At 70.4% G+C, this 47,901-nt stretch carries 44 protein-coding genes, 2 pseudogenes and 1 riboswitch; of the genes and pseudogenes, 26 read left to right on the forward strand and 20 right to left on the reverse strand.

All coding sequences use genetic code 11. From position 1 onward, the window contains the following. Positions 1–265: 265 nt before the first annotated feature. The 7 genes from ACIHCL_RS22170 to ACIHCL_RS22200 all read left to right on the forward strand — a co-directional run bounded on the left by ACIHCL_RS22170 (position 266) and on the right by ACIHCL_RS22200 (position 7,029). Positions 266–922, forward strand: coding sequence for a sigma-70 family RNA polymerase sigma factor (locus tag ACIHCL_RS22170; RefSeq protein ID WP_399864158.1), 657 nt, complete (start codon positions 266–268; stop codon positions 920–922). Further along, positions 919–1,239, forward strand: a complete 321-nt coding sequence (gene rsrA / locus ACIHCL_RS22175; RefSeq protein ID WP_399864159.1) for a mycothiol system anti-sigma-R factor — start codon at positions 919–921, stop codon at positions 1,237–1,239. The genes ACIHCL_RS22170 and rsrA overlap by 4 nt, the downstream gene beginning before the upstream one ends. A gap of 231 nt (positions 1,240–1,470) precedes the next feature. Further along, complete coding sequence (locus ACIHCL_RS22180) at positions 1,471–2,895, forward strand: HD-GYP domain-containing protein (protein ID WP_399864160.1); 1,425 nt, start codon at positions 1,471–1,473, stop codon at positions 2,893–2,895. A 113-nt stretch (positions 2,896–3,008) separates the two neighbouring features. Continuing rightward, positions 3,009–4,271 carry an HD-GYP domain-containing protein gene (locus ACIHCL_RS22185; protein WP_399864213.1) on the forward strand — a complete coding sequence of 421 codons (1,263 nt, stop codon included), beginning with the start codon at positions 3,009–3,011 and terminating at the stop codon, positions 4,269–4,271. A 91-nt stretch (positions 4,272–4,362) separates the two neighbouring features. After that, complete coding sequence (locus tag ACIHCL_RS22190) at positions 4,363–5,355, forward strand: tetratricopeptide repeat protein (protein WP_399864161.1); 993 nt, start codon at positions 4,363–4,365, stop codon at positions 5,353–5,355. Between the two features lie 109 nt (positions 5,356–5,464). Continuing rightward, positions 5,465–6,103 (forward strand): peptide deformylase, encoded by a 639-nt coding sequence (def, locus tag ACIHCL_RS22195; protein WP_399864162.1) that lies wholly within the window; start codon positions 5,465–5,467, stop codon positions 6,101–6,103. 188 nt (positions 6,104–6,291) lie between these two features. Then, positions 6,292–7,029: a D-Ala-D-Ala carboxypeptidase family metallohydrolase gene (locus ACIHCL_RS22200; RefSeq protein WP_399864163.1), complete on the forward strand. Its 738-nt coding sequence runs from the start codon at positions 6,292–6,294 to the stop codon at positions 7,027–7,029. A 253-nt stretch (positions 7,030–7,282) separates the two neighbouring features. Here the strand turns inward: ACIHCL_RS22200 and ACIHCL_RS22205 are convergent, their stop codons facing one another. From ACIHCL_RS22205 to ACIHCL_RS22235, 7 genes are all read right to left on the reverse strand, one after another. Further along, on the reverse strand, positions 7,283–8,302 hold the full coding sequence (locus tag ACIHCL_RS22205; protein ID WP_399864164.1) for a ribonucleotide-diphosphate reductase subunit beta: 1,020 nt from the start codon (positions 8,300–8,302) through the stop codon (positions 7,283–7,285). After that, positions 8,302–10,713 carry a ribonucleoside-diphosphate reductase subunit alpha gene (locus ACIHCL_RS22210; RefSeq protein ID WP_399864165.1) on the reverse strand — a complete coding sequence of 804 codons (2,412 nt, stop codon included), beginning with the start codon at positions 10,711–10,713 and terminating at the stop codon, positions 8,302–8,304. Before ACIHCL_RS22210 ends, ACIHCL_RS22205 begins: the two co-directional genes overlap by 1 nt. Before the next feature lie 138 nt (positions 10,714–10,851). After that, a riboswitch (cobalamin riboswitch) is annotated at positions 10,852–10,985 on the reverse strand. A 162-nt stretch (positions 10,986–11,147) separates the two neighbouring features. Continuing rightward, positions 11,148–12,797 (reverse strand): monocarboxylate uptake permease MctP, encoded by a 1,650-nt coding sequence (gene mctP, locus ACIHCL_RS22215; RefSeq protein ID WP_399864167.1) that lies wholly within the window; start codon positions 12,795–12,797, stop codon positions 11,148–11,150. After that, the gene (locus ACIHCL_RS22220; RefSeq protein ID WP_399864214.1) at positions 12,794–13,081 is read right to left on the reverse strand and encodes a DUF3311 domain-containing protein; all 288 of its coding nucleotides are present in this window, start codon (positions 13,079–13,081) and stop codon (positions 12,794–12,796) included. Before ACIHCL_RS22220 ends, mctP begins: the two co-directional genes overlap by 4 nt. A 278-nt stretch (positions 13,082–13,359) precedes the next feature. Next, entirely contained in the window at positions 13,360–13,692 is a 333-nt protein-coding gene (locus tag ACIHCL_RS22225; protein ID WP_399864169.1) for a hypothetical protein, read from the reverse strand. Continuing rightward, positions 13,692–13,898: a hypothetical protein gene (locus ACIHCL_RS22230; protein ID WP_399864170.1), complete on the reverse strand. Its 207-nt coding sequence runs from the start codon at positions 13,896–13,898 to the stop codon at positions 13,692–13,694. The genes ACIHCL_RS22225 and ACIHCL_RS22230 overlap by 1 nt, the downstream gene beginning before the upstream one ends. A gap of 649 nt (positions 13,899–14,547) precedes the next feature. Next, complete coding sequence (locus tag ACIHCL_RS22235; RefSeq protein ID WP_399864215.1) at positions 14,548–15,312, reverse strand: GntR family transcriptional regulator; 765 nt, start codon at positions 15,310–15,312, stop codon at positions 14,548–14,550. A 282-nt stretch (positions 15,313–15,594) separates the two neighbouring features. Between ACIHCL_RS22235 and ACIHCL_RS22240 the strand changes: the two genes are divergently transcribed. The 4 genes from ACIHCL_RS22240 (at position 15,595) to ACIHCL_RS22255 (ending at position 20,417) form a co-directional block, all read left to right on the forward strand. Beyond that, the gene (locus ACIHCL_RS22240; RefSeq protein WP_399864171.1) at positions 15,595–16,893 is read left to right on the forward strand and encodes a sugar ABC transporter substrate-binding protein; all 1,299 of its coding nucleotides are present in this window, start codon (positions 15,595–15,597) and stop codon (positions 16,891–16,893) included. A 115-nt stretch (positions 16,894–17,008) separates the two neighbouring features. Next, a complete protein-coding gene (locus ACIHCL_RS22245) occupies positions 17,009–18,022 on the forward strand; it encodes a carbohydrate ABC transporter permease (protein WP_399864172.1) in 1,014 nt (337 codons plus the stop codon). Continuing rightward, positions 18,019–18,879: a carbohydrate ABC transporter permease gene (locus ACIHCL_RS22250; RefSeq protein ID WP_399864173.1), complete on the forward strand. Its 861-nt coding sequence runs from the start codon at positions 18,019–18,021 to the stop codon at positions 18,877–18,879. The genes ACIHCL_RS22245 and ACIHCL_RS22250 overlap by 4 nt, the downstream gene beginning before the upstream one ends. A gap of 2 nt (positions 18,880–18,881) precedes the next feature. Beyond that, positions 18,882–20,417 carry a glycoside hydrolase family 3 protein gene (locus tag ACIHCL_RS22255; protein ID WP_399864175.1) on the forward strand — a complete coding sequence of 512 codons (1,536 nt, stop codon included), beginning with the start codon at positions 18,882–18,884 and terminating at the stop codon, positions 20,415–20,417. A gap of 170 nt (positions 20,418–20,587) precedes the next feature. Here ACIHCL_RS22255 and nagB read toward each other — a convergent pair whose 3' ends face one another. Beyond that, the gene (gene nagB, locus ACIHCL_RS22260) at positions 20,588–21,373 is read right to left on the reverse strand and encodes a glucosamine-6-phosphate deaminase (RefSeq protein WP_399864177.1); all 786 of its coding nucleotides are present in this window, start codon (positions 21,371–21,373) and stop codon (positions 20,588–20,590) included. A gap of 815 nt (positions 21,374–22,188) precedes the next feature. Between nagB and ACIHCL_RS22265 the strand changes: the two genes are divergently transcribed. Beyond that, entirely contained in the window at positions 22,189–23,655 is a 1,467-nt protein-coding gene (locus ACIHCL_RS22265; protein ID WP_399864216.1) for a sensor histidine kinase, read from the forward strand. A gap of 209 nt (positions 23,656–23,864) precedes the next feature. Here the strand turns inward: ACIHCL_RS22265 and ACIHCL_RS22270 are convergent, their stop codons facing one another. Together ACIHCL_RS22270 and ACIHCL_RS22275 are read right to left on the reverse strand one after the other, a co-directional pair. Further along, positions 23,865–24,122: a WhiB family transcriptional regulator gene (locus ACIHCL_RS22270; protein ID WP_003953983.1), complete on the reverse strand. Its 258-nt coding sequence runs from the start codon at positions 24,120–24,122 to the stop codon at positions 23,865–23,867. Positions 24,123–24,440: 318 nt separating this feature from the next. Next, positions 24,441–25,409: a diacylglycerol/lipid kinase family protein gene (locus ACIHCL_RS22275; protein WP_399864178.1), complete on the reverse strand. Its 969-nt coding sequence runs from the start codon at positions 25,407–25,409 to the stop codon at positions 24,441–24,443. Positions 25,410–25,571: 162 nt separating this feature from the next. Between ACIHCL_RS22275 and ACIHCL_RS22280 the strand changes: the two genes are divergently transcribed. After that, positions 25,572–26,042, forward strand: a complete 471-nt coding sequence (locus ACIHCL_RS22280; RefSeq protein ID WP_399864179.1) for a hypothetical protein — start codon at positions 25,572–25,574, stop codon at positions 26,040–26,042. A 115-nt stretch (positions 26,043–26,157) separates the two neighbouring features. On the opposite strand, the gene ACIHCL_RS22285 is transcribed toward ACIHCL_RS22280, so the two are convergent. The 3 genes from ACIHCL_RS22285 to ACIHCL_RS22295 all read right to left on the reverse strand — a co-directional run bounded on the left by ACIHCL_RS22285 (position 26,158) and on the right by ACIHCL_RS22295 (position 28,048). Further along, complete coding sequence (locus ACIHCL_RS22285; protein ID WP_399864180.1) at positions 26,158–27,111, reverse strand: RNA polymerase sigma factor SigF; 954 nt, start codon at positions 27,109–27,111, stop codon at positions 26,158–26,160. After that, positions 27,108–27,521 carry an anti-sigma regulatory factor gene (locus tag ACIHCL_RS22290; protein WP_073781878.1) on the reverse strand — a complete coding sequence of 138 codons (414 nt, stop codon included), beginning with the start codon at positions 27,519–27,521 and terminating at the stop codon, positions 27,108–27,110. Before ACIHCL_RS22290 ends, ACIHCL_RS22285 begins: the two co-directional genes overlap by 4 nt. Before the next feature lie 266 nt (positions 27,522–27,787). Next, on the reverse strand, positions 27,788–28,048 hold the full coding sequence (locus ACIHCL_RS22295; protein ID WP_399864181.1) for a UBP-type zinc finger domain-containing protein: 261 nt from the start codon (positions 28,046–28,048) through the stop codon (positions 27,788–27,790). Between the two features lie 36 nt (positions 28,049–28,084). On the opposite strand from ACIHCL_RS22295, the gene ACIHCL_RS22300 reads away from it, so the two are divergent. Then, complete coding sequence (locus tag ACIHCL_RS22300; protein ID WP_399864183.1) at positions 28,085–29,689, forward strand: Na+/H+ antiporter; 1,605 nt, start codon at positions 28,085–28,087, stop codon at positions 29,687–29,689. Positions 29,690–29,829: 140 nt separating this feature from the next. After that, a complete protein-coding gene (locus tag ACIHCL_RS22305; RefSeq protein WP_399864184.1) occupies positions 29,830–30,348 on the forward strand; it encodes a DUF402 domain-containing protein in 519 nt (172 codons plus the stop codon). Positions 30,349–30,388: 40 nt separating this feature from the next. On the opposite strand, the gene ACIHCL_RS22310 is transcribed toward ACIHCL_RS22305, so the two are convergent. The 4 genes from ACIHCL_RS22310 to ACIHCL_RS22325 all read right to left on the reverse strand — a co-directional run bounded on the left by ACIHCL_RS22310 (position 30,389) and on the right by ACIHCL_RS22325 (position 33,568). Continuing rightward, a complete protein-coding gene (locus ACIHCL_RS22310; protein WP_399864217.1) occupies positions 30,389–30,553 on the reverse strand; it encodes a transposase domain-containing protein in 165 nt (54 codons plus the stop codon). Between the two features lie 69 nt (positions 30,554–30,622). Continuing rightward, positions 30,623–31,528 carry a 1-aminocyclopropane-1-carboxylate deaminase/D-cysteine desulfhydrase gene (locus ACIHCL_RS22315; RefSeq protein ID WP_399864185.1) on the reverse strand — a complete coding sequence of 302 codons (906 nt, stop codon included), beginning with the start codon at positions 31,526–31,528 and terminating at the stop codon, positions 30,623–30,625. 209 nt (positions 31,529–31,737) lie between these two features. Next, positions 31,738–32,934, reverse strand: a complete 1,197-nt coding sequence (locus tag ACIHCL_RS22320) for a globin domain-containing protein (RefSeq protein ID WP_399864186.1) — start codon at positions 32,932–32,934, stop codon at positions 31,738–31,740. A gap of 184 nt (positions 32,935–33,118) precedes the next feature. Further along, a complete protein-coding gene (locus tag ACIHCL_RS22325; RefSeq protein ID WP_399864187.1) occupies positions 33,119–33,568 on the reverse strand; it encodes an RrF2 family transcriptional regulator in 450 nt (149 codons plus the stop codon). 189 nt (positions 33,569–33,757) lie between these two features. Between ACIHCL_RS22325 and ACIHCL_RS22330 the strand changes: the two genes are divergently transcribed. The 5 genes and pseudogenes from ACIHCL_RS22330 (at position 33,758) to ACIHCL_RS22350 (ending at position 38,317) form a co-directional block, all read left to right on the forward strand. Beyond that, the gene (locus tag ACIHCL_RS22330) at positions 33,758–35,164 is read left to right on the forward strand and encodes a family 2B encapsulin nanocompartment shell protein (RefSeq protein ID WP_399864189.1); all 1,407 of its coding nucleotides are present in this window, start codon (positions 33,758–33,760) and stop codon (positions 35,162–35,164) included. Between the two features lie 227 nt (positions 35,165–35,391). Continuing rightward, complete coding sequence (locus ACIHCL_RS22335; protein ID WP_399864190.1) at positions 35,392–36,555, forward strand: family 2 encapsulin nanocompartment cargo protein polyprenyl transferase; 1,164 nt, start codon at positions 35,392–35,394, stop codon at positions 36,553–36,555. Positions 36,556–36,658: 103 nt separating this feature from the next. Beyond that, positions 36,659–37,327: a DUF6304 family protein gene (locus ACIHCL_RS22340; RefSeq protein ID WP_399864192.1), complete on the forward strand. Its 669-nt coding sequence runs from the start codon at positions 36,659–36,661 to the stop codon at positions 37,325–37,327. A gap of 379 nt (positions 37,328–37,706) precedes the next feature. Next, positions 37,707–37,953, forward strand: a pseudogene (locus tag ACIHCL_RS22345) (DUF1648 domain-containing protein); the annotation flags it as partial. Positions 37,954–37,955: 2 nt separating this feature from the next. Then, positions 37,956–38,317, forward strand: a pseudogene (locus ACIHCL_RS22350) (GntR family transcriptional regulator). A 185-nt stretch (positions 38,318–38,502) separates the two neighbouring features. Here ACIHCL_RS22350 and snpA read toward each other — a convergent pair. Continuing rightward, a complete protein-coding gene (gene snpA, locus ACIHCL_RS22355; protein WP_399864193.1) occupies positions 38,503–39,168 on the reverse strand; it encodes a snapalysin in 666 nt (221 codons plus the stop codon). Between the two features lie 245 nt (positions 39,169–39,413). Here snpA and ACIHCL_RS22360 point away from each other — a divergent pair, with 245 nt between their 5' ends. The 4 genes from ACIHCL_RS22360 to ACIHCL_RS22375 all read left to right on the forward strand — a co-directional run bounded on the left by ACIHCL_RS22360 (position 39,414) and on the right by ACIHCL_RS22375 (position 43,968). After that, positions 39,414–40,367, forward strand: coding sequence for a LysR substrate-binding domain-containing protein (locus ACIHCL_RS22360; protein WP_399864194.1), 954 nt, complete (start codon positions 39,414–39,416; stop codon positions 40,365–40,367). Between the two features lie 616 nt (positions 40,368–40,983). Then, positions 40,984–42,444: a choice-of-anchor A family protein gene (locus tag ACIHCL_RS22365; protein ID WP_399864196.1), complete on the forward strand. Its 1,461-nt coding sequence runs from the start codon at positions 40,984–40,986 to the stop codon at positions 42,442–42,444. Between the two features lie 211 nt (positions 42,445–42,655). Next, on the forward strand, positions 42,656–43,015 hold the full coding sequence (locus ACIHCL_RS22370; protein WP_399864197.1) for a DUF952 domain-containing protein: 360 nt from the start codon (positions 42,656–42,658) through the stop codon (positions 43,013–43,015). Then, complete coding sequence (locus ACIHCL_RS22375) at positions 43,012–43,968, forward strand: NAD(P)H-binding protein (protein WP_399864198.1); 957 nt, start codon at positions 43,012–43,014, stop codon at positions 43,966–43,968. The genes ACIHCL_RS22370 and ACIHCL_RS22375 overlap by 4 nt, the downstream gene beginning before the upstream one ends. 55 nt (positions 43,969–44,023) lie before the next feature. Here the strand turns inward: ACIHCL_RS22375 and ACIHCL_RS22380 are convergent, their stop codons facing one another. After that, the gene (locus tag ACIHCL_RS22380; RefSeq protein WP_399864199.1) at positions 44,024–44,503 is read right to left on the reverse strand and encodes a VOC family protein; all 480 of its coding nucleotides are present in this window, start codon (positions 44,501–44,503) and stop codon (positions 44,024–44,026) included. Between the two features lie 115 nt (positions 44,504–44,618). Here ACIHCL_RS22380 and ACIHCL_RS22385 point away from each other — a divergent pair, with 115 nt between their 5' ends. Together ACIHCL_RS22385 and ACIHCL_RS22390 are read left to right on the forward strand one after the other, a co-directional pair. Next, positions 44,619–44,783 carry a hypothetical protein gene (locus ACIHCL_RS22385; RefSeq protein WP_399864200.1) on the forward strand — a complete coding sequence of 55 codons (165 nt, stop codon included), beginning with the start codon at positions 44,619–44,621 and terminating at the stop codon, positions 44,781–44,783. A gap of 473 nt (positions 44,784–45,256) precedes the next feature. Next, positions 45,257–45,874: a lytic polysaccharide monooxygenase auxiliary activity family 9 protein gene (locus tag ACIHCL_RS22390; protein ID WP_399864202.1), complete on the forward strand. Its 618-nt coding sequence runs from the start codon at positions 45,257–45,259 to the stop codon at positions 45,872–45,874. A 710-nt stretch (positions 45,875–46,584) separates the two neighbouring features. Here the strand turns inward: ACIHCL_RS22390 and ACIHCL_RS22395 are convergent. Beyond that, positions 46,585–47,688, reverse strand: coding sequence for a hypothetical protein (locus ACIHCL_RS22395; RefSeq protein ID WP_399864203.1), 1,104 nt, complete (start codon positions 47,686–47,688; stop codon positions 46,585–46,587). Between the last annotated feature and the right edge of the window lie 213 nt (positions 47,689–47,901).

A 47,901-nucleotide genomic window follows, 5' to 3' on the forward strand; every position in this document is an offset into this window, starting at 1 on the left:
TCGGGAATGCCGGGCCGGGCGCCGCTGTTGTCCGTGACACCGGTACATGGACGCTGTTTGTGGAGAGGGAGTACGTCGCATGGGCTCGACCATCTGCCCGCGTCGCTCGAACGCCGCTGACCTGGAGTGGACGGTTCTGAGTGCGGCGAGGAGCGCTCCGGAGCGCGCCCCGGGCGCCTCGGAACGACAGCCCGTCTCCGGGCAGGGTCGACTATTCTCCGATTCGAGCGGGTCCGGTCTCGGCTCCGCCGCAGCGTTGGAGGAGGTGGGTCCGGTCACTGGGACCGACACAGGTACCGACGAGGGCCGCGCGCCGGAGACGGACGCCGAGCGCAACGCGCGCTTCGAACGGGACGCCCTCGGTTACCTCGACCAGATGTACTCGGCCGCGCTGCGCATGACGCGCAACCCGGCGGACGCCGAGGACCTGGTTCAGGAGACCTACGCCAAGGCGTACGGCTCCTTCCACCAGTTCCGCGAGGGCACCAACCTCAAGGCGTGGATGTACCGCATCCTCACCAACACGTTCATCAACTCGTACCGCAAGAAACAGCGCGAACCCCAGCGCAGCGCCGCCGAGGAGATCGAGGACTGGCAGCTGGCGCGCGCCGAGTCGCACATGTCGACCGGGCTGCGCTCCGCGGAGTCGCAGGCGCTCGACCACCTGCCGGACTCCGACGTGAAGGCCGCTCTGCAGGCGATCCCCGAAGAGTTCCGCATCGCCGTGTATCTCGCCGATGTCGAGGGCTTTGCCTACAAGGAGATCGCGGACATCATGGGGACTCCCATCGGTACGGTGATGTCCCGACTGCACCGGGGCCGCCGCCAGCTGCGCGGCATGCTGGAGGACTACGCCCGCGAGCGCGGGCTCGTCCCGGCCGGTGCCGGAGGGGCGGACGATCGGAAAGGCTCGGGCTCATGAGCTGCGGAGAGCCGCATGAGACGGACTGCTCGGAGGTCCTCGATCATCTCTACGAGTTCCTCGACCACGAGATGCCCGACAGCGACTGCACCAAGTTCGAGATGCACTTCGAGGAGTGCTCCCCGTGCCTGGAGAAGTACGGCCTGGAGCAGGCGGTGAAGAAGCTGGTGAAGCGCTGCTGCGGCCAGGACGACGTACCGAGCGATCTGCGTTCCAAGGTGATGGGCCGGATCGAGCTGATCCGCTCGGGCCAGGTGGTGCCGGAACAGGACTTGACGTCCCCGGAGACCGACCGGCCGACCGCCGTCAAGGAGTGATGTCCGGCCCCGCCCGGACAGCGGCGCCCGTCCGGGCCGGGCGGCGGCACGGCCACGCCGACCACCGCCCTTCGGGGGCCGGTGCACGCGGCCCCGCCCGTACCACTCGCACACACGCCCGCTTTCCCTGCTCCCCGCACGTCACCCGAATGTGCTAATCGGCTTCTTAGCCGCTCAATGGCACGTGCGACTCGCTAGCGTGACGCCTCCATCGACGAGGTTGGGGGGCGGGTGGGAGCCACACGCGGGGCGGCGCGCGCCTGGATCGGCACGGCATCGGCCGGCGCCCTGCTGTGCGTGCTTCCGGCGCTGCGCGCGGGCGCGGGAACACCGTGGGCCACCCTCGTTCTGCTCACCGGGCTCTACCTGGTCTGCGAACTGCCGGGGCGCTGCCCGTTCCTCGGTTGGGTGCCGGTCGGTCCCGGATCCTTCTTCCCGCTGCTGCTGGCCGGTGCGTTCCTGCTGCCGCCGGCCGCCGCGGCGCTGGTGGCCGTTCCCGGGTCCCTGGTCGGCCGGGTGGAGGACCCGCCCGTCACGCTCCGGCGCGTCTGGCGGGCCGCGCAGCTCGCCGTCACGGTCTGGGTGGCCTCGACCGTCCATGTCTTGCTCGGCGGCCGGGCCGCGCTCGGCGGTCGGGGAACCGGCGGTGACCGGCTCCCCGACTTCCCGTACGCCCTGGTGCCGGCCTGCGCCGCCGCTCTGGTCTTCAGCTTCGTCCTGACCGCCCTGGACGGCTCGATCCTGGTCGCGGCCGAGCGGGTGCCGCTCCGGCGGGCCTGGAGCGGACTGCCGTCCCGCGCGCTGGGCCCGCATCTGGTGCACGGGCTCGCCGGGCTGATGATGGCCGTGCTGTGGCGCGGCCCGTACGGCCCGCTGTCGGCGCTCATCGTGCTGCTGCCGATGTACATCTCGTGCTGGGTCTTCGCCCAGTCCCACCGCGAGCACGCCGCCCACCGCGCCACCATCAGGGCACTGGTGCAGGCCGTCGACATCAAGGACACCTACACCCGGGGCCACAGCGAACGGGTGGGGCACGCCTCCGTCCTCATCGCCCGCGAGCTGGGCATGGACCGGGGCCGCCTGGAGGTCCTCCGGTTCGCCGGCATCCTGCACGACGTCGGCAAGCTCGGCGTGCCGACCAGGGTGCTCCGCAAGGACGGGCCGCTCACCCCGGAGGAACGCCGGGTGATCGAACTGCACCCGGAGTACGGGCACGAGATCGTCCGCGGCATCGGCTTCCTCGGCGAGGCGCGGGCCGCGATCCTGCACCACCACGAACGGATGGACGGCAGCGGCTATCCGTACGGGCTCAGCGGGCGGGAGATCCCCGAGTTCGCCCGGGTCGTCGCGGTGGCCGACGCCTTCGACGCGATGACGTCCACCCGGTCCTACCGCCGCGGACGGCCGGTGTCCGCGGCGCTCGCCGAGTTGAGGCGGTGCGCGGGCACGCAGTTCGACCCGCGGATGGTGCGTGCGCTGGTGCGTGCGCTGGACCGGAACGACTGGCCGGTGGCCACGGAGGCGGCGGACGAGACCGTTCCGCGGCCCCGGAGGGGAGGCGCGGCGCCGGCCCCCGGCGGGTACGGGCCGGGCACCCCGCACGGGCAGGAAGCCGCCGTCCCGGGTCCGCGCCCCTCCGCGGACCGTACCCGGTGATCCGCGCCCGGCCCGGCGCCCGCGCCCGCCTCTCCGCCGACGTCCGCACCGGGCCTCGTGCGCGGGGCGGCCGGGCCCGCTTCCGCGAGCGGCGCGGGACGGCGCCGCCCGCCGTGCTGGCCATCCGGGCCACCGCCGTGCTGCTCGCCCTCGCCGGGCTCGGCCACACGCTCTGGGCCGGTGTCCACGACCCGGGCACCGCCCTGGCCTTCGGTCTGCTGATCACGGTCGGCGAACTGGCCCGCTGGGGCGCACTGCCCGGCGAGCGCGAGCCCGCACCGCTCGGGGCGGCGGGCGCGCTCGCGTACGCCCTCCTCGGCCGGGTCGGCGGCGAACCCGCCGGACACGACGTCCTCCAGGTGATCGCCGTGCTCCTGGCGGCGCAGCTGGTCGCCTGTGTGCCCCAGCTGGCACGCGGCAGCACGCCGACGGCCGACCGGGTGGCCCGCCGCTTCCTGACCGTCGGCTTCGCCGCCGTGTGCTTCCAGCCGCTGCACGGCTCGGCGCACACCGCCGGCCGGTTCGGCGAGGGGCCGTACCACGTCATGCTCCCTCTACTGCTGCTCGTCCTGACCGGACTGTGCGATGCCGTGCTCGCCGCCCTGCTGGTGCGCTCGCGCTCCGCCGCCCCGCGCGCCCGCCGGGGCGCGGGTGGCACCCCGGCCCCCTACGGGCCGCTGCTCCGCGACGAACTGCGGGGGCTCATGGGCATCGGCTCGGCGGTCTGCGCGACCGGCGTCGTGATGGCCCTCGGGATCGCGGTCGCCGGACTGTGGGCGCTGCCCGTCCTGTGCGTACCGCTGCTGCTGACCCAGGTCGCGTTCCGCAGGTTCGTCGCGGTGCGCGCCACCTACCGGCAGACGATCACCTCACTCGCCCGTTCCACCGAGATCGCCGGATACACCCGGCCGGGGCACGCCCGCAGGGTCGCGGCGCTCTGCGTCGCCGTCGGCCGTGAGCTGGGCCTGACCGGGAACCGGCTGCTGGTGCTTGAGTACGCGGCGCTGATGCACGACATCGGCCAGCTCTCCCTCGTCGATCCGGTCGCTGACGGGGCGACGGCCGTCCTGCCCGCCGCCGAGCAGCGCCGCATCGCGCTGCTGGGCGGGGCGGTCGTCCGGCAGACCGGGGTGGACGGCGAGGTCGCCGTCGTGGTGGAACGGCAGGCCGACCCGTATCGCGAACAGCCGTTGCCGGCCAGGATCGTGCGGGCGGTCAACGCATACGACGACCTGTCGGGGGAAGGTCCCATCGGGCCGCTCGGGGCGCTGGAACGGCTCAGGCTCGGTACCGGTCACGACTACCAGCCCGAGGTCGTGGAGGCACTGGCCCGGGTTCTGGCCCGGGGCGGTCTGGTGCCCGTCCCGCCCGGGTAACCCATGGGTAATGAGCGGGCGTCCGGCCCGGCATGGTTGGATGCGAAGAGGAGCGGAAAACGAGGGTGTCCAGTCGGAACGGGCGGGAATCGTGAGGATCTTCGGGAAGGTACGGCATCGGCCCTCCGCCTCGTGGCGGCAGGCCACGGACCGCGCGTTCACGCTGATCGGCGACGGCCGGTACGAGGACGCGGGCGCGCTGCTGACACGCGCGGCGGACCTGGAGCCCTGGCTCTCGGAGTCGTGGTTCAACCTGGCGCTGCTGCACAAGTTCCGGCACGACTGGGAACAGGCGCGAGCCGCGGGTCTCAGGGCCGTGGCGCTGCTCGACAAGGACGCCGGCGCTCCCGACTGGTGGAACGTCGGAATCGCCGCCACGGCGCTCCAGGACTGGCCGCTGGCCCGCCGTGCCTGGCAGGCGTACGGCCTGAAGGTGCCGGGAGTCGGCCAGCACACCTCCGCGGCGGGCAGCGAGCCCGTCGGCATGGAGCTGGGCAGCGCGGCGGTGCGGCTGTCGCCGGAGGGCGAGGCCGAGGTGGTGTGGGGCCGCAGGCTCGACCCGGCCCGGATCGAGGTGCTCTCCATCCCGCTGCCGTCCTCCGGCCGCCGCTGGGGCGAGGTCGTGCTCCACGACGGTGTGCCGAACGGCGAGCGGGTGACCGCCGCAGGGCCCGCCTACCCGGTCTTCGACGAGATCGAGCTGTGGGCGCCGTCGCCCGTCCCCACCTGGGTGGTGCTGCTGGAGGCGGCCACGGAGGCGGACCGGGACGCGCTGGAGCGGCTGGCGTCCGACGCCGGGTTCGCCGCGGAGGACTGGTCGTCGTCCGTGCGGCTGCTGTGCCGGGCCTGTTCGGAGAGCCGGATGGAGAGCGACGAGGGCGACGGCGATCACCTGGACCCGCACGACCACAGCGAGCCGGGGCACCCGGGCCCGCTGGGGCACCGCACGGCCGGTGAGCTGTGGCTGCCGGAGCGCGAGTGCGGGATAGCGGCCCCGGCCGGACTGGTGCGCGGCCTGCTGGACGGCTGGGTCGCGGACAGTCCGGACAGCCGTGAGTGGCGGGATCTCGAAGAAGTCTGCTGACTGGTGCCCGTAGGCTGTACGGGCACCGGTCGCGGTGCCCGGAGCCCGAAGGCCACACATGGCCCGCGGCGCCCGGGTTTCAGGTTTTTGAGGAAGGCGTACGGCGGACATGGCGCAGCAGGAGACGGACGAGCCGATCAGCGTCGACGACGAGGGTTTCGTCGTGGACACCGAGGACTGCGAGGCGCGTGAGACGGCGCATCGCGAGCGTGGTACCTCCCGTCCGATCACGGTCGTGGGCAACCCGGTGCTGCACAAGGAGTGCAAGGACGTCACGGAGTTCGACGACGACCTGGCCCGGCTGATCGACGACATGTTCGCCAGCCAGCGGACCGCGGAGGGCGTGGGCCTGGCCGCGAACCAGATCGGCGTCGACCTGAAGGTCTTCGTCTACGACTGCCCCGACGACGAGGGCGTGCGGCATGTGGGCGCCGTCTGCAACCCGGTGCTGGAGGAGCTGGCGCCCGAGGACCGGGTGCTGGACGACTCCAACGAGGGCTGCCTGTCCGTCCCCACGGCGTACGCCCCGCTGGCCCGCCCGGACTACGCGGTGGTGCGCGGACAGGACGCCAAGGGCAACCCGATCAAGGTGCGGGGCCACGGCTACTTCGCCCGCTGCCTCCAGCACGAGACGGACCACCTGTACGGGTACCTGTACATCGACCGGCTCTCCAAGCGCGACCGCAAGGACGCGCTGCGGCAGATGGCGGAGGGCACGCCGCGCTACGAGACCGTTCCGAACGACTGAGTACGCCCGGCGCCCACCGGCGTTCACCGATGGGCCCGGTCCCTCCGGCGGAGGGACCGGGCCCATCGCGCTTCGCGCTCACCGGGGTGTCAATTTCCTTTCGCCTGTGGATGGTTGACGCGCGTCGACTCCTCCGACAGGCTCTCTGACCACACCTCGTACGCCTTCGCTGCGACAAGGAGCCCTTCATGCTCAGACGTACCGCACGACTCCTGCTCGGTCTTGTCATGACCATGGCTTTCGCCTTGGGTGGGGCCGTGGCCACCGCCGGAACCGCTCAGGCCGACGGCTGCTACACCTGGACCCGCACGCTGTCCCCGGGCGCCACCGGCAATGACGTCGTCCAGCTCCAGATACGGGTGGCGGGATACCCCGGATACAACTCCGTGCTCGCCATCGACGGTTCCTACGGCCCGGCGACCACCGCCGCCGTCAAGCGGTTCCAGGCCGCCTACGGCCTCGCCGCCGACGGCATCGCGGGCCCGGCGACCCAGGCCAAGCTGTACGCACTCCAGGACAACGACTGCACCCCGATCCACTTCACCTATGCCGAGCACAACCGGTGCAACAGCACCTGGACGGGTGGCGCCGTGGCGGCGGGCACGGCGAAGGCGAACGCGCTGAGCACCATGTGGAAGCTGGAGGCGCTGCGGCACGCGCTCGGCGACCAGTCGATCCGGATCACCAGCGGATTCCGCTCGACCTCCTGCAACAGCGCGGTCGGCGGCGCGTCCAACAGCCGCCATCTGTACGGGGACGCCGCCGACATCGGCGCCGGTCCGCACTCCCTGTGCACCCTCGCCAAGCAGGCCCGCTACCACGGCTTCAACGGGATCCTCGGCCCGGGCTACCCGGGTCACGGCGACCACGTCCACGTCAACCAGGGCCCCAACCGCTTCTGGTCGGCTTCGAGCTGCGGCATCTGACGCCCGTCCCGGGGCGCGGGCACCGGTCATGCCCGGCTGCCGCGCCCCGGGCGCGACCGCGCCCGCCCCGGCCGGTCGGCCGGACCGCGGAAGTCCGGCGGCGGGCGTGCGGGGCGTGGTGCCCGGCGACCGGACGAACCGGTGGCGCGGCGCCGGGCGGCCGGCGGACGCCGGGCGGCCCGTTACGACCGCACGGCGTGCCACCTCTCGGAAGCCGGGCTCGGAGAGCGGCGGTTTCCGGACTAGCGCGGCACTAGAAGTCCTCGTCGAGGTCGACCGAGCCCTCCACCGCCACCTGGTAGGCGGACGGCCGGCGCTCGAAGAAGTTCGTCAGCTCCTGTACGCCCTGGAGCTCCATGAACGAGAACGGGTTCTCGGAGCCGTAGACCGTCGGGAAGCCCAGCCGGGCGAGGCGCTGGTCGGCCACGCACTCCAGGTACTGCCGCATGGAATCCGTGTTCATGCCGGGCAGGCCGTCGCCGCACAGATCGCGGGCGAACTGCAGCTCCGCCGTCACGGCCTCCTTCAGCATGTCGGTGACCTGCTGCTGGAGTTCGTCGTCGAAGAGCTCCGGCTCCTCCTTGCGGACGGTGTCCACGACGTCGAACGCGAAGCTCATGTGCATGGTCTCGTCCCGGAACACCCAGTTGGTGCCCGTGGCGAGGCCGTGCAGCAGGCCCCGCGAGCGGAACCAGTAGACGTAGGCGAACGCGCCGTAGAAGAACAGCCCCTCGATGCACGCCGCGAAGCAGATCAGATTGAGCAGGAAGCGGCGGCGCTCGGCCTTCGTCTCCAACTGGTCGATCTTCTCGACCGAGTCCATCCACTTGAAGCAGAACTCCGCCTTCTCGCGGATGGACGGGATGTTCTCCACCGCCGCGAACGCCGCCGCCCGGTCGTCCGGGTCGGGCAGATAGGTGTCCAGCAGCGTCAGATAGAACTGGACGTGCACGGCCTCCTCGAACAGCTGACGGCTCAGATAGAGCCGCGCCTCGGGGGAGTTGATGTGCTTGTACAGCGTGAGAACGAGGTTGTTGGCGACGATCGAGTCGCCCGTCGCGAAGAACGCGACCAGCCGCCCGATCAGGTGCTGCTCGCCCGGCGAGAGCTTCGCGAGGTCGGCGACGTCCGAGTGGAGGTCGACCTCCTCGACGGTCCAGGTGTTCTTGATCGCGTCCCGGTAGCGCTCGTAGAAGTCCGGGTAGCGCATGGGGCGCAGGGTCAGTTCGAAGCCCGGGTCGAGCAGGTTCTTGGAGGAGTTGGCGTCGGTCATTACTGGCAGGCCTCGCAGGACTCGGGGTTTTCCAGGGAGCAGGCGATCGCATCCGCGTCGGGGACCGGCGTCTGCTGGGCGGGAACGGGGGCGGTCGCCGCGGTGCGGCCGGAGGCGGCGCGGGCGATCCGGGTGGCGGGGCGGGACCGCAGGTAGTACGTCGTCTTCAGCCCCTTCTTCCAGGCGTACGCGTACATCGAGGAGAGCTTGCCGATGGTGGGCGTCTCCATGAAGAGGTTCAACGACTGGCTCTGGTCGAGGAACGGCGTACGGGCCGCCGCCATGTCGATCAGGCCGCGCTGCGGGATCTCCCACGCCGTGCGGTACAGGGTCCGCACGTCCTCGGGGATCCAGGCGAAGCCCTGCACGGAGCCGTTCGCCTCGCGCAGCGCCTCGCGGGTCCGGGCGTCCCATACGCCGAGCCGCTTCAGGTCCTCCACCAGGTACGCGTTGACCTGGAGGAACTCCCCGCTGAGCGTCTCGCGCTTGAAGAGGTTGGAGACCTGCGGCTCGATGCACTCGTACACGCCCGCGATCGAGGCGATCGTCGCCGTCGGCGCGATGGCGAGCAGCAGCGAGTTGCGCATCCCGCTCCGCTCGATCCGGGCGCGCAGCGCCTCCCAGCGCTCCGGCCAGTACGGCTCGGTGGCGTAGTGGTCGGGGTGCAGCACTCCGCGCGCGGCCCGCGTCTCCTTCCAGGCCGGCAGCGGACCCGAACGCTCCGCGAGATCGCAGGACGCCTCGTATGCGGCCAGCATGATCCGCTCGGAGATCCGCGTGGAGAGCGCGCGGGCCTCGGGGGAGTCGAACGGCAGCCGCAGCTGGAAGAAGACGTCCTGGAGGCCCATGGCGCCCAGACCCACCGGACGCCACTTGGCGTTGGAGCGGGCGGCCTGCTCCGTCGGGTAGAAGTTGATGTCGACGACCCGGTCCAGGAAGGTCACGGCGGTGCGGACGGTGGCGTCCAGCCGCTCCCAGTCGATGTCCCCGCCGTCGACGAACGCGCCGAGGTTGACCGAGCCCAGGTTGCAGACGGCCGTCTCGCCGTCGTCGGTGACCTCCAGGATCTCGGTGCACAGGTTCGACGAGTGGACGACGCGGCCCGGTTCGGCGGTCTGGTTCGCGGTGCGGTTGGCGGCGTCCTTGAAGGTCATCCAGCCCTGGCCGGTCTGCGCGAGGGTGCGCATCATCCGGCCGTACAGCTCCCGGGCCGGAAGCGTCTTGCGGGCCAGCCCCTTGGCCTCGGCGGCCCGGTACGCGGCGTCGAACTCCTCGCCCCACAGGTCCACCAGACCGGGCACGTCGGAGGGAGAGAACAGCGACCAGTCGCCGTCCGTGTCGACCCGGCGCATGAACTCGTCCGGGACCCAGTGCGCCAGGTTCAGGTTGTGCGTACGGCGGGCGTCTTCACCGGTGTTGTCGCGCAGCTCCAGGAACTCCTCGATGTCCGCGTGCCAGGTCTCCAGGTAGACGGCGGCGGCCCCCTTGCGGCGCCCGCCCTGGTTGACCGCGGCCACGGAGGCGTCGAGCGTCTTCAGGAACGGCACGATCCCGTTGGAGTGCCCGTTGGTGCCCCGGATCAGCGAACCGCGGGCCCGGATGCGGGAGTACGGCAGACCGATGCCGCCCGCGTGCTTCGAGAGCCGCGCCACCTGGTGGTAGCGGTCGTAGATCGAATCGAGCTCGTCGAGCGGGGAGTCCAGCAGGTAGCAGGACGACATCTGCGGATGCCGGGTGCCGGAGTTGAACAGGGTGGGGGAGGAGGGGAGGTAGTCGAGCCGGCTCATCAGCCCGTACAGCGCCGCGACCTCGTCCAGCGCACGCGGGGAGTCGTCCTCGGCGAGACCGGACGCGACCCGCAGCATGAAGTGCTGCGGTGTCTCGATGACCTGGCGGGTGTGCGGGTGGCGCAGCAGATAGCGGCTGTGGAGGGTGCGCAGCCCGAAGTAGCCGAACCGGTCGTCGGCGCCATCGGCGAGGGAGCGTTCGACCAGGGCGTCCAGGGCGGTCGCGTGCGCCGCGACGAACGCGGCGGTGCGGTCCGCGATCAGTCCCTCGCGGTGGCCGACCGCGACGGACGCGGAGAAGGAGACCGCGCCCTGCCCCGCCGCCTCGTCCGCGATGGTACGGGTCAGCAGCCGGGCGGCGAGCCGGGAGTAGGCGGGGTCCTCGGAGATCAGCCCCGCGGCGGCCTCGGTGGCCAGCGAGCGCAGCTCTGCCTCGTCCGCCCGGGCGGAGCGCCCGCGCAGCGCGGCGGCGGCCACCCGGCCGGGGTCGGTGTCGGGCAGGTCGGCGGTGAGGGCGGTCAGGGTCCGCAGCAGCGCGGTTCCCGGCTCGTCGTGTGCGGTACCCCCGGACTTGTCCGCTTCGGACACGGCGACTGAGGCCGGATCGGCTGGCGCGATGGTCACGCGGTGCTCTCCCTCGCTCGGCTCGGGGCCTGCGGGGAGACGGGCGGCCGGGCAGCGTGGAACCCATGACGGGGCGGCACTGCGTACGGCGTCCGCCGGCCCATCCGCGAGGCCCGGACGTCTGGCATCCGGTTCGGTCGAGCCGGATGCGCTGTCGGCAGGTCGTCGGACTCGTTCGAGTGTGCAAAAGCACACCGAATACACCGTTGCGGGACAGTTCCGGATTCGCACCGGATTCCCCTGCGACGACAGCGAGCATGAGCATACATGTGGGGGCCGCTCGATGCCGCCGCCCCCAGATGTTGTGTCGGCCGACTCCAGTCAAGGCCGTAGGACGCGCGCTGCGGCCCTCGCGGGAAGAAGACGGACGGCCCGCCGCGCCCCTCGGGAAAGGGGCTCGGCGGGCCGTTTGCGGGCCGTCGGGGCGGCCGTCCTCAGCGGCCTCCGCCCGGTGCCGCCGCCGCGCTCGGCGGCTCCGGCACGGCCGGCGGCGGCACCGCCCGGACGCCCGGGTCGCCCGCGTCCGTCGTGTAGTCGGCGGGCGAGGTCTCGTCGATGCCGGCGGGTGCCTTCACGGCGTTCAGGACGAAGGTCAGCACCACCGTCACCACCACGTTCAGCACGAACGCCGTCAGACCGATGTAGCCGATCTCACCGATGCCGGGGATCTTGGCGGACGATCCGCCGAAGTGCGCCTGGGTCGGGCTGGAGACCCCGTACGCGGCGACGGTCCCGTACACCATGCCGACCGCCCAGCCCGCGATCAGCGCCCAGCGGTGGAACCAGCGGGTGAACAGGCCGCCGACCAGGGCCGGCATCGTCTGGAGGATCCAGATCCCGCCCAGCAGCTGGAAGTTGATCGCGACCGTCTTGTCCATGGCGAGGACGAAGACCAGGGCTCCGACCTTCACCAGCAGCGACACCAGCTTGGAGACCTTGGTCTCCTGCTCGGCCGTCGCGTCCGGTCTGAGGAAGTCCTTGTAGATGTTGCGGGTGAAGAGGTTGGCCGCCGCGATGGACATGATCGCGGCGGGCACCAGCGCGCCGATGCCGATGGCGGCGAAGGCCACCCCCGCGAACCAGTCGGGAAACATGTTTTCGAACAACTGAGGGATCGCCAGTTGTCCGTTCTCCACCACGATCCCGGCGGCGATCGCCATGAAGCCGAGGAGCGCCAGCATGCCCAGCATCAGCGAATACAGCGGCAGGATCGTGGTGTTGCGCCGGATCACCTCGCGACTGCCGCTGGAGAGGGTCGCCGTGATCGAGTGCGGATACATGAAGAGGGCCAGTGCCGAGCCCAATGCCAGGGTGGCGTAACCCCATTGGCCCGCCTCGGCGGGTACCAGGGAACCGGTCGGCTTCCCGCCGGGCGGACCCGCGAACTTCTCCTGTGCGGCGGCGAAGATGTCGTGGAACCCGCCCAGCTTGATCGGGATGTAGACGATCGCCACCACGATGACCAGGTAGATCAGGCCGTCCTTGACGAACGCGATCAGCGCGGGGGCCCGCAGACCGGACGAGTAGGTGTACGCGGCGAGCACCGCGAACGCGAGCAGCAGCGGCAGATCCCTGACGAACCAGTGCGTGTTCTCGCCGCCGCCGACGCCCATCACGTCCAGGACCGCCTGGATGCCGACGAGTTGCAGCGCGATGTACGGCATCGTGGCGAGCAGGCCGGTGACGGCCACCGCCAGCGAGAGCCCCTTCGAGCCGAAGCGACCCCGGACGAAGTCGGACGTGGTCACGTACCCGTGCCGGTGCGAGACCGACCACAGCCGAGGCAGGAAGGTGAAGATCAGCGGGTACACCAGGATCGTGTACGGCACGGCGAAGAAGCCCGCCGCACCCGCCGCGTAGATCGCCGCGGGAACGGCGACGAAGGTGTACGCGGTGTACAGGTCTCCGCCGAGCAGGAACCAGGTGACCCAGGTGCCGAACGACCGGCCGCCCAGGCCCCATTCGTCGAGGCTGGCCTCGTTCTCGGCCCTGCGCCAGCGCGCCGCCAGGAAGCCCATGACCGTGACGACCGCGAAGAAGAAGACGAAGACGCCGAGCGCGACGCCGTTCACACCGTCCTTCACGCCCGCTCACCTCCCCCGCGGGCGCGCTGGTCGCGCTGCCACAGCCGGTAGGCGATCGCGGTGAGCGCGGTGGAGACCAGCACCCAGAGCATCTGGTACCAGTAGAAGAACGGAATGCCGATGAAGGCGGGATCCACCTTCGCGTACGAGCCCACCCAGAGCATCGCGACAAACGGCGCGACGAGACAGAGGGCGACGACCACCCGCAACGGTGTGATCGCCGGCGGTCTTCCGGCGGGTCCCGCCGCCACGTTCTCGGGGTTGGCCGACTCGTCCCTCGGAATGACTGACACGCGGCGACTCCGTCCCCTCGCTGCTCACCTGGCTGTGACGCGCAGGAAATCTAGGGGATCGAGTCGCCGTTGAGGAAGCCCTTTTCGGAATCTCGCAGGCCGAGAACGTGTAAATCGAACCACTGTGTCAGGTATCGGAATGTGCTGAATCTGCTAGGCGGTGAACGTCCGAAGCGCCGTACCCGTTGGGGTGTGGTGTGTTGCTGTGGGAAACCCCTCTCCTCTCGGCCCGGAATTGACGGCCGGAGGAAAGGGGTCCGGTGAATCGATTAGTTCCCGAGTTCAACCTCGACATACCCGGTGACCGTCGAGGTGTGGTTTCCCGAGCAGGTTGCGCTGGACCAGCCGGAGGTGCGCCACGGACCCTTGATGTCGAAGGATCCTGCGGGCCCCACGCAGTGCACCAGCACCCGGTAGTGCTTCACGGCGCCCAGTCCGGTGCACTGGGCGCGGGCCGTGTATGCGTCGACCTTCTTCGTGTCGCAGATGATCTGAACGCCCTGCTCGGACGCGGAGGCCGCGGTGCCTGTCCCGGCCACACTTCCGAGTGCCGCGACGAGCGCTCCGGCGGTGAGCAGTGCGCTGCGCTTCTTCGAGGACATCAACTGGACACCTCCACACGGCCGCTGAGCACCTTCGCCCCGCAGTCGGCCACGGAGGTGACCGGTATGCCGGTTCCCCTCCACGGTCCGTACCTGACGAAGGTGCCGGCCCCGTTCCCCATCTGGCACGTGGCCACGGCGCGGTAGCCGACATTGACCTGCAGCCCGCGGCAGGTGGCCACCACCTTGGTGCCCTGGATGTCCACGGCGCACGAAACCTGCGGAGGAGTCGTTCCTGCGGCTGCGGGCGTTGCCGCCGCGGTCATTCCGGCAAACAGGAGAATGGATCCGAATGCGGCGGCTGCACTCTTCTTGAAGATGGACACGGGCCCCCCACGTGTGTATGTGTTCGAGTGAACACGAGGATGCGAGGGATGGGGTGACTATACGGTCAAGTGATTAGTCTAGGCCAATCCTTGGGGCTTCGGCGGCCCTGAAAGTGCTATCCGCCTGGGGTTCTGATGAAATTTCTGGTCGCGGCGCACGGGGGTATGTCGGACTTGGTGACCTTGTTTATATTTTCTCGAATTCGACCGAAGGGTACTGGAGAGAGATGCGGGTCTTGTTCGAATGGAATGCGCCAGAGCTGGCTTGAATCAATTGCCCCGGGTGCGGCGGGATCCGTGCCGGTGCGTTCCATCGCGCTCCCGAGGCGGCATGACGGCCGGGGGCGCGGAGTCCGGCGTGCGGCAGTGACTGCCGAGGCGTCGGCATGAGGGTGGGGGCGTAGGCGCGCGAGAAGGGGGTGAAGGCGACGCGGGGGCGGCGGCCCCGGAGCGACCGCCGCCCCTGCTGGGGGCTGGGGCCGGGGTCACGTCCGGTGCGGTATCCCCCGTGTCGCGTTCTGCGGGCGGGTCAGTCGACCGGTCGCTTCAGACGGGCCACGAACTTGTACCGGTCGCCGCGGTAGACCGAGCGCACCCACTCCACCGGCTCGCCCTTCCCGTCCAGCGAGTGCCGGGACAGCATCAGCATCGGCAGTCCCACGTCCGTACCGAGCAGCCCCGCCTCGCGCGGGGTGGCGAGCGAGGTCTCGATGGTCTCCTCGGCCTCGGCCAGCCTGACGTCGTACACCTCGGAGAGTGCGGTGTACAGCGAGGTGTACTTCACCAGCGAACGGCGCAGCGCCGGGAAGCGCTTGGCCGAGAGGTGCGTGGTCTCGATCGCCATCGGCTCCCCGCTGGCGAGCCGGAGCCGCTCGATCCGCAGCACCCGGCCGCCGGTGTCGATGTCGAGCAGCTCGGCGAGCGTGTCATCGGCCGTGACGTAACCGATGTCCAGCAATTGGGACGTCGGTTCCAGTCCCTGGGCACGCATGTCCTCGGTGTAGGAGGTGAGTTGGAGCGCCTGCGAGACCTTCGGCTTGGCGACGAAGGTGCCCTTGCCCTGGATGCGTTCCAGCCGGCCCTCGACGACCAGTTCCTGGAGCGCCTGGCGCACGGTGGTGCGCGAGGTGTCGAACTCGGCGGCCAGGGTCCGCTCCGGCGGCACGGGGGTGCCCGGCGGCATGGTGTCCGTCATGTCGAGAAGATGCCGCTTCAGGCGGTAGTACTTCGGGACCCGCGCCGTCCGCGCGACGGCGCCCGTCCCGTTCTCCGTACTGCCCCCGTGGGCGCCCATGGCCTGCCTTCCCGACTGTTGCGCTGCTGCCGTCACCGGCTCCTCCGTCTGTCGCGGCTCACATGGTGGCACGGTACGGTCACCGGTCGTCGCCCTGCCTCAGGTGTCGGTCCTATAACGGACGCGAGTGCACTTCTTATACACCCTTGACACCCCAAAAGGTCTAGGCCAAGCTCCGGGTACTGGTCTAAACCATTAAAGACCAGGTCCAGCCCCAGCAATGATCGTCGAATGTCTTCGCGGTGGTGGGCGGGGTTGCAGCATCCCTGAGGAGGGTTTGGCGTGAAGCGCAAGCTCATCGCGGCGATCGGCGTCGCGGGTATGTTGGTGTCGGTGGCGGCGTGTGGTTCCGACGACAAGGCGTCGTCCAAGGACCCGAAGGACCGCAAGGAGAACCTGACCGTCTGGCTCATGGGCGAGGCCCGCACGACCTGGCCGGAGCTGGTCAAGGACGTCAACGCCGAGTTCAACAAGAAGTACCCCAACGTCAAGGTCAGCGTCCAGTACCAGCAGTGGGGCGACAAGGTAAAGAAGCTTGACACCGCGCTGGGCGGTGACAAGTTCCCGGACGTCGTCGAGCTCGGCAACACCGAGACCATGCAGTACATCCTCAACGGTGCGCTCGGCGAGATCGACACCAAGAAGTACGAGAACTCCGACACCTGGATCAAGGGCCTCAAGGACACCTGCTCCTTCGAGGGCAAGCTCTACTGCGTGCCTTACTACGCCAGCGCCCGCCTCGGCATCTACAACAAGGACATGCTGAAGGCCGGTACCGGCAGCGACGTCCTCCCGCAGGACGAGGCCAAGTTCCTGGAGGCCATGGACAAGGTCTCGGCCGAGCTCGGCAAGAAGGACAAGCGCGCCTCCTCCCTCTACTACCCGGGCCGCTACTGGTACGCCGCGATGTCCTACGTCGCGGCCTTCGGCGGGAAGATCGCCACCTACGACGAGGGTGCCAAGGAGTGGAAGGCCTCGCTCTCCACCCCCGAGGCGCAGCAGGGCCTCACCCACTTCGTCGACCTGGTCAAGAAGTACAACAAGGCCGACCAGACGAAGGACGAGCAGGACCACACCAACGTCATGGCCAACGAGAAGGCCGCGGTCATCTATGGCCAGGCGTGGGAGGCCGGCAACGTCGTCACGGGCGAGAACGGCAACCCGAAGCTCGAAGGCAAGCTCGCCACGGCCGGTATGCCCGGTCCGAACGGCAAGGCGCTCCCGTCCTTCATCGGCGGCTCCGACCTCGCGACCATCTCCAAGTCCAAGAACCAGGACCTGGCCGAGGACTGGATCTCGATCTTCACCAACGCGAAGTCCATGGAGGTCCTCGCGTCGAAGAACATCCTCCCGAACAACGAGAAGCAGCTTGAGCCGCTGAAGGCCAAGCCGGAGACGGCCGCCATCGCCAACGCGGTGCCCGACGCCTGGTTCACTCCGATCGCGCCGGGCTGGGCGGCGGTGGAGAAGGAAGAGAGCCTGGAGAAGCTGCTCCTGGACATCCTGAAGGGGACCTCGGTCGCCGACGCCACCAAGAAGGCCGACGCCGAGATCAACGGTCTGATCAACCAGAAGGCCTGAGCCTTCTGAACTGCCAGGTGGGGGCCCGGCATCACGCCGGGCCCCCGCTCTTTCAGCTAGAGAACGCTGTGTTTTCCGGGGAATGCCTCGGATTCCGCGATGGAAGGTCAGCCACGTGACTGCCGCTGATACCCAGGCTGCCGGCCCGCCGGTCCCTGCACCACGTGATCCCCAAGTGCCCGCGACCTCGCTGTCCCCCGAGAGCGAGGGCAGGCCGCCCAAGCAGAGAAGACAGCGGAAGAAGGGGGAACTGCTCCCCTACTTCCTGATCCTCCCTGCGATCGTGGCGATCGCCGCTGTCTACCTCTATCCGCTCTCCAAGACGGTCATCATGTCCTTCCAGGACATGGGCCGGCGGGAGCTCTGGACCGGTGATGCCGCGCCGTGGGTGGGCCTGGAGCAGTTCACCAATATCCTCGGCGACCCCGAATTCTGGTGGGTCACCCTCCGCACGGTCGTCTTCATGGCCGTCTGCGTGACGCTCACGATGGGCCTCGGGCTGCTCATATCCCTCCTGATGCGTCGTCTGTCCACCTGGGTCCGGCTGACGCTGACCGTCGCCCTGATCGCGGCCTGGTCGATGCCGCTGATGGTCGCGTCCTCGATCTTCCGTTTCATGGCGGACTCCGACTACGGCCTGATCAACACCCTGATCGCCAAGGTCGTGGGTGAGGAGTGGCTGGGCCACAACTGGTACCTGGATCCGATTCAGGGATTCTCGATCATCACGCTGCTCGTGGTCTGGGGCGCCATCCCCTTCGTCGTCGTCACCCTGTACGCGGCACTCACCCAGGTCCCCAAGGAGCTGGAGGAGGCCGCCTCCCTCGACGGCGCCAGCGGCTACGGCGTCTACAAATACGTCACCTGGCCGGTCATCAAGCCGGTCTTCACCATGGTGGCCACGCTCTCGGTCATCTGGGACTTCAACGTCTTCGGTCAGATCTGGCTGCTGCGTGGCAACAAGCCCGAGCCGGAGTACGAGACCCTCGGCCTCTACTCCTACTCCAAGGCCTTCACTTCCACGTCCTTCAGCCAGGGAACCGCGATCGCCCTGATCACGGTGCTGCTGCTGTCCGGTGTGGCCGTGTACTACCTGCGCCAGCTCATGAAGACGGGAGAGGTCGAATGAGCACCACGACCGACACACAGGTCCTGCGCCCGGACCGCAAGAAGAGCCGACTGAGCTTCGACATCCTCGGCCTGGGCGTCGCCCTCGTCATGATCTTCCCGGTCTACTGGCTGGTGATCAGCTCCCTGCGCCCCAACCAGGAGATCCGGTCCTACGACCAGACCCTGTGGCCCACGTCGTTCACCTTCGACAACTTCGTCCGGGCGGCCAGGCAGGCCAACTTCGCCACCGCGATCCAGTCCAGTCTGATCGTCACCATCACCGCCGTCGTCGGCGGGATGATCATCGCGACCCTGGCGGCGCTGGCCATCGGCCGGTTCCGCTTCTTCGGCCGCAAGCCGCTGCTCATGATCCTGATCCTGGTGCAGATGCTGCCGCCGACCGCGATGCTCATCCCGATCTACGCCCAGCTCAACGCGATGGGCGGGATCGACGAGTACTGGGGCCTGATCGTCGTCTACCTGGTCTCCACCCTGCCGTTCGCGACGATCATGATCCGCGGCTTCGTGGTCAACATCCCCGTGGAGCTGGAGGAGTCCGCCATGGTGGACGGGTGCACCCGCTTCGGTGCCTTCCGTCGTGTGATCTTCCCGCTGCTCGCCCCCGGTCTCGCCGCCGCCGCGATCTTCGCGCTGGTCAACGCCTGGAACGAGTACCTCTTCGCGTACATCCTGATCAACGACAACTCCAAGTACACGCTCAACGTGTGGCTGATGACGTTCGCGACGGAGCGGGGTACCGACTACGGCGCACTCATGGCGGCATCGACCATGATCGCGCTGCCGGTCGTCGTGTTCTTCATGATCATCCAGAAGAAGATGGCCACGGGTCTCACCTCGGGCGCCGTGAAGGGATAACGATGACCACCCTGACCTCTGCCACGGACACCCTCACCCGCGACGCCCTCGCCGTCCTCCAACCCGGATTCACCGGCACCACCGCCCCGGACTGGGTGCTGCGCCGGGTCGACGAGGGACTGGCCTCCGTCGCGCTGTTCGGCCGAAACGTCCAGACGCCCGAGCAGGTCACCGTGCTCACCGCCCAGCTCAGGGCCGAGCGCGAGGACCTCCTCGTGGCGATCGACGAGGAGGGCGGTGACGTCACCCGGCTGGAGGTCCGCACCGGCTCCTCCTTCCCCGGCAACCTCGCCCTCGGACACGTCGACGACGTGGACCTGACCCGCGCGGTCGCCCAGGAGCTGGGCCGCCGGCTCGCCGAGTGCGGCGTCAACCTCAACTGGGCGCCGTCCGCCGACGTCAACTCCAACCCGGACAACCCGATCATCGGCGTACGCGCCTTCGGCGCCGACACCGGGCTCGTCGCCCGGCACACGGCCGCGTACATCGAGGGCCTCCAGGCGTCCGGGGTCGCCGCCTGCACCAAGCACTTCCCCGGACACGGCGACACCGCGATCGACTCGCACCACGCGATGCCCCGCATCGACGTCGACCTGGAGACCCTCTACGCCCGGGAGCTGGTGCCCTTCCGCGCCGCCATCGAGGCGGGCTCCAAGTGCGTGATGAGCGCGCACATCCTGCTGCCCGCGCTCGACCCGGACCACCCCGGAACGGTCAGCCCGCGGATCCTCACCGGACTGCTGCGCGAGGAACTCGGCTACGACGGCCTGATCGTCACCGACGCCGTCGAGATGCAGGCCATCGCCGGGACCTACGGCATCGAGCGCGGCTCCGTCCTCGCCATCGCCGCGGGCGCCGACGCGCTGTGCGTCGGCGGCGGCCTGGAGGACGACGGCACCGTGCTGCGGCTGCGCGACGCGTTGGTCGCGGCGGTGCGCAACGGCGAACTCGCCGAGGAGCGGCTCGCGGACGCGGCCGCACGGGTACGGGCCCTCGCCTCCTGGGCGCAGAGGGCCAGGGGGGCCGGTTCGGAGCCGGGTGCGGCAGCGCAGGAGGGGACCGCGCCCGGCACCGGAGCCGGTCGTGACGTCGGTCTGGTCGCCGCCCGCCGCGCGGTGAGGGTGACCGGTTCCGCCGAGCCGCTCACCACGCCCGCGTACGTCGCCTCGTTCACCTCCGAGTCGAATATCGCGGTCGGCGACGAGACCCCCTGGGGCGTGGCCGCGGAACTCGACCTGCTGGTGCCCGGCACGGAGAGCGGCACCTACGGCGGTGAGACCGCGGAACCGGTCGCCGCCGTGCTGCGGGCGGCGGGGGAGCGGCGCATCGTCGTGACCGTCCGCGACGCCCACCGCCACGCCTGGATGGGCGAGGCCCTGGACGCCCTGGTCGCGGAGCGCCCCGACACGGTCGTGGTCGAGATGGGTCTCCCGCAGGCACCCGCCAGGGGAGCCCTGCACATCGCCACGCACGGCGCCGCCCGCGTCTGCGGCCAGGCGGCTGCGGAGATCATCGCGAGGGGCGGCACGGAGGGCTGAGAACGGGCCGGTGGTGCGGGAGCGAGGGAACGCGGCACCGCACCACCGGCCCGCGCGCCGGGCGCAGCCCCCGCGCACGGCCGTACCGCTCCACACGCCGGGAGGCCCGGAGCACCCATCTCGGGTGCTCCGGGCCTCCGGTGCGTCGGGGGTCGCCTCGGCGGAAGCGACTACAGCCCCTGCCAGGACGGCTTCGTTGCGTACGTGGCACGGAAGTAGTCGGCCAGCTTCAGCTTGGACGCGGCGGCCTTGTCGACCACCACGGTCGCGTGCGGGTGCAGTTGCAGCGCCGAGGCCGGGACGACCGAGGCGATCGGCCCCTCCACCGTCTGCGCCACGGCGTCCGCCTTGCCCTCGCCGGTGGCGAGCAGGATCGGGTGGCGGGCCTCCAGGATGGTGCCGATGCCCTGGGTGATCACGTGGTACGGCACCTGGGAGATGTCGCCGTCGAAGAAGCGCGCGTTGTCGATCCGGGTCTGCTCGGTGAGCGTCTTGATCCGGGTGCGGGACGAGAGCGAGGAGCACGGCTCGTTGAAGCCGATGTGGCCGTCGGTGCCGATGCCGAGGATCTGGATGTCCACCCCGCCCGCCTCGGCGAGCGCCTTGTCGTACGCCTCGCAGGCCGCCGGGATGTCCTCGGCGGAGCCGTCGGGGCCCATGAAGGACTCCTCGGGCAGGCCGAGCGGTCCGACGACCTCGCGCAGCACCACGGAGCGGTAGGACTCCGGGTGGCCCGCGGGCAGCCCGACGTACTCGTCGAGCTGGCAGATGCGGACGCGCGAGACGTCCAGGGCGCCGGAACGGACCTTCTCCCTCAGCGCGTGGTAGATGGGCAGCGGGGTAGAGCCGGTGGCAACGCCGAGAAGGGCGTCGGGCTTGCGGTTCACCAGGGCGCCGATGGCGTCCGCGATGAGTTCGCCGCCCGCCTTGGCGTCCGGGACGATGACAACTTCCACGCTGGGCCTGCCGATCTGAAGAGTGGTATCAGGTGGTATAGACCAATCAAGTTCCCAATCTAGCAGAAGTGGGCGACACGGACACGGTACGGACGCGGCGTGGGCAGGGTGCGGACGGGGGGGTTGCGGCGGCCCCGACGCCGGCCGCGCCCTCTCCTCGGGCAACGCGCGGCGTTCCGCTCCGGTGCCCGCCGGAGGATCCGTCGTCGGGCGGCGCGCGCACCTGCTTCGATGCCTGTCATGGCCGCGCGCAGCACCGTGCGTAGAGCCGTCCGCAGGGTGGGGCCGGGTCTCGCGGACGCTCCGGCCGGCACCGTCGGCCAGTCCCCGGGTCCGCTTGCGTGGACGCGCCCCGTGGGGCGGCGGGGCCCGCCGGGCGTGCCGTACGTGGGGGCGTGGTGTCCGGTGCGGGTCTGTGCGTCGCGGGGTGGTGCGACGCGCGCCCGGCGCGCACACGCGGTTCTCGCCCCCGGAAACACCCGCGGGCCGCGGCGCCGGGACGGGACCCTCAGCCCGTCCGGCACCGCAGCCCGGAATGTGACCGTCCAGTGGACGGTCCGCTCGGCCGGCGGTGTGCGGTGCCGTCGGCCGGGAGAGGCGTCCGCGTGGTCAGGGCAGAGAACGCGGATGCCTCGATCCGCTCTCCTGTGCGGGGAGAGCGGAGGCCCTGTCCACAGCATTGTGGACTAGACCATTCGCCGTGTCCATCCATCGGAGCACCGCAATTCCAGGGGTCCGCTTTCTTCCCCGTACGACGGCGTCGTCCGGTTCGGAACCCCGACCCGGACGCGGGTACGCTCGCACACGTGCCCTCCATGAACGACCTCGTCCGCCAGCACACGGCCCTCGGCGACGCCGACCTCGAGTGGCTGCACACGCTGGTCTCGGAGTGGCAGCTGCTCTCCGACCTGTCCTTCGCCGACCTCGTGCTGTGGATCCCCACCCGTGACGGCACCCGTTACGTGTCCGTGGCCCAGATGCGGCCCAACACCGGACCGACCTCGTACCAGAACGACATGGTGGGCCACCTGGTGCCGCGCGGCCGGCGCCCCCTGCTCGACGTGGCGCTGGACGAGGGCCGGATCGTGCGCGAGGGCGATCCGGAGTGGCGCGAGGAGGTCCCGGTACGGGTGGAGTCGATCCCCGTGCGCCGGGAGGGCCGGGTCCTCGGCGTGATCGCCCGCAACACCAATCTGCTGACCGTGCGCACGCCGTCCCGGCTGGAGCTCACCTACCTCCAGTCGGCCTCCGACCTGGCCCAGATGATCGCCGCGGGGGCCTTCCCGTTCCCCGGCCAGCAGGTCGACATGGACGCCTCGCCCCGTGTCGGCGACGGGCTGCTGCGGCTCGACGCCGACGGGGTCGTCCAGTACGCCAGCCCCAACGGCCTCTCCGCCTACCACCGCCTCGGTCTCGCCTCCGACCTGGTCGGCCAGCACCTGGGCTCGATCACCGCTGAACTCGCCCCGTCCCGGGGGCCGGTGGACGAGGCCCTGGTCAAACTGGCCAGCGGTTACGCGCCCCGTGAGTTCGAGGTCGAGGGTGCGAGCGGGGTGATCCAGCTCCGCGCCATCCCGCTCAAGCCCAAGGGCGTCCGGATCGGCTCCTTGGTCCTGCTGCGGGACGTCACCGAACTGCGGCGCCGCGAGCGGGAGCTGATCACCAAGGACGCCACCATCCGGGAGATCCACCACCGGGTGAAGAACAACCTCCAGACCGTCGCGGCCCTGCTGCGGCTCCAGGCCCGCCGAATGGATTCGGCCCGGGGGCGCGAGGCGCTCAACGAGGCGGTACGACGCGTCGGCTCGATCGCGATCGTTCATGAGACGCTGTCTCAGAATCTGGATGAGCGGGTGGAGTTCGACGAGATCGCCGACCGGGTCATCGCGATGGTCGCCGAGATCTCACCGGGCAAGGTCACCTGCCGCCGCACGGGGTGTTTCGGCGTCCTCGACGCCGAGGTGGCCACACCGCTGTCGATGGTGCTCACGGAGGTCCTCCAGAACGCGCTGGAGCACGCCTTCACCCTCGCCGAGCAGGGAACGGTGGACGTGTCCGCGGTGCGGGGCGGTACCTCCGTCGAACAGCGGCTGCTGATCACGGTCCAGGACGACGGATGCGGTCTGCCCGAGGGCTTCGATCCGCAGAGCACCGGCAATCTGGGGCTGCAGATCGTGCGCACGCTGGTGGAGGGGGAGCTGGGCGGGACGTTCGGCATGGTGCCGGCGCCCGAGCGCGGCACCCGGGTCTTCTTCGACATCCCGGTCCGGCCCCACAAGTAGCCCCTGGTCCCGTGAGCCGATGGCGCAGGGCATCCGCCGGTCCGGGCTGCCCCGCCCGTCACGGCAGCGAGCCCGGACCGTGAGACACGGTCCGGGCTCGCTGTTCATGCGTGCGCTTCGGGGGGTACTGCGCGCTGCGACTCGGGGGCGGGTTCGTGCGTACGCGCTGTACGCGCCGCCGGGCTGAGGCTCGTAGCGGTGGCGTCGGCTCAGGCGCTGGCGTTACGCGCCCGGTTGCGAGCGGCACGGCGCTTCATGGCGCGGCGCTCGTCCTCGCTGAGGCCACCCCAGACACCGGAGTCCTGGCCGGACTCGAGCGCCCACTGCAGGCACTGCTCCATGACGGGGCAGCGACGGCAGACAGCCTTGGCTTCCTCGATCTGCAGCAGCGCAGGACCGGTGTTGCCGATGGGGAAGAACAGCTCGGGGTCTTCCTCACGACAAACGGCGTTGTGACGCCAGTCCATGGCTGCTACCTCTCCTTGGTGTTGCATACGGTGCTTGTGAATGTGAACGCTTTCACGAATCCCCCCGCAGATAACGGTCCGACGCCCAGGTGAACTGGTTGTGGTCCAGTGAAGTGAGGAGGGGTTCTGGCTCTCAGTGGAGGCTGTTGTTGTGAGCCGTCCCGATCGCCATGTAGAGATTCGCAAACCTCGGCGACGGATACAACCCCTTCTGGAAAGTTTTTTTTGATTCCTCGGTGTCGACTAGGTCACAGCCGTAATTCCATGGGGTGGAGTCCAGCCCAAACGTTCGACTTGAAGGACTTTTGGCTCTTCCACTCACACAATCACACGCAGTGCACGGCGTACGCCTGTGAACGTCACACTTGTGCGCACTCCCAGATGGTCACCGTCCATCTGGAAGGGGAGCGGCGCCTTTGAATGCAAGGTGAAGCTCGTGAGGTCGTGAAGCGAGATCGCGTGCTTGCCGCGGGGGCCCTTCTCGGGGCTCGACGTCAGCAGCTGGGTGGCGTAGCGGGCGACCGCCGGCGTGGAGAGGCGCTTCAGCCCGAGTACGTCCAGGCCGGTGTCGAAGGAGGCGGTCGGGGACGCGTACAGGGGGCGGTTCCCCAGGTAGGTCCAGGGGGATGTGTTCGAGATTATCGACAGCGCGAGGTCGGTGACCGGTTCCAGCCCGGGGGCTTCCAGTGTGATCTTCCCCTGTCGCCGGTGCGGTTCCTCCAGGAATTGCCGGGCCACCTGGCGCACGTACAGCGCGTGCGTCGACCGCTTGCCGAGTTCGCGCTTCTGTTCGACCCGGCCGATCACGCCCGCGTCGAATCCGAGCCCGGCACAGAAGGTGAACCAGCGTTCCGGGATCGATTCGTCCTCGGTGCCGGGGGTGCCGGCCGCGAGTCCGAGGCCGACGGTGCGCTCGGTGCGGTTGGCGAGCGCGTCCAGGATGGCGCCGGTCGCCTCGACCGCGTCGTTCGGCAGGCCCAGGGCGCGCGCGAAGACGTTGGTGGAGCCGCCGGGGACCACCGCGAGCCGGGGCAGGACGTCCAGGTCGGGGCCGTTGTGGAGGAGGCCGTTGACGATCTCGTTGACCGTTCCGTCGCCGCCCAGGGAGACCACGAGGTCGATCGTCCCGGACTCCGCGGCCTCCCGTCCGAGATCCCGGGCGTGCCCCCGGTATTCCGTGGTCACCGCCTCCAGCTTCATCTCGCTGGCCAGGGCGTGGATGAGCACGTCGCGCGTCCGCGCACTGGTGGTGGTAGCAGCTGGATTGACCACGAGGAGTGCGCGCATGACGGTCAGAGTACCTACCCGGCGGTATAGCCCTGAAGTCCCGCCCCATGGCCTCACGCTCGGTGACGGGCCGCGCGCGGCGGGCGGGTGGAGGGCCGGGGTTCCCGTGTCGTTCACCACCCCGGCTTCGCTTTCCCGGGTCCGGAGTGCCAACCTGCAGGGGTGAGTACTCAGCAGAACACGCCCGACTCGTTGCCCTCGTCGTCGTCCTCGCCGTCGGCCGCGTCGGCGAGGCCGAGCAGGATCACGCTCGTCGCGGCACTCACCGCCGTGGAGGGGGTGGCGCTCGTCGCCGGCGGGATCTACATGCTGGTGATGGGGCTGCTCGGGCACCCCGAGAGCCCGCAGCAGGCGGAGATGGGCGGCCTCACGCTGATCGCGCTGGGTGTGATCCCGCTCGTCGCGGCGCGCGGTCTGCTGCTGCGGCGCAGTTGGAGCCGGGGCCCGGCGCTCATCACGCAGATTATGGGGCTCCCGGTGGCCTGGACGCTGCTGAGGTCCCACGGCGTGCTGATCCCGACCGGGATCCTGCTGGCCGCGATGGTCCTCACCTCGCTCTACCAGTTGCTCAGGCCGACGACGATCGAGGAGCTCGGCATCCGTCGTCCCGGCACCACGACCCCGGACGCCTGAGCGAGGGCCCGATCCGGGCCGGGCGTCCGGGGTCGTGGTGCCGGGACGACGGGCCGGCGAACGCGCGGTGTCCCGGCCCCGCCCCGTCCTCCGGCCGTGCCCCGGACTGTCGGTCCTACTCCTCGACGAGCAGGCGCTCGCGGAGCTGGGCCAGGGTGCGGGCCAGCAGCCGCGAGACGTGCATCTGGGAGATGCCGACCTCCTGGGCGATCTGCGACTGGGTCATGTTGCCGAAGAAGCGCAGCAGCAGAATCCGCTTCTCGCGCGGCGGCAGGTCCTCCAGCAGCGGCTTGAGCGACTCCCGGTACTCGACGCCCTCCAGCGCCTCGTCCTCGGAACCGAGCGTGTCCGCGACCGCGGGCGATTCGTCGTCGGTGTCCGGCACGTCCAGCGAGAGCGTGCTGTACGCATTGGCCGATTCCAGCCCCTCCAGCACCTCTTCCTCGGAGATGCCCAGGCGCTCCGCCAGTTCGTGCACCGTCGGCGAGCGGCCGTGCAGCTGGGAGAGTTCGGCGGTCGCCGTGGTGAGCGACAGCCGTAGCTCCTGGAGTCGGCGGGGCACCCGGACCGCCCAGCCCTTGTCGCGGAAATGGCGCTTGATCTCGCCGACGACCGTGGGCGTCGCGTACGTCGAGAACTCCACGCCGCGGTCCGGATCGAACCGGTCCACCGACTTGATCAGGCCGATCGTGGCGACCTGCGTCAGGTCGTCCAGCGGTTCGCCGCGATTGCGGAACCGGCGGGCCAGGTGCTCCACGAGCGGCAGATGCATCCGCACCAGCCGATTGCGCAGCTCCGCCCGCTCGGGCGAGCCGTCGGGGAGGGCGCGCAGCTCGACGAAGAGCGCGCGCGCCCTGCTGCGGTCCCGTGGATCGTGGTGCCCGTGCTCGCTCATCTGGCCTGCCCGCTCCGCCTGCGACTGCTCCACCGCGAACGCACGGCTCGCGGGCTCGTCCGCCCCGTCCTCCGGATGGGGCAGGGCCTGCTGTTCCGGGATGGCCGCCGCACGCACCACCCCTGGTCGGATCGTCTCGTCCCGCACCGGACCGTCCCCGTTTCCGTAGCTCACGCCGGCCCGGGTCCCGCGCCGCGCTGTTTGTAGAGGCTGATGCTGACCGTACGGTCGTCGGCCACCGAGGAATCGACCTTCCCGGCCAGCGCGGAGAGCACCGTCCAGGCGAAGGTGTCGCGCTCCGGCGCCCGGCCGTCCGTGGTGGGTGCCGACACCGTCACCTCCAGGGAATCCTCGATGAGCCGGAAGACACAGCTGAGGACGGAGCCCGGCACGGCCTGCTGGAGCAGGATCGCGCAGGCCTCGTCGACCGCGATGCGCAGGTCCTCGATCTCGTCGAGCGTGAAGTCCAAGCGTGCCGCGAGGCCGGCCGTGGCCGTACGCAGCACCGACAGGTAGGCACCCGCAGCGGGCAGCCGGACCTCCACGAAGTCCTGATTCCCGGGCTCGCCTGCGATCTGGGACACCCTCACCTCCAAGGTGGCACAAACTCTTCCGAGGATCCGGGAAGGGCACCCCGGAGCCATGTGGTACGTCTTCGGTTCTGGTCCGGCGACGCTATCGCGATCCATGATGCCGTGTCGCCGAACCCCCGGGCCCCGGCGGCGGATCAGGACCGGACAGGACCCAGCCCATGGCTGTCACTCATGGTAAGTCAATGACCACACACGGTGGCTAGGGGTCTGCTGCGATCAATTACGGACATCCGGCGCCGCGTTGAGGTACCCGGGCGTCAGACGATCGCAGCGTCCACGAAGCACCAGCGCCAGCTCTCGCCGGGCTCGAAGCTCCGCATCACCGGATGACCGGTCTCCTTGAAGTGCCCCGTGGCGTGCCGCAGCGGCGAGGAGTCGCAGCAGCCGACATGGCCGCAGACCAGGCACAGCCGCAGATGCACCGGCTGCGTGCCCGCCGCGACGCACTCCGGGCAGGTCTCGTCGAGAGGCTCCGGCTCGGGGCGCGGCAGAGCGGGCACATGCGTGCATTCACTCATGATGGTCAGGTTACGACGGATGCGAGGGCCGTGGACATGGATGTACTTCCGCTGGTGGCGCTGGTGGCGGCGAGCGCCGCCGTCGCGGGGGCGGCCCGCCGCACCCCGGTGCCGGCGCCCCTGCTGCTGGTGACGGTGGGGCTGCTCGCCTCGTACGTGCCCGGGGTACCCGCGTACACCCTGGACGCCGGCATCGTGCTGCCGCTGCTGCTGCCGCCCCTGCTCTACACGGCGGCCGTCGACAGTTCGTACCTCGACCTGCGGGCCAACGCGCGGCCGGTCGCGCTGCTCTCCGTCGGCTACGTCCTCTTCGCGACCGTGGCGGTCGGCTGGCTCGCCTACCTCGTCGTGCCCGGCCTGCCGTTCAGCGCCGCGCTGGTGCTCGGCGCGGTCATCGCCCCGCCGGACGCTGTCACGGCCGCCGCGATCGCCCGGCGGGTCGGTCTGCCCGGCCGGGTCACGACGATCCTCCAGGGCGAGTCCCTGGTGAACGACGCCACCGCGATCACGGCGTACAAGGTGGCCCTGGCCGCGGCCGTCGGCGCGGGCATGAGCTGGAGCGCCGGGATCGGCGAGTTCCTGCTGGCCGCGCTCGGCGGTGTGGCGGTCGGCCTGGTGCTGATGGTGCCACTGCACTGGCTCCGCACGCACCTCAGGGAGGCCCTGCTGCAGAACACGCTCTCCCTGCTGATCCCCTTCGTGGCGTACGCGGCGGCCGAGCGCGTGCACGCCTCGGGAGTGCTCGCCGTGGTCGTCGTCGCGCTCTACCTGGGCCACCGCGCCTGGCAGGTCGACTTCGCGACCCGGCTCCAGGAGGCGGCCGTCTGGAAGATGGTCGCGTTCGTCCTGGAGTCCGCGGTCTTCGCGCTGATCGGGCTCCAACTGCCCTTCGTGCTGAAGGGCCTCGGCGCGTTCGCGGTGGCGGACGCGCTCTGGTACGCGGTGGCGGTGTTCGCGGCCGTCGTCGTGGTCCGTTTCATCTGGGTCTTCCCGGCGACGTACCTGCCGCGATGGCTGTCGAGACGGATCCGCGAGCGCGAACCGGGCACCGACTGGAAGGCGCCGGTGATCGTCGGCTGGGCCGGGATGCGCGGGGTCGTCTCGCTCGCCATCGCGTTCTCCATCCCGTTGCTGACGGCCGCCGGGCAGCCGTTCCCGGCCCGGAACCTGGTGCTGTTCCTGACCTTCACCACCGTCATCGGCACGCTGGTCGTCCAGGGCCTGAGCCTGCCGGCGCTGGTGCGCGCGCTGAGACTCCCGGGGCGGGACGCGACGGCCGAGACCCTGGCCGAGGCCCAGGCGCAGAGCGAGGCGTCCGCCGCCGCCGAGGCCCGGCTGGAGGACCTGCTCGCCGACCCCCGCAACGCCCTGCCCGAGCCGCTCGTCGACCGACTGCGCGCCGTCCTGGAACGGCGCCGCAACGCCGTGTGGGAACGGCTCGGCGCGGCCAACCCGGTGACCGGGGAGTCGGCGGACGACACCTACCGGCGGCTGGCCGGCGAGACGCTGGAAGCCGAGCGCGAGGTCTTCGTACGGCTCAGGGACGAGCGGCGGATCGACGACGAGATGCTCCGCACCCTGCTCAGACGGCTCGACCTGGAGGAGGCGGCGGCCTACCGGGAGGAGCCGGGCACGACGTGAGGGGGCACGGCGGGGGAGGCCCGGCCGGGCGCGTACGGTCCCCGCGTCCGGTCGGGGGGCCGCCGTCGGCCGATGCAGTTGCCTCAGTGATGTTTCCAATCCCGAGCTCGTGGCCGGCACTGTCGCGTTAGCGTCCTGGTGTGATCACAGAGAGCACCTCCGTGCTGGTCGACATTCGGAAGTACGACGGCAGCCTGAGTGCGCGGTGGACTGCTGACCGGCTCGGTGAAGACGAGTACGGCGTGTGGTTGGGCACGGCGCAGGGAGTCTTTGTCAGTTCGGCCACCGGCGGCTGGACAAGCCGGTTCGCGTACGTGATGTCGGTCCCGCGGGGTGAGTGGTGGACGGCCACTTTCTGTGTGAATCCTGGTCCCGAAATGTACTGCGACGTGTGCACGGTGCCCGAGTGGAACACGGACGGGACCGTCCTGCGCATGGTGGACCTCGATCTCGATGTCGTGCGGCCTCCTGGCGGCGAAGCCCGGATCGAGGACGAAGACGAGTTCGCCGAACACCGAGTGATTTACGGCTACCCCGAGAGCATCGTCAGCAAGGCCCGACAGACCTGCGAGTGGTTGATGGAGGCGGGCCGTCGAGGCGGTACCGGCGCCGAACCCTTCACCTCGGCATACCGCTACTGGCTCGACCTCATCGGGTAGGCCAGGACGTGGCTTCCCTGTGCGCCACAGGCGGGCGGCGTCACCCCCGGCCGCGGCTTCCAGACCGCAGCCGCGCCGGTAGGAGGCGACGCCGCTGTTCAGCCCGGCCGTGCTTGGCTATCGCCGCGTCGACCGATTCTGCGGTGAACACCTTCGTCAAAATTCCGATCCGCACCCGCTGCCCCGCTCCCCACCCCCGCCACACCCGGGGCAACGTCCTCCGCAGCCCAAAAGCAACTGCATGGGCCGCCGTCGGCCCCCGGCGGGCAGTGGCTCAGGGGCGGCCCGTGATGACGGCCGCGACCGTGGCCCCTGCCGGGAACACGCCCTCCTCGGCCAGCGCGGTGAGGGCGAACAGCAGCTTGGCGACGTAGAGCCGCTCGACGCGCAGCCCGTGCCGCCGCTCGAAGTCGTCCGCGAACGCGTGCAGCTCCGGGGGCGTACGGGCGTAGCCACCGAAGTGGAAGCGCTCCTCCAGGGACCAGCTCCCCGAGGGGCCGCCGAACGCCTCCCGTTGCAGCTCCCGTACCGCGTCACCGAGGAACTTGCCGCGCAGCACCGGTACGCCGAGCGCCCGCTGCCCCGGCGCGAGACCGGCGGCGAGGCCGGCGAGGGTGCCCCCGGTGCCGCAGGCCACCGCGACCACGTCGGCCCGCCCGTGCAACTCGCGCCCCAGTTCGGTGCAGCCCCGCACGGCCGGGGCGTTGCTGCCGCCCTCCGGGACGACGTGGCACTCCCCGGAGCCGGGGACGAAGGCGTGGCACAGCCCGGCCAGCACCTCCGGGTCGGCCTTCGCGCGGTAGGTCGCGCGGTCCACGAAGCGCAGGGTCATCCCGTCCGCGGCGCACCGGGCGAGCGAGGGGTTGAGGGGGCGGTCGGCCAGTTCGTCGCCACGTACCACCCCGATGGTGCGGAAGCCGAGCAGCCGGCCGGCGGCGGCCGTGGCCCGCAGGTGGTTGGAGTACGCCCCGCCGAAGGTCAGGACGGTGCGCCCGGCCGCGGCCCGCAGATTGGGGGCGAGCTTGCGCCACTTGTTGCCCGGCAGATCGGGGTGGATCAGATCGTCCCGCTTGAGCAGCAGCCGCACGCCCCGGCGGGCGAACCGGTCGTCGTGGGCCTCCTCCAGCGGGGAGGGCAGCCAGGGCCGCAGCAGCGCGTCGGGGTCCAGGGGGTGGTTCACCCGTTCATTGGACCAGGTACCCGCCGACGGCCGCCGAGGGGTGCGGCTCCGAGCGGTGCGTTCCCGTGCCGCGCTCCGCGTCCGCGTACACGTGCGTGCGGCGCGGACGACGTCCCGCGCCGCACGCACGCATCACCGCGGCTGACACGTGCCACCGCCTCGTGTGGGCGGTGGCACGTGCCTCGCGGGGCGCTTGAGGGGCGCCGTGCTCAGTCCTGGGCGAGCCAGAGGTCGGGACCGAACACCTCGTAGTGGATGTCGGCGGCCGGGACGCCCTTGGCCAGCAGTTGGGTGCGCACGGCGCGCATGAACGGCAGCGGGCCGCACAGGTAGGTGTGGGTGCCGGGCGCGATCGTGAAGTCGCTCAGGTCCACCAGGCCGGTGCGGTCGGCGGGGTGGTGGGACTCCGGCTGCTCGTACCAGAAGTGGGTGGTGGCGTCGGGGAGCTTGCCGGCGAGCGTGACGTGGTCGTTGCGCAGTGCGTGGTCGGCGGGGGAGCGGTCGCCGTGCACGACGGTGACGGGGGCGCTGTGGCCGGTCGCGGCGAGGTGCTCCAGCATCGACAGCATCGGGGTGCAGCCGATGCCGGCGGAGACGAGCAGCAGCGGCGCGTCGGCGGAGTCCAGCACGAGATCGCCGTACGGGGCGGAGACCCGCAGCCGGTCGCCGACCCGGACCCCGGCGTGCAGGTGGCAGGAGACCTCGCCGTCCGGGGAGCCGCCGCCGTGCACCCGCTTGACGGTGATCGAGCGCAGCGGCGACCCCGGCGCGCTGGAGAGGCTGTACTGGCGTATCTGCCGTGCTCCGTCGGGGAGTTCCACCTGCACCGAGACGTACTGCCCGGGGCGGAAGTCGGGTGCTGCCGCCCTGTCGGCCGGGCGGAGCCGGAAGGTGGCGACGTCGGCCGTCTCCTCGGTCCGGTCGACCACCTCCCACTCGCGCCACACATCACCGGCGACCACGCCCTGCTGCTCGTACAGCCGCTTCTCGAGCGAGATCAGCGCGCCCGCCATCAGCCAGTACACCTCGTCCCAGGCAGCGGCGACCTCCGGGGTGACGGCGTCGCCGAGCACCTCGGCTATGGCGGCGAACAGGTTCTCGTGCACGAGGGGGTACTGGTCGGCGGTGACGCCGAGCGAGGCGTGCTTGTGGGCGATCCGGCTGAGCATCACGTCGGGGCGGGTGTCCGGGTGCTCGACCAGGTGGGTCGCGAAGGCGGCTATGGAGCCCGCGAGGGCCTGGCGCTGGGCGCCGGACGTCTGGTTGCCGCGGTTGAAGAGGTCGCGCAGCAGCTCCGGGTGGGCGGTGAAGAGCTTGCGGTAGAAGAGGTCGGCGATGTCCCCGATCGCCGCTCCCACGGCGGGGAGGGTGGCGCGGACGGTGGCGGTCGACTTCTCGGACAGCATCGATGACTCCTTGGTCCCTTGGGGCTCGGCAGTGCCGGTGAGCACGGTGCTCACGGCCGGAAAGAGAATTGGTATGTGAGATTCGTATTTTTGGGCAGGGCGAATCCGGGCCTGTGGAGCCCGGAGGTCTCGGGGGCGGGTCGGGAGGCGCGGGGGCCACTGGCGCGCCCGCGCGCGGGGCGGCTCAGCCGGGGGCTGGTCGGACGCTGCTGAGGCTGATCAGTACCGGTCCGGTGGGCGAGGCGACGAGTTCCTCGATGGTGATCGGGTCGAGCGAGGCGTAGAAGGCCTCCTCGGCCTGACGCAGGGCGCCGCGCAGTCGGCAGGCCGAGCGCAGGGGGCACGGTGTGGCGCCCTCGCACTCCACGACGTCGCCCGGGCCCTCCAGTTCCCGGACGATCCCGCCGATCGAGGCGGTGCGGCCGGTTCCGGTGAGGCTGAGCCCGCCGCCGCGACCCCGGCGCGCCTCGATGAGGCCGAGGTGCTGGAGCCTGGCGACGACCTTCGCCGCGTGGGTGTACGGCACCTGCATGGTCGCCGCCACCTCCCGGGTGGTCGGCGGATCGCCGCTCTCGGCGACCGCGAGGCGCATCAGTACGCGCAGCGCCACATCGGTGAATTTCGTCAGCCGCATGACCGCCACGGTAGATAAGTTGCATCCAGGATGCAACTTAAGGTTGTGCGCCGGTGCCGGCGGGGCCGCCGGGCGCTGTGCCCAGCTCAAACCGCAATTAGTCACACTCTTTTGTGTAATGGTGTGCCGCCCTCCGGTGCTGAAAGGCTTCTTCGCGCAGGTCAGCCGAGTATTTCGAGAGGACGACAGATGTCCGTTGGCGAAGAGGTTCAGCACGCGACATTGCCGCCGCAGCAGAGTCTGGGCACGGCGGCGGCGCGGAACCTCGCGACGACCACCAAGTCCGCCCCGCAGATGCAGGAGATCACCTCGCGGTGGCTGCTGAAGATGCTGCCGTGGGTACAGGTGCAGGGCGGCACCTACCGGGTGAACCGGAGGCTGAGCTACTCGGTCGGGGACGGCCGGGTGACGTTCGTGCAGACCGGTGACCGGGTCGCGGTCATCCCCGCGGAACTCGGAGAGCTCCCCGCGCTCCGGGACTTCGGTGACGAGGAAGTGCTCGGTGAACTGGCCCGGCGGTGCCGGCAGCAGGACATCGCCCCGGGGCAGGTCCTGGCGGGCGCTGGGGATCCGGCGGACCGCGTCTACCTGCTGGCGCACGGCAAGGTCGAGAAGGTCGGCGCCGGCCGGTACGGCGGCGAGACGGTGCTCGGGGTCCATGCCGACGGCGCCTACTTCGGCGACCGCTCCCTGGTCGACGGCGAGGCCGTCTGGGAGTACACGGCCCGCGCGCTCACCGCGTGCACGGTGCTGACACTGAGCCGGGCGGACGTCCTGAACCTCGCCGAGCGGGCCGATTCGCTCCGTGCGCATCTCGCCGGGCTGCTCAACGTCCCGCAGCAGCGCACCAACAAGTACGGCGAGGCGGCGATCGACCTCTCCGCCGGCCATGTCGGCGAGGCCGTGATCCCGCACACCTACGTGGACTACGAGGTGTCCCCGCGGGAGTACGAACTGAGCGTCGCGCAGACCGTGTTGAAGATCCACAGCAGGGTCGCCGACCTCTACAACCAGCCGATGAACCAGACCGAGCAGCAGTTGCGGCTGACGGTCGAGGCGCTGCGCGAGCGGCAGGAGCACGAACTGGTCAACAACCGCGAGTTCGGCCTGCTCCACAACTGCGACTACGGGCAGCGGCTCCAGCCGCACGACGGCGTGCCCAGCCCGGACGACATGGACGAACTGCTCTCGCGCCGCCGCGGATCCAAGCTCTTCCTCGCGCACCCCCGGGCCATCGCGGCGTTCGGCCGCGAATGCAACAAGCGCGGTCTGGTGCCCGAGAGCGTGGAGGTCGGCGGACATCACGTACCCGCCTGGCGGGGCGTGCCCATCTTCCCGTGCAACAAGATCCCGATCAGCGAGGCCCGGACCACGTCGATCATCTGCATGAGGACGGGTGAGGCCGAGCAGGGCGTCGTCGGACTCCAGCAGTCCGGCATCCCCGACGAGATCGAGCCCAGCCTGTCGGTCCGGTTCATGGGCATCGACGAGCAGGCGATCATCTCCTACCTGGTGACGGCCTACTACTCGGCGGCCGTCCTCGTCCCGGACGCCCTCGGTGTCCTGGAGAACGTCGAGGTCAGCCGCTGGCGGTAGCCCCTCGGGGGCGGGACGCAGCGGTCCGGCCCCCGCACAGCCTCCGTCCCGGGCCGTCGGACCCGGGACGGCATCGGGAGGACGACGCCTCAGTGAAGACGCACCACGCAATCCCCTCACCCAGCCCCCGGCCCCCGGGCGACGACCGCCCGGCCCCCTCCGCCGCACCAGGCGGCGGGCGTACGGCCGTTCCACCACCCCCGCCCGACGGCCGCCCGGCCGTTCTCATGAGCCTGGACGGCATCGATCCGCCCGTCCTCGCGAGCCGGGACGGCGGAAAGAGCCCGGTTGATGCCATGGCCCTGAGCGACGATGGTCCGGCCGTCGCCACCGCACCGCCCGCACCGCCCGCGCAGCCCGCGACCGAGGAACCGGGCCAGGACGCCGCGGCCCTCCTGGAGCGGACCCGGGCGCTGGTCGATCCCCGACTCCGCGCCGCCGTCGATTCCCTGCCCGGATCGATCCGCCGCGTCGCGATGTACCACTTCGGCTGGCTGCGGGCCGACGGCACGCCCTCGGCCGGAGGGGCGGGCAAGGCGATCAGGCCCGCGCTCGTGCTCGCCGCCGCAAGGGCCCTGGGCGGCGACCCGCAGCGCGCGGTACGGGCGGCCGTCGCCGTGGAACTCGTCCACAACTTCACCCTGCTGCACGACGACGTCATCGACGAGGACCGTACACGCCGTCATCGCCCCACGGCCTGGGCGGTGTTCGGCGTCCCCGCCGCGATCATCGCCGGGGACGCCATGCTCGCCCTCGCCCAGCGGCTGCTCGCCGAGGACGACGGCCCGGTCGCCGCCCGCGCCTCGGCGAGGCTGTCGGCCTGTGTCGTCGAACTCTGCGCCGGGCAGCAGGCCGACTGCTCCTTCGAGGACCGCGACCCGGACGAGGTCTCGTTGGACGAGTGCCTGGCCATGGCCACCGCCAAGACCGGTGCTCTGCTCGGCTGCGCGTGCGCGCTGGGGGCGTTGTGCGCGGACGCCGGTGAGCGGGCGGTCGGCGCGATGGACGGGTTCGGCCGGGAGACGGGCCTCGCCTTCCAGCTGATCGACGACCTGATCGGCATCTGGGGGGATCCGGAACAGACCGGAAAGCCCGTCGGGGCGGATCTGGCCGCCCACAAGAAGTCCCTGCCGGTGGTCGCCGCGCTGACGTCCGGCACTCCCGCCGCAGACCAACTCGCCGCTCTGTACCGGGGATCCATGAACACACCCGCGGAGGTGAAGCGCGCCGCCGATGCCATCGAGCGGGCCGGGGGGCGGGACTGGGCCCAGGTCTGCGCGGCGGACCGGATGGCGCGCGCGTTCCACCACCTCTCGCGAGCGGTACCCGATCCGGACCGGGGCGGTGACCTTCTGACCCTGGCGGAGTTCGTCACCCGCCGTACGCACTGAGCGGGGCGGCGAACGCCGGACGGCGGACGGCGTGCAAGGCCCCGTGGAACGAAGTGGAGGGCGACGGAGCGACTGTCATGGGCACGGGCTACAGTCCCTGCCCATGACAGATGAGTCATGGGCAGGGTGGTACCGGGACCGGCAGGGTTCCGACGCCGTCGTCCTCACCACCGACGGACAGCACATACGCCTCCGGACCAGGGGCATGGACTTCGAGGGCGAGAGCTTCGACGGGCTCGCCCCGGTGGCCGGCCCGCCTCCGCCCGACAACCTGTTCGTCCTGGCCGACGGTGTACTGGGCGACTGCGTCCTGGAGTGGGACCTCCCGCTGCCGGTCCTCTGGGACGGCACCGTCCATCAGGCCACCCTCAGCTGTCTGTTGTCCCTGCGCCGCCCCGATCCGTACCTGTACCTGGAGCTGCAGTTCGGTGGAGCCGCCTACGGATCCCGCCGCGCGGAGAGCGACTTCGCCTCCGCACTCGCCACGATCCAGCGCTTCCTGCCGCCCGGCGCCCGGCTCCAGACCTGCATCGCCTGCGCCTTCTCGGACTACTCACCGGCCTCCGGCCGGGGCCTGTCCGGTGGGCTGGCCTGCTTCCGGGGCGCCAAGGACGCCTACCGCGCAGCGGTCGGCGAGGGCGATGTTCGCGCCCTGTGGGACCGACGCACGGGGCTCGTCCAGGAGATCTGGAGCTGTCGTGAGTACGAGTCCCGGCCGGAGGAGGGGGCGGGCACCGGGCACCGGGGCGCGTTCCCCCTGGAACTGGTCTGAACCGGCGGCGCTCCGAGCGCGGTGACCGACCGTCATGATCGTGCGCGAACTCTTCTGAATTCTCTTGAACCGGCCTGTGAACCGGCCTTGCATCGTCTTGAACGTCCTTGTGCGACTGGTGAAGTGACCGGTCGTCGGCGCTCCGCCCCGCGATCGTGCCGGGCGGAGCCGCCCCGTCCGGGCCGGCCGGCCATCGGCCCGAGACGCGGGGCTCACGCCCGCCACCCCCGACGAGAACCAGGCCCGCCCCTCCCATCGCCCTTCGAGGGCCGCCGCGGGCCGCCCGCGTACCCGCATCCGCGCACCACGCCCACGGCTCGTGCCCGTGGTCCCGGCGTGCGGCCGCATCGCCCCCGGCCCTCTTGTGCAGCTCATTGTGCCGCGGCTGAGGGTGCCGCTCGACCGGATCGAGCGGCACCCTCAGCCGGGATATCAACCCCGCCGCCGAGTACGGCGGATGGGGCTACCGCGTCCGGCCGGGGCGCAGCGGCCTCATGCTCCGCTCGGGTGAGGGCATCGTGGCGACACTGGTCGGCGGCCGGGAGTTCGCGGTGACCGTCGATGACTCGGCGACCGCCGCCGCGCTCCTCAACGCCCTGGTCGACCGACGGCGGGCGAGGCGCTGACCATGCTCTTCCGGGTTGATCCGACATCCACCGTGCCGCTCGGCGACCGGATCGCGGCCTCCGTCCGCCGCGCCGTCGCCGACGGCAGGGTGACCCCTGGCGAGCGGCTGCCCGCCGCCCGGGTCCTTGCCGAGTCCCTCGGGGTCAACGTCCATACCGTGCTGCGCGGTTACCAGCAGCTTCGCGAGGAAGGGCTGATCGAACTGCGCCGGGTCCGCGGCGCGGTCGTCACCGGCGGCGCCTCCCCGCAGCACGCCCGGCTGCTGGAACGTGTGCGTGAAGCGGTCTGCGACGCACGTGGGTTGGGGATGACGGGGGGGGCGAACTGCTGGCCCTGGTCCGTGCCGCGCTCACCCATCCGTAGCCCTTCGGCAGACTTGAGCGCATCGATGGGGGCCGCGCGCCGTGGGACCGCGGGTCGTCCGGCGTCCGATCGGTGCTGGAAGAAGGGGCCGTGGGGCAACGGGGGTGGGGCCGCCCCGTCCTGCAGGCGGCCCCACCCGTCATCGGTCGGCCGGACCGGACGTCCCCGGCCGGTCCGGCCTTCCGTCAGGAGGCGTGGCGTGCGAGAGCGGCCGCGAAGCCGTACTGCCACAGGGAGTTGACCCGGCTGCGCTCAGTCGCGTTGGGGTACGCGTTGGTGCAGGACGGGCCGGGGCCACCGCCGGACATCAGCTCGCTGCACGGACCCGAGTAGCGGTCCGGGAGGCCGAGCACGTGACCGGTCTCGTGCGCGGTGACGCGGGTCGAGTTGTACTGCCGGTTCTGCGCGTAGTCGAGGAAGATGTACCCCCTGCCGTGCCCGTCGGTGCTCGCGTACGAGCCGCGCGGGTCGTTGCCCTCGTAGTAGGCGAAGTCGGGGTTCGAGCCCTCCTGGAGACGCACGTTGGACACCGAGCTGTTCCAGATCTGCGCGCTGCTGGCTATCTGGCTGCGGAAGCTCGGAGCGTTCGCCGCACTGTAGACGACTGTGACCGCCTGGGCGCCCGGGTTGGCGGCCTGCTTCTTCGCGACGGACTTGACGACCGCCTCGAAGAACGCCTGGTTGGCGGCGGCGTCCTCGTGCGCCCCGGCCTGAGCGGTGTAGCCGGAGTGGGCCGCCGGGGCCGCGGCCGGTGCGGGGGAGGAAGCGACGGCGGGCGCGGTACCCAGCGCTGCCGCGAGCCCGAAGCCGAGGCCGAGCACGGCCGATATGACGGTCCTGGGGTGTCTCATGGGGGGTCTCCTACCGGTAGCCGATGTGAGGGACCCGTCCGCTGACCGGACGCGAACGGGGGAGGTACGCAGAGAGTGTCTGGGAGCGGAAGCCCGGGCGGATGATGTCAATCTGCGATAGCGCCGCCCTATCACCGGCTCCCGTCCAGAATCCGAAGCATCAGCCAACTCCCCATGAATTCAAGAGATTTGCAAGGGTTCGGGCGTCTGGTGCGAGGGCTGTCCGCCGTCCTACGCTCGACGGCATGGAGCTTGAGGTGAGGCACCTCAGGGCGCTGTGCGCCATAGCGGACGCGGGCAGCCTGCACCAAGCCGCCCGCAGACTGGGTGTGAGTCAGCCCTCCCTGACCACCCAGCTGCGAAGGATCGAGAAGTCCCTCGGGGCCGAACTGTTCTGCCGCGAACGGACCGGCTGCCGGCCGACGCTGTTCGGCCGCGCCGTCCTCAGCCGGGCCCGACCCCTGATCGACGGCATGACCGCACTGGTCAGCGAGGCGAAGGCGGAGGCCGCCGCGGTACGGGCGTCCGGCCCGCGGCTGCGCATCGGCAGCACCGCGAGCCGGGTCATCGGCGACTGGCTGCGCAGACTGCGGCTCCAACTGCCCGGCACCGACATCTCGCTGCGGGTCGACGTATCGGCGAGCGCGCTGCTGCGCGCGGTCGACACCGGCGGACTCGACGTCGCCTTCGTGCACGAGGTCGAGGGCTGCCCGCTGACCGTCCCCGAGGGACTGACCCAACGCGTACTCCTGGACCGTGAACCGCAGTTCGTCTGCATGGCCCGGGACCACCCCGCCGCCAACCGGCCCGTCGTCGAACTCGGGGACCTGGCCGGGGACCGCTGGATGGTCGATCCCACCGTGGACGGCGAGTGGGACGGGCTGCGCCGGGTGTTCGGCGAGGCGGGGCTGGCGCCGACCGTCCTGCACGGCGACTACCTCACCGCCGCGTCCCTGGTCGTGCTCGGCGAGGCGGTGGCCCCGTGTCAGCCCACGTCCGGGCCGCGCGACGACATGGCGATCCGCCCGTTGCGCGACGACCCCCTCGCCGTACGACTGCTGTTGGTGTCCCGGCCGGGCGCCGATATGACGACGGTGTACGCGGAGTTGGAGGCGGCCTACCGCGAGGCGGCCCACCAGGCGGCCGAGTACCACCAGTGGCTGCTGCGCAATCGCAGCCCGCTCGTCTGCGCGCCGTGAGCGTCCGCCGCCGCTGAGCCCGCCGGGCCGGGGTGCGCGAGCGGATCCGCCGCCCTCCTCGACGCACCGTGCACCACGCCCGTCCTCGGCCTCGTGCGGGCCACGCCCGTATCCGGTGCCGCCCCTGCCGCGTCCGTACCCGCATCACGCCCGCCGGTCCCGCACCCAGTCCCGCACTCGGTCCCGCACCCGGGGCCGGGCCCACCGCTTCCGGCCCCGCGTTCGTGCCCGGCACGGCATCACGCAGACCCGGCGCCGCACTCGCCCCGGCGCCCCGCACTCGCCCCGGCGCCCCGACCGCTCCCGGTGCGCTGCCCGCCGTACCCCGGTTCCGTACCCGCGCTCCCGCACGCACCGCCCGTCACCCGCGCAGGTGACCGCTCCGCACGCGCCGTCCCGACACGGACACCACCCGGCCGTACCAGCGGAATCCGTCGCCCTCACCCGCGCGCGCCACCCATGTGCGTGCCTTCCACGCCGGCTGTTCGTCCCTGTGTCCCGCGCCGGGCACGGAATGCGTCCCGGACCGGGCCGCTCGCGAGCGTTTCAGGGTGTTTTGAATCACTATCGGTGTGGCAGGGTGATTATTTGTCAGATAAGATGCATATTGCTCCGTATGGCGACATCTACGTGCAGACGTGGCATCGGTAGGGGCGGCGGCGGAAGCGTGCGCGCGGCGGCGGTGGCCGTGGTGGCGGCAGCGGCGATGGTCGGCGCGCTTGCGCCCACGGCCATGGCCGACCCGCTGCCTGGGGGACTCGGCCCGTGCCTGGGGAGCGACTGCCCGACGAACTGGTCCGATCCCCACAACGGCACCGTCACCCACCACGATGCCAACATCAATGTGTTCGTCGGCGGTGACTTCCTGGTCCGGGAAGCCGCCGCCGAGGCCGAGGGCAAGGTGGTCACCCTCGGCGACTTCGACATGGACAAGCGCCCGGGCGCCTCGCAGATCTACAACGTCGGTGTCGCGGGCGTCGGCTCCCGGGTGCCACCACCCAACGGCTCCGACTACCTCACGGTGGGTGGGAACCTGACCGTGGCGAGCGGCGAACGGCTGCTCGCCGAGGAGGGCGTGAACCACGGGGTGGTGAAGCACGCGCAGAACCTCAGCGGCACGGTGATCCCGACCACGGTCAAGGACCCCGACGCGGCGGCGCCGTACACCGGCCTGCGCGACCAACTGACCCGGGCCAGCCAGTGCTACGCGTACGACGACGGCAAGGACCACCGGCGCCCCACCACCGGCACCGTGAAGAACGCGGGCTTCGAAACGGTCTTCACGGGCGACGGCACCTCCGCGCTCCAGGTCTTCGCCCTGGACGCCGACCTGGCGAGCGCCCAGGGCGGGGCGCAGGACATCAGGTTCGAGAGCATCCCGAAGGGCGCGACCGTACTCGTCAACGTCTACGGCGGCACCCGTGCCATCAGTACCCTGATGGGCTCGCTGCCCCAGGCGGGGCTGCGCGAACGCCTGATGTGGAACTTCCCGGACGCCACCGGGATCGGATTGAAGGGCTCCGGGCAGTTTCAGGGCAGTGTGCTGGTCGGCAACCCGTCGAGCATGACGACGCTCGCGATGAGCGGCACCAACGGCCGCTTCTACACCGCCGGTTCGCTGACCCACACCTCGGAGGGGCAGTCGGGCGGCCAGGAACTGCACGCCTACCCCTTCGAGGGGGACCTGCCCTCCTGCGGCGAGGAGCCCACGACCACGCCGACCCCCACCCCCACCTCGACCGGCACGCCCACCCCGACACCCACCTCCTCGACCGATACGCCCACCCCGACTCCCACCTCCACGACCGGCACTCCGGACCCGACCGGAACCCCGGCTCCCACCGGCAGTCCGACGAGCCCCGGTCCCCAGCCCACCCCCTCCCACAGCTGGCCGTACATGCCCGGCGGGTCCGGTGAGTCCACCGGGGGCGGGCTGTACCAGCCCGGTCCTGGGGGATCGCTCTCGCACACCGGCTTCGACCAGGGGAAATGGGTGCTGGGCGGTATCGCGGCCCTGCTGCTCGCCGCCGGATCGGCGGCCACGCTGATGGTACGGAGGGCGAGCCGGCGCGGTTAGGAGTTGTCCCGCTCATCCCGGGCGGACGCACGATGACGGCCGTGGCACCTCGCAGCGTCGCCGGGGTACCCGCACGCATCCGGTATGCGGGTACCGCCGGGGTGCCCGCACGCATCCGGTATGCGGGTACCCCTTCCGCCTTACGGTGCGTCACATCCGACGCCGCGCGCTGATCCACCACGGATCACGGGACAGCCCGTAGCGTTGGCCCATGGCCGAACTGCTGCTGCACCTCACCGAAGGCCCCCTGTGGGAGGCGGCCCGCGGGCTCGGGACGTACGAGATGTCCACCCGCGGCCGCACCCTGCACGAAGAGGGCTTCATCCACTGCTCGCTGTCGCACCAGCTCGACGAGGTGGCCGAGACGCTCTACGGCGCCGGAAGCCGGGCAGGGGTCAGCGACCAGGACCTGGTGGTCCTTGTCATCGACCCGGCCCGGCTCCCGGTCCCGGTGCGGTACGAATCCGCCGCGTCCGGCGCCGAGGAGTTCCCGCACATCTACGGTCCGGTCCCGGTGGAGGCCGTCGTGGAGGTGCGCCCCTGGCCGAGCGAGGAGGGCGGGTCCGTATGAGCCCCTCGGAACCGGGCCGCTCGGACCGCACCGCGTCCGGCGCATCCTCCGCGGCCCCCTCCGGCGCACCCGTCATCGCCGTCACGGGCGCGAGCGGAGCGGTCGGCGGACGCGTCGCACGGCGCCTCGCACGCGCCGGAGTACCCGTACGGCTCCTCGGCCGCGACCCGTCCCGGCTGCCCGAACTGCCCGGAGCCGTGGCCGCGCCGCCCGGGCCCTACGGCGACGGCGAGGCCATGCGCCGCGCCCTCGCCGGGGCGCACACCCTGTTCCTCGTCTCCGCACACGAGAGCCCGGACCGAGTGCGGGAGCACACGACGGCGGTGGACGCGGCGGTCGCCGTCGGCGTCGAACGCATCGTGTACCTCTCGTTCCTCGGCGCCGCGCCGGACGCCACGTTCACGTTCGCCCGGGACCACTGGCACACCGAGGCGCACATCCGGGTCGCCGAGGTCCGCCACACGTTTCTGCGCGACAGCTTGTACCTCGCCGCGCTCCCGGCGATGACCGGCCCCGACGGAGTGCTGCGCGGTCCGGGCGGCGACGGCCGGGTGGCGGCGGTGGCGCACGAGGACGTCGCGGACGCCGCGACCGCCGTACTCCTCGCCGACACCGAGAGCGACGGCACCCGCCACGACGGGGCGACCTACGACCTCACCGGCCCCGAGGCGTTCACCCTCGCCGAGGCCGCCGAGCAACTCGGCCGGGCCACCGGCCGGACCATCACCTACCTACCGGAGACCCACGAGGAGGCATATGCCTCACGGGCGCGCTACGGCGCCGAGGGCTGGGAGGTGACCGGCTGGGTGACGTCGTACGAGGCCATCGCCGCCGGTGAGATGTCCGCGGTCTCGGACGCCGTGCCCGCCCTCACCGGACACGCGGCGCAGGACCTGGCCACCTATCTGCGCGAACATCCGGAAAGCCACCGGCACTTGTCGGCATCGGACTGACCCGATCCCCACGGTCCGGCCCCGTCACGCCCCGCCCCGTTGCCTGCTTCGCCCCTCAGCCCGCGTCGTGCGCCTTCCGCAGCGCGGCGACGTCCAGCTTCTTCATGGTCATCATCGCCGCCGTGGTCCGGGCGGCCCGCTCGGCGTCCGGGTCGGCGAGCAGATCGATCAACACCTCGGGGGTGACCTGCCAGGAGACCCCGTAACGGTCTTTCAGCCAGCCGCAGGGCCCCTCTTCGCCGCCGTCGGTGAGCCGGCTCCAGTAGTAGTCCACCTCGCCCTGGTCCGTACAGCCGATCTGGAACGAGACGGCCTCGTTGAACGTGAACTCGGGCCCGCCGTTCACCCCGATGAACCTCTGGCCATTGATCTCGAACTCGACCGTCATCACCGATCCCGCGGGTCCGGGCCCGGCGTCGGTGTAGCGCACGGTCCTGCCGCGGCGGGAGTCCCTGAACACCGAGAGGTAGTACTCCGCCGCCTCCTCGGCCTGTCCGTCGAACCACAGACACGTGGTGAAGCCCTGGGTGGTCATCCCTGTCTCCTGTCGTGAGCGCATACCCGCCGGATGCGCATGTCCACTTATATCCCCCGATTCCGCCCAGGGGGCTTGTGGGTCACCCACTGGAGGTACCGGAATCCGCGTCGGTATGGCCATCATCACCGGCAACGCGTTCGAGAAGGCGGTCAACGCGCCGAGCGTCCCATCGAGCCGCTGGTCACATCTTCCGTTCTTCGCCTGGGTGTTCGTCGCGGAGGAGTGGACCGTGCCGCTCCTCGCCGGGGTGTCCGGGGCGGGCTTCGGCGGTCCATGAGTCGCGCCTCGCACCCGTACCGGCGCAACACCGATTGCCAGGCCGTCCGATGACGACGCGTGGCCTTCCCGATGTTGATCGAGAAGGTACCGGCCACCCGGCGCGCGCACACAATCGGGGTAGGAATCCGGCGAGTTCAGTACTTGCGCACGGAGTCGGAATCGGCTGGCACGAGGAACGAAGGATGCTCGAACGGGAGTTGACCGGCCCCGCCCACGCCGTGCGCCGGGGCGCCGCCCGCACCCCGAGCTTTCACCGCCTGCATGGACCACGGTCCGCGACGAGACCCCGCACGACGGACTGCCCGCACACGTGGGTGCCCCACTCAGGAGGCTGTCCGGGGGCAGGCGGCGCGCGCCGTGAGGTCACGGAGTGTGGTGGCGACAAACGATCGCTCGGGAGGGAGTGGGTGTTTCATCCGACTTGGTGCTGGACAGAGACCATCCGCATGCCCACTGCGAGTAAGGACATTCATGACCGAGGCATCCGAAGCACAGCGTCCCGTCGGCGCACCGGGATCGCACACCAGCCACAGCCTGGTGTGCGATCCGCCGTCCCGCGCGCAGATCTACCTCGCCGACTGGCGTGCCAGCGACCTTGAGTCGGGCAAGTTCTTCCCCGCGACCGCGCCCGGCCTGCGTGACCCGTCAGCCTCCGACGACGTGGTGAACGGCACCCCACCCCCGGACGGGAAGATCGCCAGCGCGGGCCGTGCCCATGCCGCTCAGCTCGACGAGGCACGCGCCGACTGGCAGAAGACGACTGTCGGGTCGGGCCATCACCTGGATATCACTTGGTCTCTTGATGTGCCGCGCAAGTCGCGCTGCTGGAAGTACTTCATCACCCGCGACGGCTGGGACCCGAGCCGACCGCTGGCCCGCTCGCAGTTCGAGGAGGAGCCCATCTTCGAGGTGCGTCTCTGTTACGAGCCCTATTGGGGTCCCGACAGCGGCGATCTGGTGGCGCCCAATCCGACCAAGCACACCATTTCGCTGCCTGATCGCACCGGCTACCACGTCATCCTGGCCGTGTGGGAGATCGCCGACACCGGCAGTGCCTTCTACCAGGTCATCGACGTCGACCTGCGCTGACCGGCCACCCGGCAGGCCCCGCGCATGACCCCGGCAGGTCCCGTGCATCGCCGTCGAGCCCGCTGAGCGCCTGCCGGCTGCGGTGCCGGCCCGGTGATGTGTCACGAGCGGTGTGGGGAGGCCCGCCGTCGTGGTGCGGGCGGCCTCCATAGGCGCCCGCCGCAGAAGGCTACCCCCGCCCTTACGGGGACACCCGGGCCGTGGGCCCGGGAGAAGTCGTTGGCCGAAGGGGCCGGCAAGGTTGCGGGTAGAGGAGAAGCCGGTTTGGGTGGCCTCGTCTCCCATCTGTCTCCCATGCGCTCTTGAACGGCTGAAGGGGCCCATCCGGTCAACCCGGATGGGCCCCTCTGTCATGCCGTCCGACCTGGGCTCCCGGTGTAACCCGGAAGGCGGACGGTCGGGCCTTCTTGGTCTCCCAGTGACGGGCCGGGCCGGGTCGGTGACCTGCGGGGATCTTCCCTGCGGGCCGCTGACCTGGCCCTTTGCTGTTGGGCAGCGGCGGGCCGCGACGGACCTGATCGGGTGTCCTGCGGACTGTGTGCGGACTGGGCCGAGAGCCCCCGCTTGCGTCTCAGCGATCACCAGCATGACGCAGCGTAGAGCCGACACCGGGAGCGATGGATGCGATCCGGCAAAGCCGCAGTCGTCGGTTCCAGGAGGTAGGCATGGAGCCCTGTCTCCTGAGCAGGCTCATATTTACAGGGGTGCGCTTAATTTCGCGCCCACGCGTCGAGAAGCATTGCCAAACGCGTCGTGTGCTCGCAGAGCTCCTGGCCCAGCGTGGTGAAGTCGTGCGCCGGGTAGTATTCCTCGACCAGCCCGTAGTACGGCAAGCTCAAAGACAGCCGAGGCACGACCCGTTCCTCGGGGGTGTAGTGAACGAGCGTGTTACGGAAGCCCCGCCCATCCGCGTGCATGATGGTGACGCTCGACTGATGACTCAGGATGGCGTTCAAGAGGTCCAGGGACGTGCTGCTCAGCTTGCTGCCGTACTCGGCCTTGAGCTCAGTGAGACTTGAGAGCACGTGGTAGAGCGTGATGAACCTGAGTTTGAGCATGGTCTCGGCCGAAGTAGCTGTCTGGTCAGCCGACAACATCACGTCGAGAAAGTTGAGCGAGCATTGAAAGGCGGATAGTGAAGCCGTTAGCTCATCTGATAGGGCCGGATCGAAGAGGCGCTTGAAGTATCGCTCAGACCGCCGGTCCCTGCTCTTGAGCTCTCCGAAGTTCATGGCGGTCATGAACGACGATCCGTGCCACGGCAGTGACTCGGTCACCTGGTCCACAAAGCGCGCTTGGGACTCAGCCACGGCCATGAGAGTACGGCCGATGACAGGGATGTCGGACGTAGCGATAGTGGGGATGCCCATGAAGAAGCTGGCCACCTGGGTTGTCGTCACCAGCCGACCTCGGTACCGCCACTCGCCAAGGTCGGTCTCCAACACTCGGGCCGGTGGAAACCAGGTGTTATTGAGGAACCTCTCTCGACCGGCGGAGATGATCGCTGTGAAGTCACCGAGGACGCCAGCGTGGCCAACCTTGGATCCATCGAACAGCTTGACGCTGTGTCGCGCTTTCTCAATCACGGCTTCGTGGCTGTAAGTCAAGAGCGCCGCTCGCTGCGGGTCGATGGCCTTTAGGGTCCTATGCGACTCGTGGATGAAGAGCGAGAGGTAGTTGTTCATGCAGAAGGCCGGAATGACCGAGTTTTCCTGGTCCGCAAGTACGCTCCCGAGGAAGCGGCGAGAGAACATGAGATCACTTTCGAGGAGCTGAGTGGCTATAACGTTCTTAAGGCTGGCGCTCGTGCTCATCCAAGTTCCTTTTGGTGATACTCGTTGATCAGGTTGGGCTGCGCGCTATTGATCCGAAACGCTTTGGGTTCAGGCTCGTTGACGGTGTGTGAGTGATCTGTTGGGGGATGCGCGGACGTGGTCGCCGGACGCGCAGGAGGCTGTGCGGTTGCTTGCGGTGTCCGCGCTGGTGGAGGGCCGGGACCGTGTAGAGGTCGCCGCTCTGTTCAAGGT

Origin of the sequence: Streptomyces sp. NPDC052042 (genome assembly GCF_044548345.1) — a bacterium.
Classification (GTDB): Bacteria; Actinomycetota; Actinomycetes; order Streptomycetales; family Streptomycetaceae; genus Streptomyces.

Excerpts from the sequence above, each read along its gene's own strand:
- rsrA (WP_399864159.1), top strand. The coding sequence starts at position 919 with ATGAGCTGCGGAGAGCCGCATGAGACGGACTGCTCGGAGGTCCTCGAT.
- def (WP_399864162.1), top strand. The coding sequence starts at position 5,465 with ATGGCGCAGCAGGAGACGGACGAGCCGATCAGCGTCGACGACGAGGGT.
- ACIHCL_RS22200 (WP_399864163.1), top strand. The coding sequence starts at position 6,292 with ATGCTCAGACGTACCGCACGACTCCTGCTCGGTCTTGTCATGACCATG.
- ACIHCL_RS22205 (WP_399864164.1), bottom strand. The coding sequence starts at position 8,302 with ATGACCGACGCCAACTCCTCCAAGAACCTGCTCGACCCGGGCTTCGAA.
- ACIHCL_RS22225 (WP_399864169.1), bottom strand. The coding sequence starts at position 13,692 with ATGTCCTCGAAGAAGCGCAGCGCACTGCTCACCGCCGGAGCGCTCGTC.
- ACIHCL_RS22235 (WP_399864215.1), bottom strand. The coding sequence starts at position 15,312 with ATGGGCGCCCACGGGGGCAGTACGGAGAACGGGACGGGCGCCGTCGCG.
- ACIHCL_RS22250 (WP_399864173.1), top strand. The coding sequence starts at position 18,019 with ATGAGCACCACGACCGACACACAGGTCCTGCGCCCGGACCGCAAGAAG.
- ACIHCL_RS22255 (WP_399864175.1), top strand. The coding sequence starts at position 18,882 with ATGACCACCCTGACCTCTGCCACGGACACCCTCACCCGCGACGCCCTC.
- ACIHCL_RS22265 (WP_399864216.1), top strand. The coding sequence starts at position 22,189 with ATGAACGACCTCGTCCGCCAGCACACGGCCCTCGGCGACGCCGACCTC.
- ACIHCL_RS22270 (WP_003953983.1), bottom strand. The coding sequence starts at position 24,122 with ATGGACTGGCGTCACAACGCCGTTTGTCGTGAGGAAGACCCCGAGCTG.
- ACIHCL_RS22275 (WP_399864178.1), bottom strand. The coding sequence starts at position 25,409 with ATGCGCGCACTCCTCGTGGTCAATCCAGCTGCTACCACCACCAGTGCG.
- ACIHCL_RS22295 (WP_399864181.1), bottom strand. The coding sequence starts at position 28,048 with ATGAGTGAATGCACGCATGTGCCCGCTCTGCCGCGCCCCGAGCCGGAG.
- ACIHCL_RS22300 (WP_399864183.1), top strand. The coding sequence starts at position 28,085 with ATGGATGTACTTCCGCTGGTGGCGCTGGTGGCGGCGAGCGCCGCCGTC.
- ACIHCL_RS22320 (WP_399864186.1), bottom strand. The coding sequence starts at position 32,934 with ATGCTGTCCGAGAAGTCGACCGCCACCGTCCGCGCCACCCTCCCCGCC.
- ACIHCL_RS22325 (WP_399864187.1), bottom strand. The coding sequence starts at position 33,568 with ATGCGGCTGACGAAATTCACCGATGTGGCGCTGCGCGTACTGATGCGC.
- ACIHCL_RS22330 (WP_399864189.1), top strand. The coding sequence starts at position 33,758 with ATGTCCGTTGGCGAAGAGGTTCAGCACGCGACATTGCCGCCGCAGCAG.
- ACIHCL_RS22335 (WP_399864190.1), top strand. The coding sequence starts at position 35,392 with ATGAGCCTGGACGGCATCGATCCGCCCGTCCTCGCGAGCCGGGACGGC.
- ACIHCL_RS22340 (WP_399864192.1), top strand. The coding sequence starts at position 36,659 with ATGACAGATGAGTCATGGGCAGGGTGGTACCGGGACCGGCAGGGTTCC.
- snpA (WP_399864193.1), bottom strand. The coding sequence starts at position 39,168 with ATGAGACACCCCAGGACCGTCATATCGGCCGTGCTCGGCCTCGGCTTC.
- ACIHCL_RS22360 (WP_399864194.1), top strand. The coding sequence starts at position 39,414 with ATGGAGCTTGAGGTGAGGCACCTCAGGGCGCTGTGCGCCATAGCGGAC.
- ACIHCL_RS22365 (WP_399864196.1), top strand. The coding sequence starts at position 40,984 with ATGGCGACATCTACGTGCAGACGTGGCATCGGTAGGGGCGGCGGCGGA.
- ACIHCL_RS22370 (WP_399864197.1), top strand. The coding sequence starts at position 42,656 with ATGGCCGAACTGCTGCTGCACCTCACCGAAGGCCCCCTGTGGGAGGCG.
- ACIHCL_RS22375 (WP_399864198.1), top strand. The coding sequence starts at position 43,012 with ATGAGCCCCTCGGAACCGGGCCGCTCGGACCGCACCGCGTCCGGCGCA.
- ACIHCL_RS22380 (WP_399864199.1), bottom strand. The coding sequence starts at position 44,503 with ATGACCACCCAGGGCTTCACCACGTGTCTGTGGTTCGACGGACAGGCC.
- ACIHCL_RS22385 (WP_399864200.1), top strand. The coding sequence starts at position 44,619 with ATGGCCATCATCACCGGCAACGCGTTCGAGAAGGCGGTCAACGCGCCG.
- ACIHCL_RS22390 (WP_399864202.1), top strand. The coding sequence starts at position 45,257 with ATGACCGAGGCATCCGAAGCACAGCGTCCCGTCGGCGCACCGGGATCG.
- ACIHCL_RS22395 (WP_399864203.1), bottom strand. The coding sequence starts at position 47,688 with ATGAGCACGAGCGCCAGCCTTAAGAACGTTATAGCCACTCAGCTCCTC.